This window comes from Labrenzia sp. PO1 (assembly GCF_012273635.1).
GTDB lineage: Bacteria > Pseudomonadota > Alphaproteobacteria > Rhizobiales > Stappiaceae > Roseibium > Roseibium algicola.
On sequence record NZ_JAAXCR010000001.1, the window covers coordinates 1,368,499 to 1,426,169 of the forward strand.

Consider the following 57,671-nt stretch of genomic DNA (forward strand, 5'->3'; position numbering starts at 1 on the left):
GTTTTTGAGCGGCGAACCGCTCATCGTCGCCGCTCTTGCTGCCGCGCTGCTCGCCCCGACCGATGCTGCTCTCGGCCAGGCTGTCATCACCAACAAGGCGGTGCCGGAGCGGGTGCGCCGGGCGCTGACGCTGGAAAGCGGCCTCAATGACGGACTGGCCCTGCCGGCCATCTTGCTGTTCGCTAGCCTTGCCGGGGAAATGATGCAGCCGGGCGCGACAGACTGGCTGATGTTCGGCGCCAAGCAACTGATCCTTGGTCCCCTGGCGGGCGCGGCCATCGGTGCTGCGGGCGGGGTGCTGTTTCTGGCTGCCAAACGCCGGGGCATGACTACCGATACCATCGAAGGCATCGGCGCCATTGCCATGGCGTGCGGCGCTTATCTTGCCGCCGGCGAAATCGGCGGCAACGGCTTCATATCAGCGTTCGTCGCAGGGCTCTTCTTCGGCAACGTCATCAAGGGGCAATGCGCCTTCATTTATGAGTTTACCGAAAGCGAAGGCCAGATGCTTTCCTGGGGTGCCTTTTTCCTGATCGGTCTTGCCCTGTTGCCCGATGCCATCGCCCATCTTGATGCCGCCAGCCTCGCGCTCATTCTGGTGAGCCTGTTCGTGGTGCGGCCACTGGCGGTCTGGCTGTCGCTTGCCGGCACGGATGCCGCCCCGCTGACCAAGCTCTTTTTCGGCTGGTTCGGCCCACGCGGACTGGCAACAGCCCTCTTCGCGCTCCTCGTCGTTGACCAGATCGATCACGCAATCGGCGAACAGCTCCTGAACCTGGCCGTTAACGCGGTCTGGATCAGCGCGGTTCTGCATGGTGTCACAGCCGTCCCTTTTGCCAAATGGTACGCTGCTCACATGTCCGGCAAGGACGGGGCAGCGGAACTCAAGGCCATGCCGCCCATGCGGCCGGAAGTGCCTGCGGACTGAATTTCGACCAACCCAATAGCAAGGGCGCATATCGCCAGTAGCCGGGGGAAGACATGACAAAACAGGTTGTTGCCAAACTCAGCGAATTGCCGGACAGAAAACCGACCTATGCCCTCGTCGCAGATGTTGACCTTGTGGTTGTTCGCTTCGACGACGACATCTCCGTCTTCTACGGCCGCTGCCTGCATCGCGGCGCGCTCATGTCCGATGGCTATGTCAGCGGTAACAACCTCATCTGCGGCGTTCATTACTGGGATTACCGGCTCGACAGCGGCGTCTCCGAATACAACAACTCCGAGGCCCTGCCGAAATTCAAGAGCTGGGTGGAAGGCGACGATATCCTGGTCGACGAGGACGAGGTCGCCGCCTGGGCCCGGGAGCATCCGCAGCCGTTCAACCGCAACAGCTACCTCGGCCTTTATGCCGACACCAGCCACGGCACCGAGGAAGAACCTTACAACGGCCTGATCCAGCAATACGCTCGCGACGGTCTTAAAAAGACGGGTCATCATGGCCGCGTCGACGCCATGGGCGTGCCGCGCAGCCAGTTGCCCGACTGGGACGATATCCAGATCCTGACGGCCCAACTGCAGAAGTTCCCGCTTCTGGAGGACGAACCGGTCGGCACCGACGTTGTTGTCGGGCCGAACGCGCAGAAACCGCTGAAACTGAAAATCCCGTTGCTGGTTTCCGACATGAGCTTCGGCGCCCTGTCGGAGCCGGCCAAGATTGCCCTTGCCAGAGGCGCAGACCTTGCCGGAACCGGCATCTGCTCTGGCGAAGGCGGCATGCTGCCGGAAGAACAACAGGCCAATTCAAGGTATTTCTATGAACTTGCCTCGGCCCGTTTCGGTTTTGCATGGGACAAGCTCGACAAGGTTCAGGCATTTCACTTCAAGGGTGGCCAGGGGGCCAAGACCGGCACGGGTGGGCATCTGCCCGGTGCCAAGGTCAAGGGCAAGATTGCCGAGGTCCGCGGCTTGAAGGAAGGCGAAGATGCGATCTCGCCGCCCCGCTTTCCGGACTGGACAGATCGATCCCAGATAAAGGATTTCGCCGACGAGGTCCGCACCCGCACCGGCGGCATACCGATCGGTTACAAGCTGTCGGCCCAGCACGTCGAAAAGGATATCGACGCGGCGCTGGAGCTGGGTGTCGACTACATTATCCTTGATGGCCGTGGCGGCGGCACCGGGGCAGCACCGATCATCTTCCGCGACAACATCTCCGTTCCGACCATTCCTGCGCTTGCCCGCGCCCGGAGGCATCTCGACACGTCGGAACGGCCGGACATCACGTTGATCATCACAGGCGGCCTGCGCAAACCGGCCGATTTCATCAAGGCCCTGGCACTCGGTGCCGACGCGGTGGCGCTTTCCAATTCGGCCATGCAGGCCATCGGCTGTATCGCCATGCGAGCCTGCCACACCAACAATTGCCCGGTCGGGATCGCCACCCAGAAACCGCATCTGGTCAATCGGCTGGAAATCGAGAAATCCGCCCGTCAGCTGACCAACTTCTTCGAAGCATCGGTTGAACTGATGCAGGTGATGGCAAGGGCCTGCGGCCATTCTCACCTGAGCCAGTTCACCCTGGAAGACCTGACGACCTGGAAACGGGAAATGGCCGAGCTATCCGGCGTTGCCTATGGCGGCATCGCGTGACCGATCGCGACGTTTAAGGGAGGAAGACCAATGGACGCTCAGGATCTCGACTGGATCAAGGTTGGGCACGTCAAAGACCTGCCCGAAGGCCGGGTGAAAACGGTCACCGCGCGAACAACCTCGATCTGCCTGTCGCATTTCGAAGGCCAGTGGGCGGCGATGGACAATCATTGCCCGCATCAGCGCGGCCCGCTCGGGGAAGGTTCCATCGAGAAGGGGTCGGACGGAAAATGCTGGATCCGTTGCCCCTGGCACGGCTGGGATTTCGATCCGCTGACAGGCACGCCTCCCGGCGGTCACGAAGACAGCGGCCAGAAGCTCTATCCCCTCAGGATCGACGGTGACGAGATCTACATCGGCCTGGACCCGGAGCCGCCCCATGAACGCACGGTGACCGACGTCATGGCCGAAACCATGGTCAACTGGGGCGTCAAGCGTGTCTTCGGCATGGTCGGCCACTCCAACCTCGGTCTTGCAGATGCGATACGCCGTGAGGTCAACAAGGGCGCTTTGGGCTATATCGGAATTCGCCACGAGGGCGCGGCCGCCTTCGCTGCATCCGCCTATGGCAAGCTGACAGGCAAACCGGCAGCTTGCCTCACCATTGCCGGCCCCGGCGCAACCAACCTTCTGACCGGCCTCTGGGACGCCAAGGTCGACCGGTCACCGGTTCTGGCCCTCACCGGCCAGGTGCAGACACAGGTGTTCGGCCCGGGGGCCTTTCAGGACATTGATCTCAAATCCGCGTTCGAAGCTGTCTCGAAGTTTTCCCAGCCGGTACTCAGCACCTCCAACCATGCCGAGCTGATGTCGCTGGCCTTGAAAACCGCGCTGGTGGAACGGGATGTCGCCAATCTCATTTTCCCCGACGACGTCCAGACCAACCCGAGCAGCAGGGAGGCAGGCAAACCCGAAGGCCGCCTCGGTGGAACCGGCATCACGCCCTCCGGCGAAGACCTCGCAAAGGCCGTTGAGATGATCAACGCAGCGAAACGCCCGGTCATTGTGCTTGGCTACGGCGCCAAGGATGTTCGCGACAAGGTCGTCGCGCTTGCCGAAAAGCTCGGCGCTCCGGTCCTGACCACTTTCAAGGGCAAGGGCCTGATCCCGGACACTCACCCGCTGGCGGCTGGTGTTCTTGGCCGCTCCGGGACGCCCATTGCAAGCTGGTTCATGAACGAGGCGGATCTGATCGTCTCGCTCGGATCATCCTTTGCCAACCACACAGGCATCGCCCCCTACAAGACCATCATCCAGGTGGATTTCGAACGCATGCAGCTTGGCAAGTTCCATCCCGTGACCCTGCCTGTCTGGGGCGAGATCGGCACCTTCTGCGAAGCCATTGTCGATCAGGTGCTGAAACCGGCAGATGCCCCCGACCAGGCGAGCGAGCTGGTGGAACGCTGGACAATCTGGCGCGCGGAAAAGGACCTTCGTCTTTCCGAGGACGGCGGCAGGGGCATTCACTCGGCAGCCGTTTTCAAGGCGTTGAGCGATCTGTGCCCACCGGACGCGATCATCCCGGTCGACGTGGGCAACAACACCTATTCCTTCGGTCGGTATTTTGAGCCTTGCGGACAGCGCATCCTGATGTCCGGCTATCTCGGCTCCATCGGCTTCAGCCTGCCCGCGGCCCTGGGCGCCTGGAGCGCGACCCAGGACTTCGAGGAATTCCGGGGCCGCAAGGTAATCTCGATTTCGGGTGACGGAGGTTTTGGTCAATACGCCATGGAGTTCACCACGGCCGTCAAATACGGAATGGATATAACCCATATCCTTTTGAACAATTCCGAGCTCGGCAAGATCTCCAAGGAGCAGCGCTCGGGCGAATGGCCGGTCTGGGAAACGAACCTTACCAACCCGTCCTTCGCCGCTTTCGCGCGCCTGTGCGGTGGTCACGGCCACCGGGTGACCGACCCCGCCGAGCTGAAAGACGCCATCGCCGATGCGATCGCTCACGACGGTCCGTCACTGGTGGAAATCATTACCGATGCGGATCTGGTGTGATGGAAACCGTGACAAGGTCTCAATCGCTCCTTTTACGCGGCAAGGCCACTCGAGCAACACCTCCTCCTCCGTCATCCCATGGCTCGACCATGGGATCCATGCCATTGCGGTTCGACATGACGGACCTCGCTCAAGGCACGGAAACGGCATGGATTGCAGGGTCGAGCCCTGCAATGACGGGGTGAGAAAAGAAGAGAGGCCAACTCGAACCGGAAGAATTGAAGAGACCGTTGGCAACGCTTCGTAATGAGCTAAGCTGACACCAATCACATCCAGACCTGGCGGGGGTCCACTTGCAAACAGCAGCCATTCTGATCGACATCGGAAAATACTATCTCATGGCCGGCGGGCTGGTCGCGGCACTCTTTCTTGTCATCGGCATCGACCGGGTGGAGCCATCCGCACGCGGGTCTCATGTCTTCCGGCCCTTGCTCATTCCAGGTATCTGCCTGATCTGGCCGCTGGTGCTCTATCGCTGGTATGTGCTTGAAAAGCATGGGGAGGCTGGCCGGTGAAACGTGCACATCGCAAGGCGCATGCCCGTATCTGGACCGTCCTCGGCCTGCTCCTGCCGCTGGTCTTCTTCACCATCCTGGCGATGCGCCAGTCGCCGCCCGCGGACAGACCGGCTGTGCTGATTGAAGCTCCGGTGGAAAGCTCCGGGGAGGCAAGCCAATGAGCGTGCAATACACACCGGTGATCTGGAATCGCAACAAGATGGTCTATGATGCCATCCTGCTGATTGCCGTTGCGCTTTATCTTTACATTTTCATTCGTGTCGGGCCGTTCTACGAGGATATCACCCGGCCAATCGACGGTGCCATCCTGAGGATGCGTGCCTTCGGCAGTTGTGCCTTCCTGATGCTGACGGTGATCCTGTGCATCGGGCCGCTGGCCCGGCTCGACCGGCGCTTTTTGCCATTGCTTTACAATCGCCGCCATTTCGGCGTGATGACCGCCGGTATTGCGGCTGTCCACGCCAACTATGTACTTGGCTGGTATTTCAACTTCTCCCCGACCGACAGCTACGTCGCGTTACTGTCGTCCAACACAAGCTACGGGCAGGTGATCGGCTTTCCCTTCGAGGCTTTCGGTATCGCTGCTCTCCTGATCCTGTTCGTACTGGCTGCCACCAGCCATGATTTCTGGCTCAGCTTTCTGGGAGCGCCGATCTGGAAGGCGCTGCACATGTTCATCTATGCCGCCTACGCCTTCGTGGTGTTGCATGTCGCGCTCGGCGCGCTGCAAGGCCCGTCCGATCCCATCTTCACCAGCATGGTTGCGGCAAGCGTTGTCATGGTCTGCGGTCTTCACTTTGCAAGCGGGCGCCTGGAGGCCAATCGGGAAAAGGGCGATGCCACGGCAAAGGCTTCCCTAGAGGAAGCCGGCTGGGTCGTCGCCGGAGAGGTGGACGAAATCGACGACAAATGCGCCAAGGTCGTGACCCTGAGCGAAGAAGAGCGTGTCGCAATCTTCAAGTATGACGGCAAGCTGTCAGCTGTCACCAACGTCTGCGCCCACCAGAACGGTCCGCTTGGCGAGGGCAAGGTGCTGTGGGGCTGCATCACCTGCCCCTGGCACGGATATCAGTACAATCTGGCCGACGGCCGAGCACCCGCGCCCTTCACCGAGAAGATCGCCACCTACAAGCTGAAGCTGGTCGGCTCCACCGTTCTTCTCGATCCCAACGCTCTGCCACCCGGAACCTATGTCGAGCCGGTGGTGATCGGAGGTGCGTCATGAGCTGGAAACAAACCAAGGCGGCGCCGTTTTTCGTCGGCTATCTCAACAAGGTACCGAAGCCGCTGGTGGCCTTTCTCGGGGTCTTCTCCCTGTGTTTTGTCGCGGGACTGGGCCTTGCAGCCTTCGCCCTGTCCACCACCCAGAACGATCCGGGCAGCGGCACGTTTCAGTGGGGCAACAGGTTCGAGCAAACAGGCCTGCTCGAACTTCGGCCCTATCCGGTGTTCCGCATTCCGGCTGATGGCGACACCCCTGCCCGCACCTACATGCTGGCAGGCCAGGGCAAACGCGGTGTCTTTGAACAGGCCGAAGCCAATCGCGAGATGCCGGTGACCTTGCGTGGAGTGCCCGTGAACCGGGGCGATCTGACAATGATCCAGGTGGGACAGGTAGTACCTGCTACGGACGATGCGCCCGGCTTCATCCCATCCGAACCCGTCTCGCTGGGACGCTGGAAACTGACCGGTGAAATCTGCGACGGCAAGTGCTATGCGGGCGCCATGCGCCCGGGCCGGGGCCTTGCGCACAAGGCCTGCGCGGACCTCTGCCTGACCGGCGGCATTCCCCCGGTCTTCGTCTCGTCCGGACCAGTCGAGGGACGCAATTTCTTTCTTCTGGCAGGCAAGGACGGCCAGCTTCTTGGCGAGGCCATCGATCCGCTGCTGGCGCTTTACATTGAGGTCGAAGGTGAGGTCGAACAGCTGGATGACCTGATGGTGTTCAAAGCGGACCTTCTAACCGCCAGGGTGCTGAAATGAGCGACCAGCCGCAAAAGCCTCTCTGGCAGACCATCCTGATCTCGCTGGTGATGACAGCACTCCTCGCCGGGATCGCCTGGGCTGTGTGGACCTACGCCAACAGCAGCGTCCAGGATTTTGCCCCCGGCACGTTGCTGCGCGACCTCCGGTTCTTCGTCGGCCTGCTCGCCGTGTTCCTGGTTTTGAGCATCCTGGACCGGTTCATTGAATTCGTGAAGGCGAAGCTGGGCGGCGGACACTGAGAAAACGGTCAGTATGGCCGTCCCAAAAAGCCAAGTTTGTGCGCCTCAGCCCTTCACCATGTTCCGCAGCAGGCTGTTGAACTTGTCCGGCTCTTCCATGTGCGGCGCGTGGCCCGACGCTTCAAAGCCATGGAAATGGAAATCCGGAACATTGTCCGCGTGCCAGCGATGGACACCCGGGCCGTAAAGCTGGCTGCGCAGACCCGCAACCAGATGAAACGGCACGGGAAAGGCTTTCAAAAGAGGGCGGAAATCCTGCGCTGTGAGTGAGGACCACATCGGCTTCAAGAGCACAGGATCGGCTGCAGCAATCTCTTTGCGGGCTAGCTCCGCAACGCACTCCGGCACGGGCAGGCCTTCGGCGAACAGTCTTCTCGCGATCCGGGCCGGCAGTTTGGCCCAATCCGCCACAATGGCATTCAGGAAATGGTCGTTGAGTTCGGCATTGAGGCCGTTCAGCGTTCCGTTCTGCCAGTCGGGGTCGTTCAGAACCTTCGGCGTCATGTCAATGGCAACGAATTGCGAGATCCGGTCCGCGCCGTGCCGCTCGATCATTGCATAGGAAACCAACGCACCCATCGACCAACCGCAGAGGATTACTTCAGTTAGTTCGCGCTCGGCCAAAGCTGCATGAACCGCATCGGCTGCTGCCTCGATGGTCAATGGCAACCGGCCCGCTGTTTTGCCGTGGCCCGGCAGATCCGGAACAATGCAACGGGCGTCAGTTTTCAGAGCCCCGATCTGGCCTTCGAAGAACCGGCCCGGACAAGACCAGCCGTGGATCAGCACCAGCGGTCTGCCCGTTCCCTCGTCGCGGATATGCAACATATTCCCGCTCACGCACGCCCCGCCCGTAGCCGTCCGACAATGCCCGTCGGGAAAAAATAGACCGACAGAATGAAGAGAACACCCAGCCACAACAGCCAGCGTTCCGGCGCCACCAGCGTCGAGAACACCGGCACCGCGCTGGTTGCTTCTGCAGCAACACCCATCAGGTTCTGCAGATAGGTCTGCGCCAGAATGAACAGGGTTGCCCCGAGCACGGCCCCGTAAAGCGTGCCCATGCCCCCTATCACGACCATCAGCAGAATGTCGATCATGATCTCCATGGACAGCGTTGTTGCCGGGCCGGTGTAGCGCAGCCATATCGCCAGAAGAGAGCCTGCAAGCGCTGCCATGACTGCCGACAGAACGGTGGCCGTGGTGCGATACCAGACCACGCGGTAACCGATCGCCTCCGCCCGGAACGCATTGTCGCGCACCGCCTTCAGCGTGCGGCCGAAGGGGGAATTGACGATGCGCAGCATGACCAGGAACAGGATCGCAGCGGCAAAGAACACCAGGTAATAGGCCAGGATCTTGCCATTGATGCTGACGTCGAACACCTTCGCCTTGATAAGCTTGAAGGCGGGTGTCAGTTCGCGCGGAATCTTGTAGTTGAGCCCGTCCTCACCGCCTGTCAGCCAGGACATCTGCGACACCAGCACGGCAAAGGCGCTTGCGACCGCCAGCGTCACCATGGCGAAGAAGATCGCCTTCACCCGAAGCGAGAACAGCCCGATGGCCAGCGCGAACAGGGCCGCAACCCCGGCACCCGCCGCCGTGCCCCAGATCAGCGAACCGTAGTTCGGCCCGGTGGTCGACAGGGCAAGCGCGGTCCCATAAGCGCCGATGCCGAAGAACATGGTGTGGGCGAAGGAAACGATACCGGCATAACCGAGCAGCAGGTCGTAGCTTGCCACCAGCACGATGAAGATGCAGATCCGCGCGGCCGTCTCCAGCGACTTGGTGCCCGGAAAGAGAAACGGAGCAAAGGCGAGCGAGATCAGCACGATCAGCAATAGCGCCGTCAGAAGGCCGCTACGCGGCGTGTCGCCGGAAAGAAGTCTGGTCAGCATGATCTTGTTCCGTCCCTACTTCGCCTTGACCACCGGATAAAGGCCCTGCGGCCGCCACATCAGCACCACGACCATCAGCGCGATGGTCGAGATCAGCGCTACTTTCGGCGCCAGGAAGGCCGTGTAGTTGGCAAGCAGCCCCACCAGCATGGCGCCGATGAAACAGCCCTCGACCGAGCCGAGGCCGCCGATGATCACCACGATGAACACCAGCACCATGATCTCCGAGCCCATGTGTGCAGTAATCGTTTCCTGATAGAGGCCCCACATGACGCCCCCAAGCCCGGCCAGCGCCGACCCGGTCATGAACACGATCAGGAACAGCCGGCGGATACGGTAGCCGAGCGCTTCCACCATCTCGCCGTTCTCCACCCCGGCGCGCACCAGCAGACCGATCTTGGTGTTCTTCAGGATATGGCGCATGCCGATGAACAGCGCGAGACCGATGCCGACCGCCACCAGGCGATATTTCTCGATGGCTGCTTCGCCGATCACGAGCGATCCCTGCAAGGCTTCCGGGCGGGACATATGCAGCTCGTCCGGCCCCCAGACCACGTAGATCATCTGCTGAGCCACGATCAGCCCGCCCATGGTGACAAGGATCTGCTTCAGATGTTCGCCGTAGACCGGCATCACGATCACCCGCTCGAAGGCAAGACCGAGAAGGCCGGTGACGAGCATGGCCGCAAGGATGGCAATCAGCACGGCGGAGAGATTCATGAAGACGCTTGGCGAAGCCGTCCAGCCGGCCAGCCAGGCCAGAACCGTGAAGCCGACGAAGGCGCCGACGGCAACAAAGGCGCCATGGCCGAAGTTGATCACGTCCATCAGCCCGAAGACCACCGTCAATCCCGACGCCATGATGAAGATCATCATGCCCATGGCCAGCCCGGCCACCGTCAGTGTCAGCCAGCTCGCCGGATTGCCGATGGCAATGAGCCCGACGGCAGCCAGCACCGGCACCAGCAGCACCGGCAGTTTCTGGGCAAGCTGTTCCTTCAGCGGGATTTTCTCGATCCGCGGTTTGATCGCCGTCTCGCTCATTGATGCGCCTCCAGGCTCAGCCCCATGAGTTTTTCCTGCAAGGCGACATCCGCCACCAGTTCGTCCATGCCGCCGGAATGAATGATGTGGCCATCATCCATCACCGCGACCGTGTCGCCGATGCCGGACGCCATGGCGAAATTCTGCTCCACCAGCAGGATGGTGGTATCGGTTTCCTTCAGTTCCTTCAGCGCATCGGTCATCGCCTTGATGATCGCCGGTGCGAGGCCTTTCGTCGGCTCGTCGATCAGGATCAGCCGGCGCGGTTCGATGATCGCCCGCGCTACGGACAGCATCTGCTTCTGACCACCGGACAGCGTTCCCGCGGAGGAATTCCAGAAGCTGCCGATCGGCGGAAACAGCTCCTTGATCCAGGCAAGGCGCTTTTGGTCCATCGGCCCGTTGGCAGCGGCCAGGATCATGTTTTCGGCAACTGTCAGATCGGTGAAGATGCCCATGTCTTCCGGCACGAAGGCAATTCCCCTGCGGGAAATTTCGGGCGTCGACAGTTTGGTGATGACATGATCGCCAAACCGGATATCGCCCTGGCTGGCTGTCCAAAGCCCCATGATGGTGCGTAACGTTGTGGTCTTGCCCGCGCCGTTGCGGCCGAGCAGAACGGTCACCCCACCTTCAGGCACTGCAAGGTCCACACCCTGCAGGATGTGGTAAGGGCCGATATGGGTGTGCACTCCGGAAAGGGTGAGCAGATTTTCCGCCATCACGCAGCCTCCCCGGAGGAAGCCGCTGCCTTGCCGAGATAAGCCTCCTGCACGATCGGCAGGGCAATCACTTCCGAGGGTTCTCCATCGGCCACCAGCGCCCCGTTGTGCAGAACGATGATGCGGTCGGCCAAGGTGCGAATGACATCCATCTTGTGCTCCACCAGCAGGATCGTCCGGTCCATGTCGCTCTTCAATTTCTGAATCAGCTCCAGGATCACCGGCACTTCGTCGACGCTCATGCCGGCGGTCGGCTCGTCGAACATGAGCACCTGCGGACCAAGCGCGATCAGCAGCGCCACCTCCAGCTTGCGCTGGTCACCATGGGGCAGAGCGGACACGGTCTGGTCGGCCTGATCGATCAGCCGAACCTCCGCCAGCACATGGTCTGCCCGCTCCAGAAGTTCCACATGGCTTTCTGCAACAGTGAAGAGATCGAACCCCTTGCGTGCCTTCGCCTGCGCTACAAGCCGCACGTTTTCGCGCACGCTCAGGGTCGGAAAGAGATTGGTCAGCTGGAACGCCCGGCCGATCCCCCTGTCCGTGCGTTCCGGCACCGACAGTTTGGTGATGGTCTCGCCGTTGAGCAGCACAGCCCCGGAGGTCGCTGCCAGCTGACCGGAGATCAGGTTGAAATAGGTGGTCTTGCCCGCGCCGTTCGGCCCAACGATCGCCGTCAGGGTGCCTCGCTCGAAGGCGCAGGAAACGTGATCGACCGCCACATGACCGCCGAAGCGAATGGTCAGGTCCCTCGTTTCCAGAATCGGGTGTTCCTTGGCCACGATGCGCGTTCCCAGGCTTGAATTGTCGCGAAAACTGTATCGGATGAGTGCCCGGCCGGACGGATTTCACACCAACCGGGCAAACTTAACGGTCTTGGGCCACGCGGGCGAAGCTGAAGGCTCCGCCGCGTATTCATTCGGCTTACTGGTTGCGCACCGGGATGTTCATGTCCTCGATTGTCAACTCGCGCACCAGCTCCGGGATGCCCCATTCGACATCCGGGTCGACCTTGATCTTGAAGTGATACATCGACTGCAGAGCCTGGTGATCCTCCGCCCGGAACATCATCTTGCCCTTTGGCGTTTCGAACTCCATGCCTTCCATGGCAGTGATCAGGTCTTCGGTCTCCGTGGACCCGGCCTTGCGGATGGCCTCGACAATAGCAATGCCGGAAGACATACCACCCGCGGTGAAGAAGTCCGGCGGCGCATTGAAGCGCTTCTGGTGTTCGGCCACCAGCCAGTCGTTCACCGGATTCTTCGGGATTTCGTAATAGTAGTAGGTCGCGCCTTCCATGCCCGGCAGTTCCTTGTAGGCCGCCATGGCCGCCAGGATGTTGCCGCCCGTGGCGATTTCGACACCAAAGCGCTCCGGCTCCATTGCCTTGATCTTGCTGATCGGATTGCCGCCACCGGCCCAGATCACGAACAGGAACTTGCGGCCCGGCTCATCCTTCAGGGCATCAAAGACGCGCTGCGCGTTGGCTGTGAAATCCTTGGTATCGGTCGGCGCATATTCCTCGAACACCAATTTGGCACCCGTGCCTTCCAGCGCTTCCTTGAAGGCGGCGACGCCGTCACGGCCGAAGGCATAGTCCTGTGCAAGCGTCGCGATGGAGACGCCTTCCTGCCCCAGTGCGACGGCGTTGGCGATCGCGTCCTGGGACGAGTTCCGCGCGGTGCGGAAGATGTAGCGGTTCCAGTTCTCGCCGGTGATGCTGTCGGCAACCGCCGGCTCCACCAGAAGCACCTTCTCGTATTCTTCGGCGACCGGCAGCATGGCCAGCGCAACGCCGGAGGAGACGGGGCCGACGGCGATATCGACTTCATCGTCACCATAGGCTTCCGCCAGCGCAGCCTTGCCGATATCCGGCTTCAGCTGGGTGTCCTTCTCGATGACCACGATCTTGCGGCCGTCGATTTCCATGGTGCCGTCGGTGGCATATTCGAGACCCATCATCAGGCCGGTATGCGACTGTTTCGCATAGGCCTCCAGGGCACCGGTCTTGCCGTAAACATGGGCGATCTTGATATCGTCGGCCTGGGCACCGGCAATCCCGGCAGCCGCCACGCTGATGCCAGCCAAAAGCGGCACGGCCCAGCGGAAAACGCGTTTCGTCATGAATTCTCCTCCCGTTGCGCGAAAGGCCGGCAAACCTGCCCGGCCGCTCCCACGGCCTCCACAGGGTAACATCATCGCCTGACGCTGGAATATATGACACATGAATCAGTATTCATGTCAAGGCAGGATACGTGTTCGAAGTGGCCGCCTTTCCGAGCGGGTCTTCAGTTAGCGTAACACGAGCTCATGACAGATGAATGCAACCCGGTCCTGCAAAGACACGGCACCAAGAGCGGCAGCGCAATGCCAGACAGTCATGTGATAAAGACTGTCTGAAGGATGATGATGACAGAGGGAAAAGATCGGCCCTGACAGGAGAGCCGCTAAAATCGTCAAAAAAACAGACTCGCCACCAGACGAATGCAATGCAAGCGGCCCGCAGACCAGATGCCCTGCGTCCCGGCATAAGTGGAAAGGCGTTCTCAGCCCCCTGCGCAATCCGTTTTGCCAGCCCCTCGAGAACAAGGCCTTCAACGGTTACCCACAGTCATTCCGGACAAGCGCAGCACAAGCTGCGTGCAGATCCGGAATCCAGCGCATTTGCGTGAGTGTAGCGAACTCTTTTTCGTACGGGGAGACGCGCCAATGGCACGACTGATATCCGGTTTCCGGTTCGGCATTGCCTCACTTGTCCGGAATCACGCGCGGAAGGCGGCCCTCCTGACCTGACGGGCCCGGCGAGACTACCTCAGCCGCTTTTCCGTCTTCGCATCGAAGAACAGCGCCGAAGCCGGGTCGAAGTCGATGGCGACAGTTCCATCAGAAACAGGCGCATCCTCCCCCTTGGTTTCCACGATCACACGCTCGCCCGTCGGGCAGATGAGATAGGAATAGGCGACGCCGCCGAGTTGCTCGCACAGATCGACCTTCGCCCCTTCCTGCGCAGGTGAGACTTTCAGATACTGCGGGCGCAGACCGACGAGAACCTTCTCGCCCTTGGCCGGCAGCGCGACCGATGTCGGCACGGCAACACCGCCGAACGCAGCAACACTGACCTCACCCTCCCCGGCAATACCTTCCACGAAATTCATGCTGGGCGAGCCGATGAAGCCGGCAACGAACCTGTTGTCCGGATCGGAATAGAGCTGCATCGGCGAGCCGACCTGTTCGATATTGCCACCGCGCAGAACCACGATCTTGTCCGCCAGCGTCATCGCCTCGACCTGGTCGTGCGTCACGTAGATCATCGTAGCGCCGATATCCTTGTGCAGGCGGGCGATCTCCACGCGCATGTCGACACGCAGCTCGGCATCCAGGTTGGAGAGCGGTTCGTCGAACAGAAACACTTCCGGACCACGCACAATGGCCCGGCCAATCGCGACGCGCTGGCGCTGCCCGCCGGAAAGCGCCTTCGGCTTGCGCTTCAGATAAGGGTCCAGCTTCAGGATGCGGCTGGCCTCGGCAACCTTGGACTGGATCTCGGCCTTCGGATGACCGTTCATCTTCAGCCCGAAGCCCATGTTCTCCTCGACCGTCATATGCGGGTAAAGCGCATAGGTCTGGAACACCATGGCAACGCCCCGTTCCGCCGGATCTGACTTGGTCACATCACGGCCACCGATCTCGATCCTGCCGTCGGTCGTTTCCTCCAGCCCGGCGATCATGCGCAGAAGAGTGGACTTGCCACAGCCGGACGGACCGACAAAAACGCAGAATTCGCCATGCTCGATCTGAAGGTCCACTCCGTGGATGACTTCCAGGTCGCCATATTTCTTGACGGCTTTTGTCAGTGTGACGCCAGACATGTAATTCTCTCTCCCTTGGGATTCTTGTTACGCAGGGAACTGCCAGTCCTCGACCGCCGCCGCGATCTTCGAGGCCGCATCCAGCAGTGCAGGCCGTGCCTCCAGAAGCTGTTCGAGGCTCTTGCGCTGCGTGGACGTGGTAACGGAAAGCGCTCCAACCGGGCGCCCCTTGGACGACAGGATCGGCGCTGCAATGCAGATGATGCCGGGCTCGTGTTCCTCGCGGTCGTAGGACAGCCCCTCTTCGCGGATCTTTTCCAAGTCCGCACGCAGTTCAGCTTCGCTGGCCAGCGTTGCCGGGGTGTAGCGATAGAACGACTGCTTCTTCAAAACGTGATCGAGGTCCGCAGGCTCCAGAAAGGCCATCAGGGCCTTGCCGACCCCGGTGCAATAGGCCGGACCAACCTTGCCGGCCTGCGAAAACATGTCGATGGCATTGGTCGGGTTTCTCTTGTCGACATAAAGCACCTGCCCGCTGTCGAGCTGTGCCAGGTGCACCGTTTCGCCGACAGCTTCCGACAAGGCGCCTACGAAGGGACGCGCAATCGGCGCGATGGAACTTTGCCGCCAGGCCGCATGTGCCAGCCGCACCAGGCGGATACCCAGCGAATAGGTCTGCTGGCGCTCGTCGTAGGCCAGCATGCCCTGGCTCACCAGCGTCTGCAGCAGCCGGTACAGCGTCGCCTTGGGATGAGTGCTTTCAGACAGCAGTTCGGAAAAGCGCACGGGCCGGCCCACAGCCGCAACCTTGTCCAGCACTTCCAGCGCCTTGCCGACCGTGCCGTCACCTGTCGATGACCCCGCCTGTTTGTTCATGAGCTCCTCCTTCGGCCCGTTTCTTGTCGTCGAGCCTGTTGACAACTTATCGCCATCGCATCAAAGTATCAATATACAAAACTAAGTTTCACATAATGGAACCAAAAGGGAGGACACCATGCGTTCCATGCTGAAAACGTCCGTAGCGGCATTTGCCATGTTGGCAGCCGTGATGGGCGCAGCTTCTGCTGACGGCCTGACAGGCAATCTGAAAATCTTTCTCGACACATCGAACCCGGCGCCGCGTGCGACCATGGAAGAGATGATCGCTCAGTTCCAGGAGAAGAACCCGGAGCTGAACATCGAGACGACGGTGATTGACCGGGAAGCCTACAAGACCCAGATCCGCAACTTCCTGACGGCAAATGCGCCGGACGTTGCCACCTGGTACGCGGCCAACCGCATGCGGCCTTACGTGGAGGCCGGCCTCTTCGAGGACGTGTCCGACCTTTGGGCGGACCCGGCAATTGCCGACAACCTCGCCTCCACCAAGGGTGCGATGACCATCGACGGCAAGCAGTGGGGCGTGCCCTACACCTACTACCAGTGGGGTGTTTACTACCGCAAAGACATCTTCGACGAGCTTGGCCTGTCCGAACCCACTACCTGGGAAGAGGAAAAGGCGAACTGCCAGAAGATCATCGATGCCGGCAAGAAGTGCTACACGATCGGCACCAAGTTCCTCTGGACCGCAGGTGGCTGGTTCGACTACCTGAACATGCGCACCAACGGCTTCGACTTCCACATGGACCTGCTCACGGGCAAGGCGTCCTGGAAGTCCGACGAAGTCCGCAAGACCTTCGCCAACTGGCGCGAGCTCATCGACATGGGCGCCTTCATCGACAACCATCAGACCTACTCCTGGCAGGAAGCTCTGCCGTTCATGGTCAAGGGCGATGCAGCCGCTTACCTGATGGGCAACTTCGCCGTGGCACCGCTGCGCGAAGCCGGTCTTTCCGATGACCAGATCGATTTCTACCAGTTCGTGGAAATCACGCCGGGCATCGCCAAGGCGGAAGACGCGCCGACCGATACCTTCCACATTCCGGCCAATGCCGAGAACAAGGAAAACGCGCGCGAATTCCTGAAGTTCGCGGTCTCGCCGGACGTCCAGACCTGGATCAACGACGGCAAGCACCTCGGCCAGCTCCCGGTGAACGCCAAGTCGTCCGTGGACCAGGACAAGTTCCTGGAACAGGGCTTTGAGATGCTGTCCACGAACTCCCCGGGCGGCGTTGCCCAGTTCTTCGACCGCGACGCCCCGGCTGAAATGGCAAAGGTTGCCATGGAAGGCCTGCAGGAATTCATGGTCAAGCCGGACAACCTGGACAAGATCCTGGACCGTTTGGACCGCGCCCAACAGCGTATCTACAAATAAGGTCTGCCTTCGCATGACCGGACAGGGGGCAACCGCTCCCTGTCCTCTTTTCCGGTATACGCCGACGACTCACGAAGAGTTCCGAAAATGGCCCAAGCATCCGTCGCCGAGACCCGCCAGAGTTCCTGGTGGCATCGCAACCAGCAGCAGTTGACACCCTGGCTGTTCCTGGCTCCCGGGATCCTGTTCTTCCTGTTCTATGTGATCTTTCCGATTTTCCAGTCGTTCAACCTGTCGCTCTACGAGTGGGACGGTTTGGGCCAGGCGGAATATGTCGGGCTCTACAATTACGAGGAACTCTACTGGGATGACGCGTTCTACACCTCGCTGAAGAACAACGTCATCTGGCTGCTGCTCTATCTGCTTGCCATTCCGGCCGGTCTGTTCATCGCGCTGTTCCTGAACCAGACCGTCACCGGCATCCGGCTGTACAAATCCCTGTTCTTCTTTCCCTTCGTGATTTCCCAGGTCGTCGTCGGCCTGGTGTTCACCTGGTTCTACGACCCGACATTCGGCATCCTCAACGTTCTGCTCGGCGCGGTCGGCCTGCCGCCGCTCAACGTGCTGGGGGACGAGAACTGGGTCACCGTGGGCATCATCGTCGCGGGCCTCTGGCCGCAGACGGCCTATTGCATGATCCTCTATCTCACCGGCCTCAACGCGGTTGATCCGGAGCAGATCGAGGCCGGACGCCTCGACGGCGCCAAGGGCTGGCGCATGCTCTGGTACATCATCGTGCCGCAGCTTCGCCCGGCCACCTTCATCGCCTTCGTCGTCACCATCATCGGCGCTTTGCGCTCTTTCGACCTGATTTCGGTCATGACCAACGGCGGGCCCTTCGGCGCCAGCCGGGTGCTCAGCTTCTACATGTTCGAGGTCGCACTCTCCGAATACGGCTTCCGCATGGGCTACGGCGCGGCCATTGCCGTGGTGCTGTTCCTGATCATGCTGGCCTTCATCGCCTACTTCCTCTGGTCGATGTACAAAGAAGAAAAGGCGCGCTGACATGTTCCCGACACCGATCGAACGCACGTCCCGCCCCTGGCAGATCACCTATCAGACGCTGCTTCCGCTGGCGCTGATCCTGTGGCTGCTGCCGCTGATCGCGGTCGCCATCTTTTCGGTCAAGCCGGATTCGGATTTCGCCAACGCCAACTACTGGGGCTGGCCGTCATCCTTCGAAGGCTTCACCAACTACGCGCTGGTCTTCACCGGCTCGGACATGCCGCAGTATTTGCTGAACTCGTTCAAGATCACCATTCCAACGGTGATCGGCGCGGTTGGCCTCTCGTGCATGACCGGCTTCGCCCTCGGCATCTACAAGTTCAAGGCCAATATCTGGCTCTTCTTCATGTTCGTGGCGGGCAACTTCGTGCCGTTCCAGATCCTGATGGTGCCGGTGCGCGACCTGACCCTGCAGATGGGCCTCTACAACACCATCACCGGTCTGGTGCTGTTCCACATCGCCTTCCAGACCGGCTTCTGCACACTCTTCATGCGTAACTTCATCCGCGCCCTGCCGTTTGAGCTGATCGAGGCCGCGCGCGTGGAGGGCGTCTCCGAATGGCGGATCTTCTGGTACGTGGTGCTGCCGCTGATGAAGCCGGCCATCGCCGCGCTGTCGGTACTGATCTTCACCTTCATCTGGAACGACTACTTCTGGGCCGTGGTGCTGACGCAGGGCGTTGAAAGCCAGCCTGTCACCGCCGGCATTACGTCCTTCAACGCGCAATATCGCGCCGCCTATCACCTGATGAGCGCCGGTTCCATCGTGGCCGCCCTACCGCCTGTCGCCATGTTCTTCCTGATGCAGCGCCACTTTATTGCAGGCCTCACACTCGGAGCCGTGAAATGATCCGCAGCTGGCATCTTGGAGATGACAGACAGAGCCTGGTTCTGGCCAGCTTCGACGACCGATTGCCGGAAGCCGTCTACTGGGGGCCCGCCCTTCCCACTGGCGAAAACCTGGAGACGCTTTCGGCAGCCGCACTTGCCGACGTCACCGGCGGCATGGTCGACCGCAACGCAGGTCTGAGCCTGTGCCCGGAAGCCTCCGAAAGCTTCCCCGGGCAAACCGGCCTGACTGCAAGGAACGCATCCGGCGCGCCGCTCATGCCGAGTTTCCGGTTCGAAAGCGAAGCTGCGTCGGTTCATGGCCTGACGCTTGTCTTTGCCGACAAGAGCCTTGATCTCAGCCTCGTCTTCGATCTCGTCCTGACACCGGAAACCTCCCTGTTAAAGCTTCAGACACGGCTGGAAAGCGCCGATGAGATCACGGTCGACTGGCTGGCGGCTCCGGTTCTGCCGGTCCTGGCTCACACTGGCGAGATGATCGAGTTTTCCGGCCGCTGGTGCGCGGAATTCCTGACCCGCCGCCTGCCGTTTGCACCCGGTGCCCGCGTCCGCGACAACCGTACCGGCCGCACGGACCACGCCCATTTCCCGGGGCTTGTCGTCTGCAATGCCGGAACGTCCAACACGGCCGGTGAAGCTTTCGCGTTTCACTATGGCTGGTCCGGGGGCCACAAGATGGTTGCCGAAGAACTTGCCGATGGGCGTCGTCAGGTCCAGTTCGGCCACGCCACTGCCAGCCTTGCCAGCGGACGCCACTTCGTCAGCGCACCGCTCTACGCAACCTATTCCGCCACCGGCTTGAACGGTGCCGCCGTTCGGTTCCAGCGCCATGTTCGCGACCATGTGGTTCAGGGAGCCCGCACTCCCCGCCCGGTCCACTACAATTGCTGGGAAGCGGTCTATTTCAAACACGACCTCGACGAACTCAAAGCCATCGCCTCCCAAGCGGCGGACCTGGGCGCCGAGCGCTTTGTGCTGGACGACGGCTGGTTTGGCCGCCGGGATGACGACACCTCGTCTCTGGGAGACTGGGTGATCGACAAACGCAAGTACCCGGACGGCCTCACCCCGCTGATCGACCATATCAAGGCGCTCGGCATGGAGTTCGGCATCTGGTTCGAACCGGAAATGGTCAACGAGGACAGTGACCTCTGCCGCGCCCATCCCGACTGGGTACTCGGCCACGCCGACCAGATCCGCGGACGCCAGCAACTGGTGCTGGACATGTCCCGCCAGGAGGTTCGCGATTATCTTTACACCCACATTGCCGACGTCCTGAAAAACAACGACATCGGCTACATCAAGTGGGACCACAACCGCATCCTGCCCGTGGTCGATGCCAGACAGGCCGAAGGCTTTTACGAGCTGGTCGACCGTCTGCGGTCCGATTTTCCGGCAGTGGAGATCGAGAGCTGCTCGTCTGGCGGCGGACGCATCGACTTCGGCGTCCTGGAACGCACGCACCGGGTCTGGCTTTCGGACAGCAACGATGCGCTTGAACGCCAGCGTATTCAGCACGATGCCGCCCTGTTCCTGCCAGCCTCGGTAACAGGCTCTCACGTCGGGCCTCGTCACTGCCACACTTCCGGCCGCACGCTGGACATTCGCCTGCGCGCCTGGACCGCGGCTCAACGCCACATGGGCTTCGAGATGGACCCGCGTGAGCTGTCGGAAGCCGAAGCCGAGACGCTGCGCAATGTCACGAGCTGGTGGAAAGCCAATCGGAGCTGGATGATGCAGGCCGATATCCTGCGGCTCGACAGCACCGAGCCGGCCGTGATCGCAGAACAGCAGCTTGCCTGCGACGGCAGCCGGTTCGTTGCGTTTGCCGCGCTGACGCGACCAAGTGACCAGATCCTGCCGCGTCCGTTGCGCTTGACCGGTCTGGACCCGCAAGGCAGATACAGGCTATCTCTCGTCAATCGGGACGAAGCGCCCCGGCTGTCCCGCGGTGCGCCTCTCCTGAAACATCAAGACCTTGAAGCCAGTGGACAATATCTGATGTCCCACGGGCTCACGCTTCCCTGGCGGTTCCCTGAAACCGTCTGGGTTGTGGAAGGCGAACGTCTTTGAGTAACGCTACTCAAAACGAACCGATTTCGGCTTAGGCCGCCAAAACAATTGAGGAAGTGCCATGTACGCAACATACCCGGATCTCGACAACGCATCGGTATTCATCACCGGTGGCGGCTCCGGCATTGGCGCGGCGCTGACGGAGGGCTTTCTGCGGCAGGGGGCGAAGGTCGCCTTTGTGCAGCGTTCCGACGCAGCGCCCTTCTGCGACGAGATGGAACAGAAATACGGCCGCCGTCCGCTGTTCCTGCCCTGTGACATCACAGACATGGCTGCCCTCAAGGCAGCCATGGATCAGTCAGCCGAAGCCCATGGCCCGATCACGGTTCTGGTCAACAATGCCGCCAACGACAAACGCCACAAGACCGAAGAGGTTGACGAGGCGTTCTGGGACTGGTCCGTGGCGATCAACCTGAAAGCCTATTTCTTTGCCTGCCAGCATGTGGTTGCCGGCATGCGAGCGGCCGGCGGTGGCTCCATCGTCAACTTCTCGTCCATCTCCTACATGATGGGCAATGCGGGCTACCCGGTCTACACGACCGCGAATTCCGGCATCAACGGCATGACCCGCAGCCTCGCACGGGAATTCGGCCCGGAGAACATCCGCGTCAACGCAATTGCGCCCGGCTGGGTCCTGACCCAGAAGCAGAAGGACATGTGGGTAACGCCGGAAGGTCTGGCAGCGCACATCGACCGGCAGTGTCTCAAGGTTGAACTGCAGCCGGACGACATGGTTGACCCTGTGCTTTTCCTTGCCTCCAGAACCAGCAAGGCGATGACCGGACAGGCGCTGGTCGTGGATGGCGGCGTGGTGGTGACGGGATGAACACACATCCAAAAGCGTCCTGGATCGCGGCGGATTGGGGCACCACCAATCTGCGCATCTGGGCGCTTGACGAAGCCGGCGGCATCCTTGCCCATCGCAGCTCCGAAAAGGGCATGGGCCGACTGGAGAAACAGGATTTCGAACCCGCCCTGATCGAACTGATCGCTGACCTCCTGAAGGACGGTGAGGTCACACCTGTGATCGTCTGCGGCATGGCCGGGTCCCGGCAGGGTTGGGCCGAAGCCCCCTACATGACCGTACCCTGCGCGCCGCCGTCGATCCGGAACGCTACCCGGGTGGACGCAGCCGACCCGCGCCTCGACGTGCGCATCCTGCCGGGCATCAAGCAGCTCACACCTCCCGATGTCATGCGCGGCGAGGAAACGCAGATCGCCGGATTCCTTGCGGATAATCAGACCTATTCCGGCACCTTGTGCCTGCCCGGAACGCACACCAAGTGGGTCGCCCTCCAGGACGGACGAATTGAGCGGTTCCGCACCTTCATGACAGGAGAGACCTTCGCGCTTCTGTCCAAACACTCCGTCCTGCGGCACGGCCTTTCCGCCGATGACCTCGACAGCACAGCCTTTGCCGAAGCGGCCGAACACAGTTTCAACGCGCCCGAAGCGCTGACTGCCGATCTCTTCGGCGTGCGCGCTGCCGGCCTTGTCGCGGACCTTGGCCCGGCACAGGCAAGCGGCAGATTATCGGGGCTTCTGATCGGAGCCGAACTGGCCGCTGTCAGCCGTGATTTCGACCTTGGTAACACGGCCCTGCTGGGCAGCGACAAGATCGCCGGTGCCTATCGCAGCGCCTTGACACATCTCGGCCATGCCTCAAGGCAGCTCGATGCGGAAACCATCACCTTGAAGGGCCTGACCCTTGCCTATTCCTTCTACGAACCGGAGCATTCATGAGCCGTAACCTGATAGCCATCCTGCGCGGCCTGACCCCGGACGAGGCTCTGCCCGTTACCGAATGCCTGATTGCCGCCGGCATCACTCGTATCGAGGTTCCGCTCAACTCGCCGGACCCGCTTGTCAGCATTGCCGCCATGGCAAAGACCTTTTCGTCGAATGCCGAGATCGGCGCAGGTACCGTGCTGGCGCCCGAACAGGTGCGCGACGTCAAGAACGCCGGCGGCACGCTGATCGTGTCACCCGACTGCAATCCGGATGTCATCAAGACGACGAAAGCCGAAGGCATGTCTTCCTTTCCAGGTGTGATGACGCCAAGCGAGTGCTTCACGGCGCTGCGCAGCGGGGCAGATGGCCTCAAATTCTTTCCCGCCTCGCTCATCGGCCCGGACGGACTGAAGGCGATGCTGGCGGTATTGCCGAAGGGCACTGCGACCTATGCCGTGGGCGGTGCCGGCCCGGACAATTTCGGGGACTGGATCAAGGCCGGGGCAGCCGGCTTCGGCATCGGAACGGCTCTGTTCAAACCCGGTTTCAGTGTTGCCGAAGTCAGCAAACGGGCCGAAAAAATCGTCGCCGCCTACGACGCGGCCGTTGCAGCATGCAGGTGATGTCATGAGCACAGTTTTCGACGAGCGCCAGTGCACCCTTGGCGAAGGCCCGTTGTGGCATCCCGAACGCCAGCAGCTATTCTGGTTCGACATTCTCAACAAGCGCCTGCTCAGCCGTGACAACGGCACGGAAAAAACCTGGCAGTTCGATGAATATGTTTCTGCCGCAGGCTGGGTCAGCCGGACCGAACTCCTGATCGCCAGTTCTTCGAAGCTGTTCCTGTTCAATCTGGAAACGGAAGCCTCCGCAAAGATCTGCGATCTGGAGGCCGACAACACAATCACGCGGTCCAACGACGGCAGGGCAGATCCCAAGGGAGGTTTCTGGATCGGCACCATGGGCTTTGGCGCCGAAAAGAACGCCGGATCGATCTACCGCTATTACAAGGGAGAGCTGCGCAAGCTGTTCTCCAACATCACCATTTCCAACGCAATCTGTTTTTCGCCGGACGGCAAGACGGCCTATTTTGCCGACACCGACACCCTGACCATTCAGAAGGTCGCCCTGGATGCCGAGGGCTGGCCAGCAGGTGCACCGTCCCTGTTCGTCGATCTGTCCGCCGACGGGTTCAATCCGGATGGCGCCGTGGTCGATAGCGAGGGGTTCCTGTGGAACGCCCATTGGGGGGCGAACCACGTTGCACGCTATACTGCGGACGGAAAATTTGCCGAGGCCGTTTCCATGCCTGCAAAACAGATTTCCTGCCCGGCATTCGGCGGGGCGGATCTGCAGACGCTCTTTGCCACATCCGCCGCCGAAGGTCTTACTGGCGAGCACGAAGGCAAGACCTATTTCGCGCAAGTGAAGGTTCGTGGACAGAGCGAGCACAGGGTCTTGCTCTAACAGGTCCGCCGTCCATCTCCCGGGCCAAGTTTTGGGAGCACCGGGACAAAATGCAAGTTCAGTGGACCTTTGAAGGGTCCTCAGGCCCCGCCTTTGCGGGGATGACACGGAATATGTGGCAACGCTTCACCATCCGGATGAGCGTTGCCAAACCATCAAGCAGTGAGCATCCATCATGAAACGCACTCTCGGCACCTGCTATTATCCGGAACACTGGCCGGAAGAAATCTGGGAAGCTGATGCCCGCCGGATGGCCGAGACCGGGCTGACATGGATCCGCATCGGTGAATTCGCCTGGTCGCGCCTCGAGCCCCGCCCCGGTGACTTGCACTTCGAGTGGCTGGACAGGGCCATCGAGACCTTGGGCCGAGCCGGGTTGAAGGTCGTTCTCGGCACACCGACTGCAACGCCGCCGCGCTGGGTTGTCGACAAGCATCCGGACATGGTCGCCGTCGATGCCGGCGGCAATCCCCGCAAGTTCGGTTCCCGCCGCCACTACTGCTTTTCGCACGAGGGCTTTCGGCAGGAGAGCGACCGGATCGTGAAGCTTGTCGCCGAGCGCTACGGCAACAATCCGCATGTCGCCGCCTGGCAGACCGACAACGAATATGGCTGCCACGACACGATTCTCTCCTATTCGGATGCTGCCCGAAAAGCGTTCCGGGTCTGGCTGAAGGGCCGCTACGGCTCCATCGAGGCGCTCAACCGCGCCTGGGGCAACGTGTTCTGGTCTATGGAGTATCTCTCCTTTGACGAGATCGACCTGCCGAACCTGACCGTAACCGAACCGAACCCCTCGCACACGCTTGCCTTCCGGCGGTTCTCCTCCGATCAGGTGGTTACCTTCAACAAGCGCCAGGTCGATATCATCCGGGCGCATTCCAGCGCACCGATCAGCCACAACTACATGGGCCGGGTAACGGATTTCGACCACTTCAAGGTCGGCGACGATCTCGAGATCGCGACATGGGACAGCTACCCGCTCGGCTTTCTGGAAGACCGTGTCGGCGCGGATGACGCCCATCAGCGGACCTTCATGCGCCAGGGCGATCCGGATTTCCAGGCCTTTCACCACGATCTTTACCGTGCCGTTGGCAAGGGCCGCTGGTGGGTGATGGAACAACAGCCGGGACCGGTGAACTGGGCCCCCCACAATCCTGCTCCTCTGCCGGGCATGATGCGGCTTTGGGCCTGGGAGGCTTATGCCCATGGGGCCGAGGCCGTGTGCTATTTCCGTTGGCGACAAGCGCCTTTCGCGCAGGAACAGATGCATGCCGGCATGCTGCGCCCGGACAATGCCGATGCACCGGCACTGCTCGAAGCCCGCAAGGTCGCCGACGAATTGCGCGACGCGCCTGACGTCTCGGCCCCACAGGCACCTGTTGCACTGATCTTCGACTATGACGCGGATTTCGCCTGGACCACCCAGCCGCACGGCAAGGAGCTTTCCTATTTCCAGCTTGTTTTCGACACCTACAAGGCGCTGCGCAAGCTCGGGCTTTCGGTCGATATCCTGCGCGGCGAAACCCGCGACTTTTCCGGCTACAAGATCGTTGCCCTGCCTGGCCTGATCTACGTGCCGCAGGACCTGAAACAGGTGCTTGCCGAAACCGAAGCGCTGGTTGTGATGGGCCCGCGCACTGCCGCCCGCAACGCCGACATGGTCATTCCCGTGCCATTGCCACCAGACATGCCCGGGCTCGACCTTGCGGTCTCGCGGGTCGAAAGCCTGCGCCCGGACATGCCGATGCCGCTCAAGGGAGGCGGCGCCTTCACCGGCTACCGCGAGGAACTGGAAGGTGCTGGCGAAGTCATCCTGGAACTGGAAGACGGCCAACCCGCCGCCTACCGCCAGGAACATCTCGTCTATGTCGGTGGCTGGGGTGACGAAACCGTGCTGAAGCGCCTCTACACCATGCTTTGCGAAGAAGCCGGGATCGACACGCTCGACCTTGCCGGCGGCGTCCGCTGCCGCGTGACTGATGGCCTGAGGATCTGGACAAATTACGGCGCCGAGCCTGCCGACACACCTGCCGGTCGGATCGAGGCTGCAGGGGTGTTGTTCGAAATGCTGTAAGGCAAAGTTGGTTCTACGCTGGGAGAAGTTAGATAACCGAGCTCTTCCTCCTCCCCGTCATTGCAGGACTTGATCCTGCAATCCATGCCGAGACGGTGCCTCAAACTGAGGCCTGTTGGGCGGAACCGGAACGGTGTGGATGCCATGATAGCCATGGCATGACGAAGAAATTGGACGATCTACAGGTTATCTCCAAGGCTGTGTCGTCAGGCCGCCTTGCCCTTCGTCAGCTCGGTGATGATGGCCGCGAAATTGTCGACGCCCTGTGCGCCTGATACCAGGTGCTGACGCTCGAAGATGACAGCCGGAACGCCGTGAATGCCGTTGCCGGTCCAGAAGGCTTCTTCCGCACGAACGGTTTCGGCAAAGCGGCCGTCTTCCAGAACGGCAAGGGCTTCAGCCCGGTTGAGACCAATGCTTTCGGCCACATCCGCCAGAACCTGATTGTCATTGAGGTCCTTCCTGTCGCCGAAATAGGCCTGGAACAGCGCCATCTTCAACTGGTGTTCCTTGCGGCTTTCACCAGCCCAATGGATCAGCTGGTGCGCCTTGAAGGTGTTCACCATGCGCATATCGTCGGTGAAGTTGAACTCGAAACCAAGGCTCGCGCCAAGGTCTGTCAGCCGATCCCGCGCCGCCTGGGACTGCTCCGCGCTGGAGCCGTATTTGCGCATGATGTGTTCGCGCAGGTTCTCTCCCTCCGCAGCCATATCCTGATTGAGTTCGAAGGGATGCCATTTGATGGCGGCCGTAACGCCGGTCCGTGCGATCGCCTGTTCGAGCTGCTTGAAGCCGACGATGCACCACGGACAGACGACATCGGAAACAATGTCGATCTGCAACACATCATCGAGGCCGGTTGTGTCGGTGTCTTGCGAAGTCATGATTGGTTCCTGTTCCGGCGCAGTCATCCGCATGTCTGGCTGGCGCCATTGTCTGTCTTGCCCCGCATATAGGAGCCGCTGCCAGCCGGGAAAAGGCAGTGGTTACCTCCGGGAAACCTCATTCTTTTGTCGGAACGCTGCTTTCCGCCTCCCGTCAAAGCGTCGCATCGCCCTTTGGGGGAGGCGTCCAGCCACGCTCCGATCCTTCAGGGCGATCACCACCCCTGTCGACTTGCATGATTTCGAACAGGGTTTCGGAATGCGCCCGCATCGCGTCGATATAGGAAGTGTCGACGCCACCGTCGTTGAAATTCTCGCGAAGGTCATCGAGCATCGCAATGTCGTGATGACGGAATTCCCTCGCCTTGGTGCGCGCCCGGAACGGATGGTACCCAAGCTCGGTCAAAGCCTGGCGTCCAAGCGCCATGGCCCCTTCGAAGACCTCTCGCTCGGCACAATGAGCACCGGCATTTTCCAGTTCGTAGACGTGATGCCGGTCGCGGGCACGGGCGAGGATCCGGACATTCGGATAGGTCTTGGCAACGTGTTCCACCAGTTCGGTCTGCTTGTCGCGATCATCAAGCGCGGCAACGAAGAGGTCGGCATCGTCCAGCCCGGCACCGTGCAGAAGGTCCGGCCGGGTCGCATCCCCATAGAAGGTTCGAATGCCTATCCTGCGCAGGTTTTCGATCGTCTGCGGGTCATGATCGAGAATGATCACGTCGTAGCCACTGGTCAGCAGCAGTCGCGAGACGATCTGGCCGAACCGGCCCATGCCCGCGACAACAACCCGGCCGCGCCTGTCGATGACATCCGGTTCCCGATCCGCTTTCGCCAGAGCCCGTGGAGCGACGATTTTTTCGTAGAAGATGAACAACGCGGGTGTCAGCAGCATGGAAATCGCCACCACCAGGGTCATGGTCTTGATCAGCGATGGTTCCAGCACCCCGCTGCCCGAGGCAAATCCGAACAACACGAAAGCGAATTCCCCTGCCTGTGCCAGCCCGAGCGCGAACAGCCACCGATCTGGCCCGGTGAGGCGAAAGAGGGCTGCAAGCAGGAACAGCACCAGGAACTTGACTGCCATCAAGCCGAGCGCGAGTCCAAGGATCGATAAAGGGGCACCGAACAGAAGATCGAAATCGATCCCCGCCCCGACCGTCAGGAAGAACAGGCCAAGCAACAGGCCCTTGAAGGGTTCGATATCGCTTTCCAGCTCATGACGATAGTCGCTGTCGGACAGGACAACCCCGGCAAGGAAGGTTCCGAGTGCCGGCGACAGACCGACAAAATCCATGACCAGGGCAATGCCGATAACCAGCAGCAGCGCAGTTGCCGTGAAGATTTCCCGCAGGCGCGCTTCGGCTATGAACCGGAAGACAGGCCGTAGCAGATGACGCCCTGCCAGAATGATGGCGGCAATAACAGCCAGAATGACAAGAGCCTGTGCCCAGCCCGGCAAGGCCGCCAGAGCTTCACCACCATGACCGGCACTCTCGCCATGCCCATCCCCGGCTCCTTCCCCGCCATGGCCACTGATGGCAAGCAACGGAAGAAGCGCCAGCATCGGGATGACCGCGATATCCTGGGTCAGCAATACCGAGAAGGAACTCTGCCCACCTTGCGTTTTCAGCCAGCCTTTCTCGTTGAGGGTCTGCAAGACGATGGCCGTGGAGGAGAGCGACAGGATCATGCCGAGCGCCAAAGCGCTCTGCCAGTGAAGACCGAACGCCAGACCGGCCGCGGCAAAGACGAGCGCTGTCCCGACAACTTGCAGTCCGCCGAGCCCGACAAGCTGCTGGCGCATTTTCCAGAGCATGGCGGGCTGCAATTCCAGCCCGACCAGGAACAGCATCATCACCACGCCGAATTCTGCAAAATGCTGCACGTCGGCCGCTTCCGACCCGACGATGCCGATGACAGGCCCGATCACCACACCGGCGATCAGATAACCGAGCACGGAGCCAAGGCCGAGCCGGTTGGCAATCGGCACCGCGATGACGGCCGCGCACAGATAGACGAAGGCTTCGCTGAGCAGCGCCATCAAACCGTCTCCCCTGCCAGCAGGAACGCATCCAGGTCATCCGGCAGGACCGGCGCTGCGGCCGCCTTTGCAAGATCCAGCTGATCGCGGACCAAAGCATTCAGAAGCTTTCCATAGGCATGGCGGTGGACCTCAAAGCGGTTTTCCTCCAGTGCCCGCCCGGCCCCGAACAGCGCAAAGGGCGCAAGGTAGCGCATGCCGCACAGATCCGCCGTTTTTTCGAATGGGCCCAGCAAGCTGCGCAACTCGGCATGGTTCATGCCCGTTTGCGAATAGGCATCCGGTTTGGCACCGGTCGTGACCGCGTTCAGAAACACCTTGCCATGCAATGCCTTGCCGGCATGACCATAGGCAAAGCCATGTTCCAGCACGAGATCCTGCCACTCCTTCATGATGGCAGGTGCCGAATACCAGTAAAGCGGATGCTGGAAGACAACCACGTCATGAGCCCGCAGGCGGTCCTGTTCCCGGTCGATATCGATGCTGAAATCCGGATAGTCCGCATAAAGATCGACGGTTGTGATCTCCTTGATCGACCGCGCGGTTTCAAACAGCGGCAGGTTCACCTCCGACCTGTGCGGTCGTGGGTGGGCAAAGAAAACGATTACCTTGGCCAAGAGGATCTCCCGGATCTGAGTAAGCCCGCAGAGCCGGCAAGGCCCGCTAGGCACGGCGGACCAACGGTCTGTATTCTCAAGAGTTTATAGGGATCATCCGCAACAGATAAAGGGCGCGAACAGGAACCGGCCTGTTCGCGCCCATTGAACAATAAAGTGAGCGATAGACAGTGGGATGCTGTCGGCGTCAGTCCGCCCTGGAGACCCGTACCCGGGAGCCCGTCTCTCCGGCTTCGGCAATCGCATGAATGACCGCTTCAAAATGAAGCGCCTCCCGGAACGACGGCACGGCATTGCGACCTTCGGAAATCGCCGTCAGGAACTCATGAACCTCTATCACCTTCAGATCGTTGAACCCGAGCTGATGGCCGGCGGCCGGAACGAATTGCCCGTACGGGGGATGAGCTGGCCCGCTGAGCAACGTCTTGAAACCCTGTTCGGCAAGCTCACCCCGGTTCTGATAGAGACGGAGTTCGTTCATGCGCTCCTGATCGAAGGTGATCATGCCTTCCGTTCCATGCACCTCGAAGCCGATGTAGCTCTTGCGGCCCCAGGCACTGCGCGAGGTCGAGACAACACCATGCACACCGTTTTCGAAGGTCAGCAGCGCAGAAGCGATGTCTTCGTTTTCAACCGGACGCCGCTCGCTTGAGCCATTGCCCATGGGCCGTGTTTCATGAACCGTCCTTGTCTCCGCGACCAGGCTTTCGACCGGTCCGACGAGCGCGGTTGCGAGCGAAATCAGATGGCAGCCAAGATCGCCGAGCGTGCCGAGGCCGGCATCGGCCTTGGTTGCCCGCCAGGTCCAGGCGAGGTCCGGATCAGCCTGGTAGTCTTCATCGACCATTCCGCGAAAATGCACGATCCGGCCGATAGCGCCATCCGCGATAAGTTTGCGGGCATGCGAAATCGCCGGATTATGCAGGTAGTTGTAGCCGACGATGGTTTTCGCACCTGTTCTTTCGGCAACAGCCAGCATCTGTCTGGCGTCCTCCAGGCTGAGCGCCATCGGTTTTTCCAGATGCACATGCTTGCCGGCCTCTAGCGCGGCAAGCGCCATTTCCTTGTGCACCTTGTTGGGTGTGGTGATGCAGACGATATCGACCTTCGGATCCGCAACAAGATCTTTCCAGTCGCTCGTTGCCCTTGCAAAGCCGAACTGGTCGGCAAAGGCTTCTGCCTTTTCTGCAGGAACATCGCACAGCACTTCCAGGCGGGTCGCCGGCACATCGCCGAACACCGCTTTCACCGAACCATAGGCAAGCGCATGGCACTTTCCCATGAAACCGGTGCCGATCAATCCGATACCGAGACTTGTCATGTAATCCGATCCTCCCGGAGGTGACGAAGCGGACCGTTCCGCCCTTTAACCTCATCCTGAGGAAGCTCCTTGGCGCTGTCTCGAAGGATGGGCTGCTTGCTCTAGAGTTTGCCGCCCATCCTTCGAGACGGACCAGACGATCCTCCTCAGGATGAGGTCATAGTGGTTCTGACGCTCAGACTTCGTCCATGCCGACGGCGCGGCGTTCGGCGATGGACTTGAGGGCAGCTTCCGCCAGGGCGAGTGCCTTCAATCCGTCCTCGCCACTCGGTGACGGCGCAGTACCGGTTTCAATAGCCTCGACGAAAGCGGTGATTTCAGCCGCATAGGCTTCCGTGTAGCGGGTCATGAAGAAATCATGCAGCGGCGGACGGGTGTATCCGGCTTCGGTTGCCACTTCGATGGATACCGGACGCTGGTTTTCCGCACTCACCACACCCTTGGAGCCATGCACCTCGATGCGCTGGTCGTAGCCATAGGTTGCCCGGCGGGAATTGGAGATGGAACATTGCTTGCCGGACGCCGTCGTCAGCACCACCATGGCGCTGTCGTAATCGCCGAGCTTGCCGATTTCCGGATCGACCAGAACCGACGCCGTCGCGTAGACGGTCGTGACTTCATCGCCGAGCAGGAACCGGGCCATGTCGAAATCATGGATGGTCATGTCACGGAAGATGCCGCCGGACGACGTGATGTAGGATGGCGGCGGTGCACCCGGATCGCGCGAGGTGATCTGCACCATTTCCACGTCGCCGATCCGCCCTTCGTCAATGGCTGCGCGCACGGCGCGGAAATGCGGATCGAAACGGCGGTTGAACCCCAACATCAAGGTTGCGCCAAGGTCTTCTACCGTCTTCAGGCAGGCTTTCACCCGGTCCAGCGACAGATCGACCGGCTTTTCGCAGAAGATCGCCTTGCCTGCGCGTGCGAACTTCTCGATCAGATCGGCATGGGTGTCGGTCGGCGTGCAGATGATCACCGCGTCGACATCCCCGGCGGCAGCAATCTCATCGATCGTGCTGACACGGGCGCCATAGGCGGCTGCAAGCGTTTCGGCGGCTTCCGGGAAGGCGTCCGCAACAGCGACGAGCGTCGCACCGACGGCCGCGCCAACGGCCTTTGCGTGCACTTTACCGATACGTCCAGCCCCAAGCAGGGCGACATTGACGGCCATGATACTTCCTCCCGGATGACATGTGGCAGAGCGGTTTGAACCAGCGCTTGCCAATTTAGAATAAAAATTCCAAAATCATTTTCGACGGAATGTGTCAAGCCGGAAAAGAAGAAGACAATGAATGACGCCTCGCCCGATCCAGAAAATGAACCCAATCTCGCCACCGCCGAAATCCTTGCGCCGCCGCAGTCGATCGATGCGTTTTTTGCCCGGCTCGGCAGCACCGCCGAAAGATTGCCCAAGCGCCTGAAACAATTCGCGAACTACATCGCCGCCAATCCGGACAAGGTGGCAGTTTCCACGGTTGCCGAACTTGCCGAAGGCGCCGACGTTCAGCCGTCCGCCGTGATGCGTTTCTGCCAGGAAATGGGCTTTTCCGGTTTTTCGCAAATGCAGAAACTGTTCCGCTCGGACTATTCCCAGAAATGGCCGGACTACGCCACCCGCCTCGCCAAACTGCGCGAGCACGGCACCGAGTCCCCTTCTGCGCTCCTGGCCGAATTCGTCGAGGTTGGCCGTTCTTCGCTGGAAAACCTGCTGACAACCGTCGACCCGACCGCGCTTCAACAGGCAGTCGATGTGCTGGCCCGTGCCGAGACGATTCACATGATCGGCTTCCGCAGGGCCTTCCCGGTCACGTCGTATCTTGCCTATGCCTTCGAAAAGATGGACGTGCCGGCGGTTCTCCATTCAGGCATCGCCAACATAAACATGGAACACCTGATCCGGCCGAACGACGCGGTCATCGCGGTGACCTTCGCCCCGTACACGGAAATGACCATCGACATGGCCACCAAGGCCCGTGCCAGCGGCGCTGACATTGTCGCGATTACGGATGTCGTGACCAGCCCGCTCGCACGCCTGAAAGCAATCCAGCTACTGGTCTCGGAACTGGACGTAGGCGCGTTCCGGGCGCTGTCCGCAAGTCTGTCCCTGGCCATTGCCCTGGCCGTTTCCGTGGGGGCCCAACGGAACAGGCTGTGATCTTTCTGGAAAAAATCTGTTGCGCTTCGATAAAAATGGAATTTATATTCCAAATGCGGCAACGGCGATCCCGAGCCGCCACAGACTTCTGATGACGCGGGTGGGATTGTTCGAGGCCCGCGGTCCACGTTCTGGGAGGAACACCATGAAGAAGACACTTATTGCAATGGCGGCTGCCGCCGTTGCCTTTACCGGCCTTGCCGCTCCGGCCTCCGCTGATGGCGAACGTTTCGTTCTGGTCAGCCATGCGCCGGACAGCGACAGCTGGTGGAACACGATCAAGAACGCCATCACCGTTGCCGGTGGCCAGATGGGCGTTGAAGTGGAATACCGCAACCCGCCGACAGGCGATCTTGCCGACATGGCTCGCATCATCGAACAGGCTGCTGCGTCCAACCCGAACGGCATCATCGCGACGATCGCCGACTACGACGTTCTGAGCGGCCCGCTGTCCAACGCGGTCGCCAAGGGCATTCCGGTCATCACCATCAACTCGGGCACTGAAGAGCAGTCCAAGAAAATCGGCGCTCTGATGCATGTCGGCCAGCCTGAATACGATGCCGGCAAGGGTGCAGGTGAAAAGGCCAAGGCGGCCGGCGTCACCAGCTTCCTTTGTGTGAACCACTACATCACCAACCCGGCTTCGGTTGAACGTTGCCAGGGCTATGCTGATGCACTGGGCGTCGAACTGGGCGGCCAGATGATCGACAGCGGCCAGGACCCGGCTGAAATCAAGTCCAAGGTCATGGCCTACCTGCAGGGCAACCCGGACACCAATGGCGTCCTGACCCTCGGCCCGACCTCTGCGCATCCGACGCTGGCTGCGCTGGAAGACATGGGCAAGTCCGGCACCATCCACTTCGGCACCTTTGACCTTTCCGGCGAAATCGCTGAAGCCATCAAGGGTGACGTGATTGCATTTGCCATCGACCAGCAGCCTTACCTGCAGGGCTACCTGCCGGTCGTCATCCTGACGAACCTGGCTCGTTACGGCGTGGTTCCGGGCAACTCCATCAACTCCGGCCCGGGTTTCGTGACCAAGGGCAACATTGCCCTGGTGGAAAAATACGCCGGCGAATACCGCTAAGCTGAAGGGCCGCCAGGCGCGGCCCTGTGGAGAGGCGGCCCTCCGCCTCTCCCTTGCAAACTGACACGCTCGCGCACCCCGAAGGGTAAGCGCTGAATTCCAGAACACTGTTCTGCGGCCGGGCCGCATACTGGACGCGGCCGGCCACCCCGGCACGCAGGAGGAGACCTATGGCTGAGACACAATCGGCAGCCGCCCCTCGGAAAGACGAGCGCATCCGCGAAATGTCGCCCATGCGCAAGGCCCTGATCCGCCCGGAGCTGGGCGCGATCTGCGGCACTATTCTCGTATTCATGTTCTTCCTCGGCATCGCCAGCGACAGCGGCATGTTTGCCCCGGAAGGCATCATCAACTGGGGCACAGTCTCTGCCCAGTTCGCCATCATCGCCGTCGGCGCCTGCCTTTTGATGATCGCGGGAGAGTTCGACCTCTCCGTCGGCTCGATGATCGGCTTTTCCGGCGTCATCATCGCGCTCTTCACTGTTCAGTGGGGGTTCCCCGCATGGTTCGGTATCCTGGTCGCATTTGCCATGGCGCTGGCCATTGGCGGGCTCAACGGATACCTGGTCATCAAGACCGGCCTGCCCTCCTTCATCGTCACCCTCGCCTTCCTCTACATTCTGCGCGGTCTGACGATCTTCATTTCCATCGCCACCACCCGCAAGACCATCATCGGCGGCGTGCGTGAAGCGGCGGAAGGTGATCCCATCGCATGGCTTTTCGGCGGCAAGGTCTTTTCCGGCCTCTTTGTCTGGCTGGCCGATCTCGGCATTGTCGGCAAGTTCGTTGCCGGCCCGAAAGCAGGACTGCCGGTGGTCGAAGGCATTCCGATGCTGATGATCTGGGCAATCATCCTGATCGTGTTCGGCCATGTCCTGCTCACCCGCACCCGCTTCGGCAACTGGATCTTCGCCGCCGGTGGCGACGCCCAGGCAGCGCGCTATGTCGGCGTACCCGTGAACCGGGTCAAGATCCTCATGTTCATGTTTTCCGCCTTCTGCGCCACTATTTTCGCCACCTGTCAGGTGATGGAATTCGGCTCGGCCGCAGCCGACCGCGGCCTCTTGAAGGAATTCGAAGCCATCATTTCAGTGGTGATCGGCGGCGCACTTCTCACCGGCGGCTACGGTTCGGTGGTAGGCGCGGCGCTTGGCGCACTGATCTTCGGCGTCGTTCAGCAAGGCCTCTTCTTCGCCGGGGTCGAAAGCTCGCTCTTCCGGGTTTTCCTCGGCGTTATCCTGCTGCTCGCCGTGATCCTCAACACCTATATCCGCCGCATGATCACGGGGGAACGCTAAGATGTCCGACAACCTTATCGAACTCGTCGATATCGAAAAACACTTCGGCCCGGTGATCGCCCTCAACGGTGTCTCCGTGTCCGTCAAGGCCGGCGAATGCCACTGCCTTCTGGGCGACAACGGCGCGGGCAAGTCCACCTTCATCAAGACCATGTCCGGCGTCCACAAGCCGACCAAGGGCAAGATCCTGATGGAAGGCAAGGAAGTCAGCTTCAACAGCCCGCGGGACGCCATGGAAGCCGGCATCGCGACCGTCTACCAGGACCTGGCGATGATCCCGCTGATGTCGGTGACCCGGAACTTCTGGATGGGCCGCGAACCGCAAAGGCGCTTCGGCCCCTTCAAGTTCTTCGATTTTTCCGAAGCCAACGAAGTCACGATGACCGAGATGGCCAAGATGGGCATTCACCTGCGTTCGCCTGACCAGGCGGTCGGCACATTGTCGGGCGGTGAACGCCAGACGGTCGCCATCTCGCGCGCCGTCTTCTTTGGGGCCAAGGTGTTGATCCTCGACGAACCGACATCTGCCCTGGGTGTGCGCCAGACCTCCAACGTGCTGGCGACGATCGACAAGGTCCGCCAAAAAGGCATCGGCGTTGTCTTCATCACCCACAACGTGCGCCATGCCATGGCCGTGGGCGACAGGTTCACGGTGCTCAACCGCGGCAAGACGCTTGGCACCGCAGAGCGCGGAGACATAAAAGCGGAAGAACTTCAGGACCTGATGGCCGGTGGCCAGGAACTGGCGGAACTGGAAGGTTCCCTCGGCGGCACCATCTGACGGGCTGAATCAAAAACGGAATGTGCACGTGAAGAAACTCGATGTCATCACGATAGGCCGCTCGTCGGTCGACCTCTACGGAGCCCAGGCTGGCGGCCGTCTGGAGGACATGGCGTCCTTCAACAAGTATATCGGCGGCTCGCCCACCAATATGGCCTGCGGCACGGCTCGGCTCGGCCTGAAGTCCGCGCTGATCACCCGTGTCGGTGACGAACACATGGGCCGTTTCATCCGCGAGGAGCTGGAACGGCACGGTGTCGACACACAAGGCGTGATCACCGACAAGGCGCGGCTCACCGCGCTCGTGCTGCTCGGCATCCGCGACCAGGAACAGTTCCCGCTGATCTTCTACCGCGAGAACTGCGCCGACATGGCTCTTGGCGAAGATGACATCGATCCTGCGTTCATTGCCTCGGCCAAGGCGGTGGTCGCCACGGGCACGCACCTCAGCCATCCGCAGACGGAAGCTGCCGTTCTGAAGGCACTGAGGCTTGCCCGCGAAAACGGCAGCCGTACCGCGCTTGACATCGACTACCGCCCCAACCTCTGGGGTCTGTCAGGGCACGGCGACGGAGAGAACCGCTTCATTGCCTCCGACAAGGTGACGGCCAAGCTGCAATCGAGCCTGCATCTGTTCGACCTGATCGTGGGTACGGAAGAAGAATTCCACATTGCCGGTGGAACCACGGACACGGTCGAGGCACTGCGCAACGTGCGCAAGGTGTCGGGTGCGACGCTGGTCTGCAAGCGCGGGCCGATGGGGGCAACCGCCTTCGAAGGCGCGATCCCCGACAGCCTCGACGAGGGTATTTCCGGCCCTGGCTTCCCGATTGAGGTCTTCAACGTTCTGGGGGCCGGCGACGGCTTCATGTCCGGTCTGCTGAAAGGCTGGATCACCGGCGAGGACTGGGTCACGGCCCTGACCTATGCCAACGCATGCGGCGCGTTTGCCGTCTCCCGGCACGGCTGCACGCCGGCATATCCGAGCTGGGAGGAACTGCAGTTCTTCCTGAAACGGGGCGTGAAGGACAAGGCCCTGCGCAAGGACCCGGAACTGGAACAGATCCACTGGTCCACAAACCGGCATCGGCTGCACGGTGGCAACTGGTCGACCATGCGTGTCTTTGCCTTCGACCACCGTATTCAGCTCGAACAGATGGCCGATACGGCCAATGCCGGTCACGAGCGGATCGGATCGTTCAAGAAACTCTGCCTCGACGCGGCCCTTTCGGTCGCGGACGGCCAGCCGGGCTATGGCATTCTGTGCGACAGCCGACACGGCCGCGAGGCGCTTTATCGGGCCGCCGGAACCGGGCTTTGGATCGGTCATCCGGTGGAGTGGCCTACCTCCCGGCCACTGACACTGGAACCGGAAATCGGTCCGGATTTCGGCGGCCTGGCCGAATGGCCGACGGAGCATGTGGTCAAGGTGCTGTGCTTCTATCATCCGCATGACACCGACGCGATGAAGGCCGAGCAGGAAGATGTCCTGAAGCGGCTGTTTGCCGCCTGCCGCCGCAACCGGCTTGAAATGCTGCTGGAGATCATCCCCTCCAAGGTTGGTCCGGTTGATGCCGACACCACGGCAGATATCATCCGCCGTTTCTACGAGATAGGCATCTATCCGGACTGGTGGAAGCTGGAACCCATGACCTCGGCAGAAGCATGGGCGAAGGCTTGCGACGCGATTTCCGAAAACGACCCTCACACCCGCGGCATCGTGGTGCTCGGCCTCGATGCCCCGGAAGAGGAACTCGCCGCGAGTTTTGCCGAAGCGGCGCGCTTCCCGCTGGTCAAGGGCTTTGCGGTCGGCCGCACCATTTTTGCCGAAGCAGCCCGCAAATGGCTGGCAGGTGAATTGACAGACGAAGCTGCCGTCGCCGACATGGTGAGCCGCTTCGCCCGCCTGTGCAGCATCTGGGACACGGCGCGCGCAGAAGCCGGAACCGAGGCACACGTCAACGAACTCCAGGGAATTTCCGCATGAGCACGATCCGTCTCACCGCCGCCCAGGCCATGGTGCGGTATATCTCCGCGCAGATGGCCGAGGACGGCGAGCGTTTCATCGACGGCATCTGGGCGATCTTCGGCCATGGCAATGTTGCCGGTCTGGGCGAGGCGCTGGAGCAGGCCGGCAATGCCCTGCCGACCTGGCGCGGCCAGAACGAACAGACCATGGCCCATACGGCTATCGCCTATGCCAAGGCGAAGAAGCGCACACGGGCGATGGCCGTCACCTCCTCCATCGGCCCCGGCGCCACCAACATGGTGACCGCCGCAGCCCTTGCCCATGTCAACCGCCTGCCGGTGCTGCTGATCCCCGGCGATGTCTTTGCCAATCGGGCACCCGACCCGGTGCTGCAGCAGGTGGAGGATTTCGACGACGGCACGGTTTCGGCCAATGACTGCTTCCGTCCCGTCTCGCGCTACTTTGACCGCATCAGCCGTCCGGAACACCTGCTGACGGCCCTGCCGCGCGCCTTCCGCGTGATGACCGACCCTGTCAATTGCGGCCCGGTGACCCTGGCGTTCTGCCAGGACACGCAGGCAGAAGCCTTCGATTATCCGGCAAGCTTCTTCGAGCCGAAGGTCTGGCGCATCCGTCGCCCGGAACCCGACAGCCGGGACATCGCCGATGTTGTCGCCCTCATCAAATCCGCAAAGAACCCGGTTCTGGTTTGCGGCGGCGGCGTTGTCTATTCGCAGGCCGAAGAAACTCTTGGCGCGTTTGCGACCAGGCACGGCATTCCGGTGATCGAGACCCAGGCGGGCAAGTCGGCGCTGGCGCAATCTCATCCGATGAACTTCGGCACTGCCGGGGTCGACGGCTCGGCCTGCGCCAACGAGATTGCCGAAAGCGCCGACCTCGTCATCGGTATCGGCACCCGGTTCCAGGACTTCACCACCGGCTCCTGGGCGCTCTTCAAGGCTCCCGGCCGCAAGCTCGTCTCCATCAACGTTCAGGGCTACGACGCCCTGAAGCATGGCGCCGTCGGTGTCATCGGCGATGCCAAGGTGTCGCTGGAGAAGATCTCAGCGGCCCTTGGCTCAGAGACAAAATCGACTTTCAATCCGCAGTCCCGTCTTGACTGGCTGGCGAAGGTCGATGCCCACTGCAGTGCGCGGACCGATGTGCCTGAAGGCTACTTGCCGCTCGATGCAGAGGTTATCGGCGCGGTGCAGCGGACATCTTCGGAAAAGACCATCGCCATGTGCGCGGCCGGCACCATGCCGGGCGCCCTGAAGCTTCTGTGGCAGGCGCCGCAGGGTGGCTATCACATGGAATACGGCTATTCCTGCATGGGCTACGAGATTGCCGGTGCCATGGGCATCAAGCTGGCGCAGCCGGAGCGGGATGTCGTCTGCTTCGTCGGTGACGGGTCCTACATGATGGCCAACTCGGAACTTGCGACGGCCGTCATGCGGCGGGTGCCGTTCACGGTCGTGCTCACCGACAACCGGGGCTACGGCTGCATCAACCGGCTGCAGATGGGCACCGGTGGCAACCAGTTCAACAACCTCTACAAGGACTGCAACGTCGAGGCGCAGCCGGCGATCGACTTCGTCGCCCACGCGGCCGCCATGGGCGCCCACGCGGTAAAGGCGACGGACATCGCCGATCTGGAAGCGCAGATCCTCGCCTCGAAGGAACGGGCCATCCCGACAGTAATCGTCATCGATACGGACCCGATGCATGGGCCGGGCGAGAACGGTGGCGGTCACTGGTGGGACGTCGCCGTGCCGGAGGTTTCCGAACGGACCGAAGTCAACAAGGCCCGTCAGGGCTATGTCGACGCTTTGAAACACCAGAATCTGGTCGATTGAGGGGAATGCAGAACACCAGCCCAGCTTTTCCACCCAGTCACACCTCATCCTGAGGAGGACCGTCAGGTCCGTCTCGAAGGATGGGCGGCATATACCGAACAAGTGGCCCATCCTTCGAGACAGCGCTGAAGCACTTCCTCAGGATGAGGTTCGAAAGTTACGATCAACTCCAACGCTCCAATGCGTTACAGGACAACAGCCATGATCCTTTACGGCACCAACCCGATCGCCTGGGCCAATGATGACGACCAGACCCTTGGCGCACATATTCCGACTGAGCAGATCCTGTCGGAAGCTTCCGAAATCGGCTTCGACGGTATCGAGAACGGCCACCGCTGGCCCAACGACCCGGAAAAGCTGAAACAACTCCTCGGCGGCCATGGGCTCAAGTTCATTTCCGGCTGGTACTCGCTCAACCTGCTTGCCCAGTCGGTCGAGGCCGAAAAGAAGGCGATCCAGCCGCATCTGGACAAGTTGAAGCACAATGGCTGCAAGGTCTGCATTGCCTGCGAGACCTCCAACACCATTCAGGGCTCTCAGGTTGACATCAACACCAGCCCGGTTCTGACCGCAGAAGAGATGAAAGCCTTCGGCGCCAAGATCGAGGAACTCGCGGCCTTCTGCGCAAGCCAGGGCATCGACCTTGTCTACCATCACCACATGGGCACTGTGGTCGAGACACCGGCGGAAATCGACGCCTTCATGGATGCCACCGGCCCGGCGACCAAGTTGCTGTTCGATGCCGGTCATTGCTATTTCGGCAGCGATGGTCAGGATCCGGCGCCGGTTCTGGAAAAACACGCTGCCCGCGTGAAGCATTTCCATGCCAAGAACGTTCGGCCTGCCGTGATGAAGGATATCCGCGAAGACAAGAAGTCCTTCATGGACGGCGTCCGTGCCGGCGTCTTCACCGTGCCGGGCGACGAGGAAGGCGGCGTTGATTTCAAACCTCTTCTCCAGATCCTGAAGGACACCGGCTACGAAGGCTGGATCGTTATCGAGGCAGAGCAGGACCCGGAAGTCCGCAATCCGTTCCAGTATCAGAGCCTCGGCCTCAAGACCCTCAAGCAATTCGCAAAGGAAGTGGATTTGACATGAGCCATCTTCTCGTCAAACCGTCCGGCACCTCCGGCAAGGTGCACGACATCACGCCTGAAAGCGCCAGGTGGGGCTATGTCGGCTTCGGCCTGTATCACCTGGAAGCGGGACAGTCGGCATCGGAAGAAACCGGTGACAAGGAAGTCATCCTTGTCCTCGTGGAAGGCAAGGCGTCGATTTCCGCTGGAGATGAAAGCTTTGGTGAGCTGGGCGACAGGATGAGCGTTTTCGAGCGCAAGAAGCCGCATTGCGTCTATGTGCCCAACGGCAGCAGCTGGTCCGCAACGGCGACAACCGACTGCGTTCTGGCGGTCTGCACCGCCCCCGGCAAGGGCAACTACAAGGCCCGTGTGATCACGGACATCGGCCAGGTGGAACGCGGCAAGGGAGCGAACACCCGCTATATCCACCCGATTGCGATGGAAGAAAGCGATATCGCCGACAGCCTGCTGGTGACGGAAGTGTTCACACCCCAGGGCAATTGGTCGTCCTACCCGCCGCACCGGCACGACGAAGACAATTTTCCGGACATGACCTATCTGGAAGAGACCTACTACCACCGCCTGAACCCGAAACAGGGTTTCGGGTTCCAGCGCGTTTTCACCGAGGACGGCGAGCTGGACGAGACGATGGCTGTTGCCGATGGCGACGTGGTGCTGGTCCCCAAGGGCCATCACCCCTGCGGCGCACCCTACGGCTACGAGATGTATTATCTGAACGTCATGGCCGGCCCGATGCGCAAGTGGCGCTTCCAGAACCATCCGGATCACGACTGGATTGCCCAACGGGACGCTGGGTAGGCTCAAGCAGCTGAGACTGAGCAAGTGGCCCATCCTTCAAGACGGGCCTTTGGCCCTCCTCAGAATGAGGATCGTGCATGGTGAGGACAGGGAAAAGGCGCCAACGGCACCGTTCCTTTCCCCCTCATCCGTCATCCCGGACGCAGCGAAGCGAAGATCCAGGATCGGGGCGCAAGGGCTTTCGTCAACAAAAAAGGGCGCCGACAGGCGCCCTTTTCGTTTCCTGAGATTGCCGTCTTAGGCGGCGATAAGAATGTGGCTTTCTGCTAGCTGTTCGGCGAATTCCACGCCGCAGCCTGCTCCTGTCTGGCGCACGACCTTGCCTTGCAGCACGGTGCCATCCAGGAATTCCAGCGTCATCCGTTCGCCGATCGGCAGGTCGGTCATATCCAGGATCTGCGCACCGGTGACGCTGACGTCGATCAGCTGCCCGGCACGCTTGCGGCCATCCGCGAAGGTAATTGCGACATCCTCGGAAATCGCCTTGCGCACCGAACGTCTCCGGTCCTCGACGTCCTTCGTGACGTCCGCCAGAAACTTCTCGACCTCACGGGCAAGGCTGTCGCTTGCCTCCGAAACCAGGTCGGACGCAGTGTTGACCGATCCGGCTTCCGTCGACGTTTGTTCAACTGCACCGGAAACAGACGACATGCTGCTGGCTGCATTGCCTGTACTGTCGCTGGCCGAACGGGCCGAGCGCGCGATTTCCTGGTTTGCCGCCCGCTGTTCCTCGATAGCCCCTGCCACGGAACTGGTCAGGTTCTTGATGTCGGACACCTTCTCGGCAATGTGCTCGATGGCACCCGCTGCATCGCGAACCGAGGACTGGATGCCTGAAATCCGGCCGGAAATCTCGTCCGTCGCCTTGGAAGTCTGCTCTGCAAGCTGTTTGACTTCCGATGCCACGACCGCAAAACCGCGACCGGCTTCCCCCGCACGGGCTGCCTCGATCGTGGCATTGAGTGCCAGAAGGTTTGTCTGCTCGGCGATATCGCGAATGAGATTGACCACGCTGCCGATATGCTCGGCGGCTTCCGACAGCGTCTGAACGTTGCGGTTGGTCTGTTCCGCCGCTTCCACGGTCTCCAGAACGATGCGGGTGGTGGCTTCGGTCTGGTTGGCGATTTCCTGAACCGTGGCCGTCATTTCTTCTGTTGCGGCGGCAACGGCGGCGACGTTTTCAGAAGCACTGATGGAGGCGTGGCCTGCCTGATCGGATTCAGACTTCGCATTTGATGCCAGGTCTTCCAGCGTTGTGGCAGCACCGCGCATCCGTTCCATCTGGTCGGACACGGTTGCCAGGCGATCAGTCATGATCGACTTGAAGTCCGTGATCACCCCTTCCAGGAAAGCCTGGCGCTGGCGTTCCCTGTCACGTTCGTTGCGGGCCTGGTCTTCAAGATGACGGCGCTGAATGGCGTTTTCCTTGAAAATCGCCACGGCCTTGAACATGTCGCCAATCTCGTCGCCACGCTCGGACCCGTCCGTCTCTACGCGTGTGTCCCCATCGGCAAGCCGGTTCATGGCGGAAACAACCTTGCCGATCGGCTTTGTGATAGAACGAGCGGCGAAAAAGCCAAGGGCAGCGGCAATCGCAAGCAAGGCGAGCCCGGCGAGGATCATCCGGTTGCGCATCGTTGTCACCGGCGCCATCGCTTCAGCGTAGGTCTGCATGGCGACGATGGCGAAGTTCTTGCCCTGGTAGGTGAATTTTTCGGCTTCAACGTCCATCAGCTTATCGCCGAAATAGGTATTCATGCCGAAGGCACTGCCTTCCGCGAAGGCCTTGTCGATGACAGGACCACTCAGTTCCGTAGCCAGAATATCGTTCTTGTCGGCAGTGAGCGGCGTATCGTTGCGCATCAGGCGATCTTCACCGATCAAGGCCAAATCACCGGTTTTTCCAAGGCCGAGACTACTGGCCATGAGGGAATTGATCTTGTCGATCGGCATCTGGAAGGCCAGAACACCAACCGTTTCACCGTTCGCGTGAATCGGGTGCGCCATGAAGCTGGCAGGTGCGTCGAAGCTCGGCTTATAGGCGGCAAAATCCTCAAAGGCGACTTCGTCCTCGGCGGTGATCGCCATCGCCTTGCGATAGACTTCGCCCAGGTCGGTATCGGCCCACTGGCCACCGCCCTTTTCGAAATTCGTGGCGTAATCCAGTTCCTTGAAGACCGTGTAGACGAGGTTGCCCTTGGCGTCGAACAGGAACACATCGTAATAACCCTGGTCCTGCTGCAGTTTCCGGAACCAGGGGTGATACTTGGCGTGCACCTCGTCGTAAGCCGACCCGGTCTCGGCCCGGTCGAGCTTGTATTTCTCGCCAGTCGGATGCGGGTTGCCGGTGATATACGCAGCTTGCAGTTCTTCCTGCGGATTGCCGCCGTACATTTTCCAGAAATCCCAGACGGAGGCGAACTCCTGAACGGCAGCAGCTGTGCCCGGGTGTTCTGCTGTCAGAACCAGTTCGCGCTCAATCGAATGCAGGTAGGCGAGGGTTTCTTGCATGCCGGTGCCGGCAGCCGCCTTCAAGCGCTCCTGGGTCAGCTTGTTCACGCTGATGGATGACGTCATGTAACTTGAAACACCGATACCGATGCCAACCACCGCAGCGGCGCCCAAAACCAGCGCCGGAATCTTTTTCGACAAACGCATGCCTGAGAACATTCGTCCCCCCCTCAGATGGCCCATTCAGCCAACGATCAAAACCGAACGTAGGGTAAGGACAAGGAGCGAACGAAAGCTTAATTTCATCGCATAAAGTTATTTTCAGCCAAATAATCGCGAAAGAATTCGGAGCAGCCCCAAAATCATACTGTCAATATTCGCAATATATTCCCTTTTGGGTTGAACGCCTCTTCTTGAAGCAATCAATCACCAGCCGAATCATACGCACTTACCCTTAGGCAGTTTCGAGGTAGGCAACGAGGGCACCACGGTGCTGGATCACCTTGCCGGCGAGACTTGCACCGGCATCAACGCTTGCCGGGACGTCGCCGCCCGAAAGATATTTCGCCAGAAACGCCGCGTTGAAGCTGTCACCGGCTGCAGTCGTATCGACAATGCTGGAAACCGGCGCAGGCTGGAAAGCCTGCCGGGAACCGGCATCCGCGCAGATCACCTCTTCCGGCCCGTTCTTGACCACGACCATGCCTGCCCCTGCTGCCAGATACCGGTCAGCACTGACGTCTGGCGTTGCATCACCGAAATGGGCCAGCTCGTCCTCGAAGGACGGCATCAGGAAATCACAGCAGCCGGCAGCTTCCGTAACACTTGCCCGCATGGTGTCTGCATCTTCCCAAAGACGCGGACGCAGGTTCGGGTCGAACGCCGTTTTGGCACCGGCTTTTCGCGCGGTCCTGAGTGCGTCCAGAAATTTTGCCCGGTCTTCCGATGGAAGGATCGCAAGGGTAATCCCGCTGAAATAGATCAACCCTGCACCACTAAGCGCAGACGCAAGATGTGTCCCGTCCGCGGCAAGACACCGGGCTGCCGATTGCGAACGCCAGTATGCGAAGCTGCGTTCGCCATCCTTCAGCTGGATCATGTAGAGGCCGACGGTCCGGTCGTCCCGCTTCTGGATGGCAGTCGTCTCCAGGTCGGATTCTTTCAGGAAAGAAAGCATCTGCTCCGACACCTGATCGCGGCCAACCGCAGTGTAATAGCCGACGGTCCAGTCGGCAGGCAGGCATTTGCGCGCATACCAGGCGGTGTTGAGCGTATCGCCGGCAAACCCCATGGCATAGGTGCCCTCACCCGTTGGTGCCATCTCGACCATACATTCGCCAATGGCAAGGAATTTGAGTGACACGGCGGGGCTCCTCGATGCTCGGGGATCAGAAAAACTAAAGGCGAAAACCCCGCAGAAAACCGGGATTTAAATCCATTAGCATAAAAGTCCCTGCCTTAAAAAGTGGCACAAAGGTCTATGCCCCTTGCCAAAGCGGTTTGGCCGTCCAGACGATGGTCGTTCGTCCCCGGTTTCTGCTGTTTCTCGGATTAATTTTATTTGATGCCGGCGCGCATGAAGCTTTGGACAAACTGCCTCTGGAACAGCAGAAAGGCGATCAGCAGCGGCCCGGAGGTCATCAACGTCACCGCATTGATGACCGACCACTCCACCCCGCTGTCGATGGCCGAGAAGATGCTGAGACCGACGGTAACCGGGCGGGTGTCCACCGAGTTGGTCACGATCAGCGGCCACAGGAAATTGTTCCAGTGGTGACTGACGGAAACGAGGCCGTAGGCAAGATAGGTCGGCTTTGCGAGCGGAATATAGACCCGCCACAACACGCCCAGAACCGAAGCACCCTCGATGCGCGCTGCCTCGTCCAGTTCCTTCGGGATGGTCATGAAGGTTTGCCGCAGCAGGAAGATGCCAAAGCCGGACGCGATGTAGGGCAGCGCGATGGCAGGGATGGTGTCCACCAGATTGAGCATGCGCATGGTCTGATAGTTTTCCACCATCAGGATGTCCGGCATCACCAGAAGCTGCAGCAAGACAAGCGTAAAGAGGACATTGCGCCCGGGAAACTGGAACCGGGCGAAGGCAAAGGCGGCCAGCGTGCCGAGGAAAAACTGCCCGGCAAGGATCATCGACACCAGCAGGAAGGTGTTCAGGAAGTAACGGGCAAAGGGTGCCGCATCCCAGGCCTTTGCGAAATTGTCGAGTGTCAGCGGTGCAAGAAGCTCGAACCGTGCCTCGTAGGCCGCCGGATGAAAAGCGGTCCAGATGGCATAGGCCAGCGGCAGCACCCACAACAGTGCCAATGCCCAGGCAGCGAAGGTGTTGAGCACCCTGTCGAAGGAAAAGCCGGCGCCGGTCATTTGTAATGCACCTTGCGGTCGAAGAAGAAGAACTGGCCGATGGCAAGCAGCGACAGAAGCACAAGAAGAGCGACGGTAAGCGTTGCGCCATAGGCGGTTTCCCAGAAGCGGAAGGCGACCTCGTAGATGTAGAACAGCAGCAGTGCCGAAGCGTTGTCCGGCCCTCCGTCCGTCAGAATGAAGATATGGTCCACCAGGCGGAAGGAATTGATGACTGCGTTGACACAGACGAACAGGGTCGTCGGCATCAGGAGTGGAAAGGTGATCCGCCAGAAGATCGTCCAGCGCCCGGCGCCTTCGATCTGCGCGGCCTCCTTCAGCGTGACCGGGATTGCCTGCAGCGCCGCAAGATAAAAGATCATGAAGAAGCCGGCTTCCTTCCAGACGGTGACCACGATGATGGCGTTGAGCGCGGTGTCCGGGTTGCCGAGATAGTTGCTGGCAGGCCAGCCAAACAGGGCACTGGTGATCTGGTCGACCAGGCCAAAGCCGGGCGTGTAGAAAAACATCCAGATGTTGGCGACGGCGATCAGAGGCAGAACGGTCGGCGTGAAATAGGCCATGCGCACGAAGCTTCTGCCAACCAGCCTGTCGTTGACCCAGAGCGCCATGACGATCGCCAGACCAACGGAGACCGGAATGGTGCCAAAGGCGAACCAGACGTTGTTCCAGAGCACTTTCCAGAACACCGGGTCATCCAGCATGCGCTCATAATTGGATAGGCCGATGAACTTGGCCGGGCGGCGTCCGCGCGGGGTGGAAAAGAAGCTGTTCAGGAACGTCGTGACCGCGGGGATGTGGGTAAAGGCAAACAGGAACACCATTGCCGGCAGCAACAGCAGCCAGCCGTGGATCCAGTCGCGTTTCAAGGCAATGCCCCGCTTCATGGTCTAGGCCCCGATAAGGAGAAAAACCCGACCTAAAGCAAATTGCGGTTAGGACGGCGAAAGGTCTGGGGAACGGGACGGAACACCGGAGTGGGACCCGGCGCTCCGCCCCGAATGGCGTTAGCGGTATTCGCTCAGGATCTCGTCGGCCTGCGCCTGAGCTTCCTTCAGAGCCGTTTCGGCATCCTTCTGGCCGGTGATGGCAGCAGCAAGCGCATCGTTGAAGATGCCGGTCACGCGCTGGTTCTGGTAGGTCGCCAGTTCAGCTTTGGCGAAGTCCAGCTGGTCGCGGGCAACCAGGACAGCCGGGAAATCAGCCGCATAGGCTTTCATCGTGTCGGTTTCCCAGGTTTCGGCGCGCGGAGCGACGTAGCCTGTTGCGATGGTCCACTTCGCGGACTGTTCCGGAGCCGTGATCCACTGCACGAACTTGACGGCAGCCTTGTTCTGTTCGTCGGAAGCCCCCTTGAACAGGTAGAAGTTGCCACCCCCTGTAGGTGCGCCGCGCTGTGCCTTTTCCGGCAGCATGGCAACGCCGAACTTGAACGGGGCATTGTCACGAACGTTGGTGAGGTTGCCGGTGGAGGTCCACATCATGGCCGTCTGGCCTTCGAAAAAGGCTTTCGGCGTTGCGCCCCACTCGATGATGCCCGGAGCCATCACTTCGTGCTTGGTGCTGAGATCGACAAGATACTGCAGCGCCTCGACCACCTTGGGATCATCGAAGTTGGTCTTGTTGCCGTCGGCATTGGCCAGGATCGCGCCGTTTTCGATGGCAAGGCCCTGGAACAGCCAGTACGGGAAACCGGAAGACGGAATACGCACGCCCCACTGGGTGACATTGCCGCTGTCGTCTTTCTTCGTCAGCTTCTTGCCGAACTCGACCATTTCGTCCCAGGTTGCCGGAGCGATCTCCGGGTCAAGCCCGGCCGCTTCGAAGGCTTCCTTGTTCCAGTAGAGCACCGGCGTGGAGCGCTGGAACGGAATGCCGTAGGTCTTGCCGCCGGTCTGGCTGTTTTCCATGAATGCCGGATAAAAACCTTCGACCCATTTCTTGTCTTCGTCGCTGGTCAGATAGTCGTCGAAGGGCTGGATCAGATCTTCATCGATCAGGGTGAACATGTCGGCAGACAGGATCACCGAAAGCTGGGGCGGGTTGCCGCCGCGCGAAGCGGTGATCGCCTTGGCGACGGTGTCCTGGTAGGAGCCGGCATAAACGGCGTCGATTGTAACGTCCGGGTTCTGCGCAACATAGGCGTCGGTCAGTTCCTGGATGGTGTCAGCAGCCTTGCCGCCAACGGCGACCGGAAAATAGAATTGCAAATCAACAGCCTGAGCGGAGGCCCAGGTGCTGAAGGAAAGCGCCGTTGCCGCAACGGCTTTCAGGAAAGTGGACTTCAACATCAGTTTACTTCCTAAGGTTCGAAAATCCGCAGGTCTGCGGTCGGTCTACGCGGGCGTGCGCAGCAGGTCAGGAGCGCAACAAGGCTCCGAACTCGGAAATGAGATCGTCCCGGCGGCGGCCGGTATCGGCGTCGAAAACATGAAGATCGTTCGGTGAAAAGCCGAGCTGCACGGATTGGCCGGGCGTGAAGGCCCGGCTGGCCGGAAGGCGCACCTGAAAACCGGTGCCGGCAACTTCGCAATCGGCCAGCACATCCGCCCCCAGATACTCGACGGCACGAACAGACGCGTTGACCGGGCCGCCGTCTTCCAGATGCATTGCCTCCGGGCGCAGGCCGAGCTTGAAGTCCGGCGCGGTGCACAGCTTCCTGAAGGCATTGGCCGGAAAGAGGTTCATTGGCGGGGTGCCGATGAAACGGGCGGCAAAGGGCGTTGCCGGTTTTTCGTAAAGATCCCGCGGGCTCGCCACCTGCTCCAGCCGGCCACCATTCAAAAGCACCACCTGATCGGCCATGGTGATGGCCTCGACCTGATCATGCGTGACATAGACCATCGTGAAGCCGAGCTGCTGCTGCAGCGCGCGGATCTCCACCCGCATTTCATGGCGCAGCTTGGCGTCGAGATTGGACAGCGGCTCGTCCATCAGGCAGATCGGCTTTTCGCCGATGATTGCCCGCCCAAGGGCGACACGCTGCTGCTGACCGCCCGAAAGCTGACCCGGCTTGCGCTCCAGCAACTGGCCAAGGCCCAGCAGATCGGCAACCCGTGCAAGACGCCGGTCCCGCTCGGCCCTGCCGACCCGGCGGACCTTCAGGCCGAAGATGATGTTCTCACCGACATTCAGATGCGGAAACAGCGCATAGGACTGGAACACCATGGCAAGGTCCCGCTTGGCCGAAGGACGGCCGGTGACATCCTCTCCGCCGATCAGGATGCGTCCGCTGCTGACATTCTCGAGGCCCGCAATCATGCGCAATGTCGTGGACTTGCCACAGCCGGACGGTCCCAGAAGTGCCGTGAAGGAGCCTGCCGGAATATCGATCGACAGGCCATCGACGGCCACCGTCTCACCCCATGAACGCGACACCGTTTCAAGGACGATCGGCTTGCCGGCGCCAGAGGGTTTCGCACCCGGGATATGCGGATCTGATGTCACGCCTCATCCCCGTCGTCGGCCACGAACACTTCCGTTTTCGTGCCTTCCAGCGATGCCAGGAAAACATCCGGCACCGGGCAATCCGTGAAGATCGCATCGACATCGCTGAGTTGACCGCCGCGCACATGGGCGTTCCGGCCGAACTTGCTGTGATCGAGAACCAGATAGGACCGGCGGCAATTGGCGAGTATCGACTGGCGGGCCGCCACTTCGTCCTCGTGGAAATCCAGCAGCGTGCCGTCTTCATCGACACCGGCGACACCAAAAATGCCGATATCGACCTTGTAGTTGGAGAAGAACGCCTGCGCTGCGGACCCCAGCACATCGCGGTCGCCATGGCGCAACCGCCCGCCGGTGATGGTCACCTGAAATGACGGATTGACCGAAGCCGTGAAGGCCACGTTCAGATTGTTCGTGAAAACCGCCAGTTTCTCATGTCCAACCAGGGCCTGCATCACGATCTCCGGGGTGGTGCCGATGGAAAACGCTATCGACTGGTTGTTGCCGACATGGCCGGCCACCAGTTTCGCAATCAGCTGCTTTTCCGGAAGATTGAGAATCTGCCGGGTGGAATAGTGGATGTTGGACGCTGGTGCCGGAGGCTCGACGCCGCCGTGGGTCCGGCGCAGGATCCCCAGTTCGCAAAGACCGTTGACGTCCCTGCGAATTGTCTGCGTGGTTACCTCGAACCGGTCCGCCAGTTCCTCGACGGACGCAAACCCTGCCTTTTGTACCAGATCCGCGATTTCGGCCTGACGCTTTGAAATGTCTATTTGCCCAAGCATGTTCTTCTGATCCGCCATCGTCCCCTCTCCTCCTGCTGATGCAGAAGGCCAGTTGCTCCAAAGGCATCATGTTGACTCGAAAAAGCCTGACTTCGAAGCCCGTTAAAACATTTTCATATGAACCTTATTCGACGCTCATATGAAAATGATGTGACAATAGGGGATAGCGGGCAGCCCAGGAACACAGGACGCGACAGCGTCCTCAGATTTCAGGACTGCAATTTTCTATCTGTAATTGCCCGGGCTTTTCACGAGGCTGCCAGGTCGATTACCCGGCCAGGGACCGACCCTCCGGTTTGAAAACAAGACGCTAACGAAGAACAGACAAGACGGCGCAGAAGTAGAAGAGTTGAATTCAATCGTGGAGGTTATGTAATAAAATAACAAATCTGTTTCGTCATCCAACTGTCAATCAGATGTCATGCAGCGTTTTTAAGTAGCTCCCGGGATGCACCCTCACCTCCGGGAGATATCATGAAAACGATCGTTTGCACTTCGCTGGCGCTGGCCCTTACCGGCTCCGTCGCCATTGCTCAGGACGCCCTGCCGCAAGCTTCCAGCCAGTGGTACAAGGATGGCGAAGCCGCCATTCAGGCCATTTTGGACCGTCAGCCGAACACCAACCGCGCCAAGAACGTGATCCTGCTGATCGCTGACGGCAACGGTGTCGGCACCAACTACGCCACGCGCCTTTTCGACGGTCAGCAGAAAGGCATGCTGGGCGAGGAAAACGTTCTCCCGTACGAAACTCCGGAGTTCTACAGCGCCCTGGTCAAGACCTACAACATCAACGCCCAGACGCCGGACTCCGCTCCGACCGCCGGCTCGATGAACACAGGCGTGAAGCAGCGCTTCAACCTGATCAACCTCGGTGAAGAAGCCATCCATGACGATTGCTCCACCGTTGAAGGCAACCAGCTTGCCCTGTTCTCCGAAATGATGACCGAAGCCGGCAAGTCTGTCGGCGTGGTTTCCACCGCCCGCCTGACCCACGCAACTCCGGCTGCCGTCTACGCCAAGACCGCAAACCGCAACTGGGAAGACGCGGTGCCGGAAGGCTGCACTGCACAGAAGGACATCGCGACCCAGCTGATCGACGCCATGGAAGCCGGCACCGTTGATTTCGCAATGGGCGGCGGTGGCCGTTACTTCCTGCCGAAGGACAAGGAAATGGGCGGGCTGAAGGGCCGCCGCGAAGACAATGTCGACCTGGTTGAGCGTGCAACCGGACTGGGTGCACAGTTCGCATCCGACACCGCCGGTTTCCAGTCGCTGAAGCTTGACGGCTCCAGCCCCGTACTGGCCCTGTTCAACAACAGCCACATGGAATATGAGGCCGACCGCGCCGACAATGACGAGCCGTCCCTGGCCGACATGACCAAGGCAGCCATCGAATATCTGTCCAAGAACGAAGGCGGCTACTACCTGGAAATCGAAGCCGGCCGCGTCGACCACGCCAACCATGACGGCAATGCGGCCCGCGCCATGCGCGACGGTGTCGCCTTTGCAGAAGCCGTTGCCATGGCTGACGAACTGACCAACGATGAAGACACGCTCATCATCGTCACCGCCGACCACGAACATGCCATCGCCTTCAACGGCTATTGCGGCCGCGGTTCGGCCATCCTCGGCCTTTGCTACGACGTTGCCCAAGTGGGCATCAAGCATTCCGACAAGGTTCTGACCGCGGACGACGGCAAGCCGTACACCGTGATCGGTTACCTGAACGGCACCGGTTCCGTTCTGAAGAAGGGCGAAGGCGAAAACGACTACACCGGCTCGCGCCCGGACCTTGACCAGGAAACCGCCACCGATTTGGACTACGTCCAGCAGGCGCTGATCCCCAAGTCCTCCGAAACCCATTCGGGTGAAGATGTTGCTGTCTACGCAAAGGGCCCGTGGGCACACCTGGTCGATGGCACCATCGAGCAGAACGTGATCTTCCACATCATGAACCACGCTGTGAACGCCCAATAAGCCTTCAGTCAGCGTCCAACAAGCGCTCAGCGGGATCCCTGGTCGAATACCGGCCAGGGATCCTGAAGGCCTGCCGCCCGGCAGGCCTTTGCCTGTTTGTCATATTAGCCGGATAAGTTAGGAGCATGAATTGGCCAGAACCAGGGATGTCATGAACCGCAGACAGCTCATCGTCGGGCTCGGCCTCGCTCCGTTTGCCGGAATTCTGCTGCCGGACACGGCCGGTGCGGCGGACGCCCCCCTCAAGTTGCGCACGCTTTACAACAAGGACCGGAGCTTTTCCAACCTCGCCCATTCACTGGAAGGCACCAGGGTATCGGTCGGTGGCTACATGGCCCCACCCCTGAAGGCCGACAGCCAGTTCTTCGTGCTCACCAAGATTCCGATGGCAGTTTGCCCGTTCTGTGAAACCGAGGCGGAATGGCCGCGCGACATTCTCGCCATCTACACCAAGCGCATTGTCGACGTGGTCGCCTTCAACAGCAAGATCGTGACACGGGGCGTTCTGGAACTGGGAACCTTCAAGGATCCAGAGACCGGGTTCCTCAGCCGGGCAAGACTTGTCGATGCTGTCTATGAACGCAGCTGACAGCGTCTCATGAATCTTGCTCTTCAAGTCGACGATCTCCGCGTCAGGACACCCGGTGGCCGGGTGCTGCTGTCCTGCGATCACTTTGATGCAACACCAGGCGCAACCATCGGCCTGCGTGGCCCGTCAGGTGCCGGGAAATCGACCTTTCTCTACGCGCTCGCCGGACTGCACCCGGCCATGACAGGTCATATCCGCTGGGGTGCAACCGACCTGGTGCAGCTGAACGACGCCGCCCGCGCCGCGTTCCGCCGCAGCCATGTCGGTCTGATCTTCCAGGACTTCCTGTTGTTTGAGGAACTGAGCGCCCTTGGCAACGCCTCCCTTGCAACGGCGTTCAACCCGGCAGAAAAACGCCGGTTGATCACCGACACCGCACGGGATTTTCTCAAGAGCCTCAAGGTGCCGGCAGAGGCGCGGACCGTAGACAGTTTTTCCGGAGGCGAACGCCAACGCACTGCGATTGCCCGCGCGCTGGCCCACGACCCCGAGATCATTCTCGCGGACGAACCAACGGCAAGCCTCGACCGCAAGACCGCCGATGCCCTGATCGAAGACCTGATCAGCCTGACCCGCGCGCGGAACAAGACGCTGATCGCCGTCAGTCACGACCAGCATCTGCTGGATCGGATGGATAGGGTCGTCGAAGTGACGGACGGCCACCTGCAGACGGAGGCCGCCGGTGCCTGACTTTTTCGCAGACCGCTGGCAAGACCTTTCGCCGCTTGCCCAGGACACGCTGTGGCTCGTGCTGCTTCTGTTACCCGCCGTGATAACCGGCCTGATCGTGATCTGGGGCTTCCGGCCACAGGCGCTGGTCGGAGCACTGCTCTGGCGCTTCCGCTGGACCAATCTGACCTTCGTTTTCCTGATCGCCATTTCCATCGGTATCGGCGTTGGCCTGATAGCCCAGGAACGCGGCCTCAGAAAGGGAACGGCACGGGCAGCGGAAAAGTTCGATCTGATCGTCGCAGCCCCCGGCAGCGAAATCACCATGATGTTTGCCGCCGTCTATCTGCAACCAAGCGACGTGCCGCTTCTGGGAGGCGAGATCTACAACGAGATTGCCACCCATGACGACGTCGACCTTGCCGCCCCGATTGCCTTCGGCGACAGCTACCTGTCGTCACCTGTTGTCGGCACCACGCCGCAGTTCGTCACGCATCTGGCCGGAAACCTCGCCGAAGGCAGGCTCTTTGCCGGCAGCGGGGAAGCGGTTGCCGGCTCGCGGGTCGACCTGAAGCTTGGCGACACATTCGAACCCGCGCACGGCATTGGTGACAGCGCGGAAGAAGATGCCCACGCCGGCCACGCGCTCACCATCGTCGGCAGGATGCCGCCCACCGGCAGCCCGTGGGACAAGGCCATTCTCGTTCCGGTGGAAAGCGTCTGGGAAGTGCACGGGCTGACCAATGGCCATGGCCCGGAACGACAGACACAGATCGGCCCGCCGTTTGACGCCGATTATTTCCCGGGAACACCGGCGATACTCGTTCATGCCAATGAGCTCTGGGCGAATTACGCCCTGCGGTCCGAGTTTACCCGCGACAACACCATGGCGTTCTTCCCCGGCGCGGTGCTTGCGCAACTTCATGCACTCATGGGGGACATCCGTCAGATCATGTCGGTGATGGCGGTGCTGACCCAGGTGCTGGTGACCGCCGGTGTCCTGACGGGGCTGATAGCCCTTGCCCGGCTGTTCGCCAGGCGTCTGGCACTCTTGCGGGCTCTCGGGGCACCGGGACGCTTCGTCTTTGCCGTGGTCTGGTCCTATGCCGCCACCCTGATTGTCCTGGGCTCGGCCGTCGGGCTGGGCGTCGGCTGGATCGCGGTCGATGTCATCTCCTCAATCGTCACCGCCAGAACGGACATTCTGGTGACGGCAACGCTCGACTGGCCGGAGTTTCACCTCATCGCCGGTTTCGTCAGTCTGACGGTGCTGCTCGCGCTTTTGCCCGCCTTCATGGCAATGTCACGTAATATCATTACTGATTTGCGCGCCTGACCTGAAGCCTGAAGGATCTTTCCGATATGCGCGCCCTTGCCGTCCTGTTGCCGCTGCTGCTCTGCCTGCCACACTCTGCTTTGGCGTCCGGCACACATACTGCCTCCGAAACAGGGCATGGCGATGCAGAAGCACACGAAACGCATGACGAAGCCGAACATCATCACGATGAGGATGAAGACAGCCACGAAGGCACGTCTGAAGGCGTGCGTGCTGTCCACGCCTGGATCCGCGAGACTTCGGCCAACTCCGCGCTGCTTTTCGTCAACATCGAGAACACCTCCGGACGGCAGGTAAAGCTGGTTGGCGGTCACACCGAGATCGCCTCGAAGGTCGAACTGGTCGGCTTTGCCCTGAAGGACGGTGAAACCGGCTACGATCCCCTGCCGCCCGTTCCGATCCAACCGGGCAAGTCCCTCGTTCTTGCTCCCAACGCCCTGGCCCTGCGCCTCGGTGGCCTTACCCGCCCTTTCCGGGAAGGAGAGGAGTTCGAAATCGAGATCGAATTCGATTTCGGCCATATCGAGATGCAGGCCCAGGTCGAATCCATCAATGCAACCCGGCACAGCCATGCAGGGCATCAGCATTAGATCTGCCGGGATTAGAGGCAGGGATTAAGTGGGGTTGGTATCCCAAGCTTCAGTCGATGAATACCCCCACCCCTAACCCCTCCCCACAAGGGGGAGGGGGATCAGTCCGTGCGGATTGAAAAGATCTCACTTGTCTTCCCGAATACCTGAAAAGGGATAGCGGGTTTCAGCGCACCTACACAGTGGCGCGGTAAAGCATTAGTCCCCCTCCCCCTTGTGGGGAGCGGTTAGGGGTGGGGGTCAACAGCGTTACCAAAAACACCCAACCCTGCCGGGAATGTCACCTGTACAGGAACGACCGCCCCTCGCCATCGAACAGATGCAGCTTTTCCGGCGGGGCCGTCAGGCGCAGTTCTGTGCCCTTTTCGACCTTGTAGATACCCGGGATCTTGGCAATGAAAGCATCGTGGCCTTCTCTCGGCGCGAAATAGAGCACTGTTGTCTCGCCGAGGGCTTCCACGATTTCGACATTCGCCGCGACCAGATAATCGTCACCTTCGGTAACGCTGAGGTCTTCCGGACGCACGCCCAGCTTGACGCGCGCACCCTTGTCGCTGTCGAGCGAGGCAATCGGCACATCCGCATGACCGCCATCGGACATCTGGACAGATGTCATCTGGCCGGTCGCCGTCACCTTGGCATCGACGAGGTTCATCGCGGGAGAGCCGATGAACTGGGCAACGAACGTGTTTGCGGGACGCTCGTAAAGGTCCAGCGGCGCACCGAATTGCTCCACGTCTCCACCATGCAGCACGACAATCCGGGTCGCGAGGGTCATCGCTTCCACCTGATCGTGGGTGACGTAGATCATGGTGCTTTCCGGCATGCTCTCCTTCAGCTGTGCGATCTCGATCCGGGTGGCAACACGCAAGGCGGCATCGAGGTTCGACAGCGGTTCGTCGAACAGGAACACCTTGGGATCCCGCACGATCGAGCGGCCGATGGCAACGCGCTGGCGTTGACCGCCGGACAGTGCTTTCGGCAGACGGTCGAGATAGGCAGTGAGCTGCAGCCTGTCCGCAGCCGCCCGCACCGCCTTGTCGATTTCGTCGCGTGACTTGCCCGCCAGCTTCAGGGCGAAGGCCATGTTGTCGTAGACCGTCATGTGCGGATAAAGCGCATAGGACTGGAACACCATGGCAATGCCGCGCTGTGCCGGCGGCACATCGTTGACGACCACTCCGTCGATCTCCAGCGTTCCGCCGGTGATCTTTTCAAGTCCTGCGATCATCCGCAGCAATGTCGACTTTCCGCACCCGGACGG

General features: G+C 60.7%; 51 protein-coding genes (2 of these 51 only partly in view). 30 read left to right on the forward strand and 21 right to left on the reverse strand.

Annotated elements, in window-relative coordinates; translation table 11 throughout:
* From HCG46_RS06370 to HCG46_RS06405, 8 genes are all read left to right on the forward strand, one after another.
* On the forward strand, positions 1–928 hold the 3' portion of the coding sequence (locus HCG46_RS06370) for a cation:proton antiporter (RefSeq protein ID WP_168685189.1). It extends 320 nt beyond the left edge of the window; the window shows 928 of its 1,248 coding nt (coding positions 321–1,248); its start codon lies off the left edge, out of view; its stop codon occupies positions 926–928.
* A 53-nt stretch (positions 929–981) separates the two neighbouring features.
* A complete protein-coding gene (locus HCG46_RS06375) occupies positions 982–2,592 on the forward strand; it encodes a glutamate synthase-related protein (RefSeq protein WP_168685198.1) in 1,611 nt (536 codons plus the stop codon).
* A gap of 30 nt (positions 2,593–2,622) precedes the next feature.
* Positions 2,623–4,599 carry a thiamine pyrophosphate-binding protein gene (locus tag HCG46_RS06380; protein ID WP_168685207.1) on the forward strand — a complete coding sequence of 659 codons (1,977 nt, stop codon included), beginning with the start codon at positions 2,623–2,625 and terminating at the stop codon, positions 4,597–4,599.
* 293 nt (positions 4,600–4,892) lie between these two features.
* Positions 4,893–5,114, forward strand: a complete 222-nt coding sequence (locus HCG46_RS06385) for a hypothetical protein (protein WP_062487206.1) — start codon at positions 4,893–4,895, stop codon at positions 5,112–5,114.
* Positions 5,111–5,278, forward strand: coding sequence for a hypothetical protein (locus tag HCG46_RS06390; RefSeq protein WP_167579551.1), 168 nt, complete (start codon positions 5,111–5,113; stop codon positions 5,276–5,278). The genes HCG46_RS06385 and HCG46_RS06390 overlap by 4 nt, the downstream gene beginning before the upstream one ends.
* The gene (locus HCG46_RS06395) at positions 5,275–6,342 is read left to right on the forward strand and encodes a Rieske 2Fe-2S domain-containing protein (protein ID WP_168685216.1); all 1,068 of its coding nucleotides are present in this window, start codon (positions 5,275–5,277) and stop codon (positions 6,340–6,342) included. Before HCG46_RS06390 ends, HCG46_RS06395 begins: the two co-directional genes overlap by 4 nt.
* Positions 6,339–7,100 (forward strand): hypothetical protein, encoded by a 762-nt coding sequence (locus HCG46_RS06400; protein WP_168685218.1) that lies wholly within the window; start codon positions 6,339–6,341, stop codon positions 7,098–7,100. Before HCG46_RS06395 ends, HCG46_RS06400 begins: the two co-directional genes overlap by 4 nt.
* Entirely contained in the window at positions 7,097–7,342 is a 246-nt protein-coding gene (locus HCG46_RS06405) for a hypothetical protein (RefSeq protein WP_023003030.1), read from the forward strand. Before HCG46_RS06400 ends, HCG46_RS06405 begins: the two co-directional genes overlap by 4 nt.
* Before the next feature lie 45 nt (positions 7,343–7,387).
* Here the strand turns inward: HCG46_RS06405 and HCG46_RS06410 are convergent, their stop codons facing one another.
* From HCG46_RS06410 to HCG46_RS06445, 8 genes are all read right to left on the reverse strand, one after another.
* Positions 7,388–8,170: an alpha/beta hydrolase gene (locus tag HCG46_RS06410; RefSeq protein ID WP_055656796.1), complete on the reverse strand. Its 783-nt coding sequence runs from the start codon at positions 8,168–8,170 to the stop codon at positions 7,388–7,390.
* 8 nt (positions 8,171–8,178) lie between these two features.
* Positions 8,179–9,240: a branched-chain amino acid ABC transporter permease gene (locus tag HCG46_RS06415; protein WP_023003028.1), complete on the reverse strand. Its 1,062-nt coding sequence runs from the start codon at positions 9,238–9,240 to the stop codon at positions 8,179–8,181.
* Between the two features lie 15 nt (positions 9,241–9,255).
* Positions 9,256–10,284 carry a branched-chain amino acid ABC transporter permease gene (locus HCG46_RS06420; RefSeq protein ID WP_023003027.1) on the reverse strand — a complete coding sequence of 343 codons (1,029 nt, stop codon included), beginning with the start codon at positions 10,282–10,284 and terminating at the stop codon, positions 9,256–9,258.
* Positions 10,281–11,006 (reverse strand): ABC transporter ATP-binding protein, encoded by a 726-nt coding sequence (locus HCG46_RS06425; RefSeq protein WP_168685220.1) that lies wholly within the window; start codon positions 11,004–11,006, stop codon positions 10,281–10,283. Before HCG46_RS06425 ends, HCG46_RS06420 begins: the two co-directional genes overlap by 4 nt.
* Positions 11,006–11,791 carry an ABC transporter ATP-binding protein gene (locus HCG46_RS06430; RefSeq protein WP_168685633.1) on the reverse strand — a complete coding sequence of 262 codons (786 nt, stop codon included), beginning with the start codon at positions 11,789–11,791 and terminating at the stop codon, positions 11,006–11,008. The genes HCG46_RS06425 and HCG46_RS06430 overlap by 1 nt, the downstream gene beginning before the upstream one ends.
* A gap of 139 nt (positions 11,792–11,930) precedes the next feature.
* Positions 11,931–13,130 carry a substrate-binding domain-containing protein gene (locus HCG46_RS06435; RefSeq protein ID WP_023003024.1) on the reverse strand — a complete coding sequence of 400 codons (1,200 nt, stop codon included), beginning with the start codon at positions 13,128–13,130 and terminating at the stop codon, positions 11,931–11,933.
* Positions 13,131–13,813: 683 nt separating this feature from the next.
* Positions 13,814–14,875 (reverse strand): sn-glycerol-3-phosphate ABC transporter ATP-binding protein UgpC, encoded by a 1,062-nt coding sequence (gene ugpC / locus HCG46_RS06440; protein ID WP_168685222.1) that lies wholly within the window; start codon positions 14,873–14,875, stop codon positions 13,814–13,816.
* A 27-nt stretch (positions 14,876–14,902) separates the two neighbouring features.
* Positions 14,903–15,691 (reverse strand): IclR family transcriptional regulator, encoded by a 789-nt coding sequence (locus tag HCG46_RS06445; RefSeq protein ID WP_168685224.1) that lies wholly within the window; start codon positions 15,689–15,691, stop codon positions 14,903–14,905.
* 118 nt (positions 15,692–15,809) lie between these two features.
* Here HCG46_RS06445 and HCG46_RS06450 point away from each other — a divergent pair, with 118 nt between their 5' ends.
* From HCG46_RS06450 to HCG46_RS06490, 9 genes are all read left to right on the forward strand, one after another.
* Positions 15,810–17,069, forward strand: a complete 1,260-nt coding sequence (locus HCG46_RS06450) for an ABC transporter substrate-binding protein (protein WP_075284229.1) — start codon at positions 15,810–15,812, stop codon at positions 17,067–17,069.
* 87 nt (positions 17,070–17,156) lie between these two features.
* The gene (locus HCG46_RS06455) at positions 17,157–18,074 is read left to right on the forward strand and encodes a sugar ABC transporter permease (protein WP_023003020.1); all 918 of its coding nucleotides are present in this window, start codon (positions 17,157–17,159) and stop codon (positions 18,072–18,074) included.
* A 1-nt stretch (position 18,075) separates the two neighbouring features.
* A complete protein-coding gene (locus tag HCG46_RS06460; protein WP_023003019.1) occupies positions 18,076–18,924 on the forward strand; it encodes a carbohydrate ABC transporter permease in 849 nt (282 codons plus the stop codon).
* Complete coding sequence (locus tag HCG46_RS06465) at positions 18,921–20,996, forward strand: alpha-galactosidase (RefSeq protein ID WP_168685226.1); 2,076 nt, start codon at positions 18,921–18,923, stop codon at positions 20,994–20,996. Before HCG46_RS06460 ends, HCG46_RS06465 begins: the two co-directional genes overlap by 4 nt.
* Before the next feature lie 61 nt (positions 20,997–21,057).
* Positions 21,058–21,822 carry an SDR family oxidoreductase gene (locus HCG46_RS06470; RefSeq protein WP_168685228.1) on the forward strand — a complete coding sequence of 255 codons (765 nt, stop codon included), beginning with the start codon at positions 21,058–21,060 and terminating at the stop codon, positions 21,820–21,822.
* Complete coding sequence (locus HCG46_RS06475; protein WP_168685230.1) at positions 21,819–22,739, forward strand: 2-dehydro-3-deoxygalactonokinase; 921 nt, start codon at positions 21,819–21,821, stop codon at positions 22,737–22,739. Before HCG46_RS06470 ends, HCG46_RS06475 begins: the two co-directional genes overlap by 4 nt.
* A complete protein-coding gene (locus HCG46_RS06480; protein WP_168685232.1) occupies positions 22,736–23,350 on the forward strand; it encodes a 2-dehydro-3-deoxy-6-phosphogalactonate aldolase in 615 nt (204 codons plus the stop codon). Before HCG46_RS06475 ends, HCG46_RS06480 begins: the two co-directional genes overlap by 4 nt.
* 4 nt (positions 23,351–23,354) lie before the next feature.
* Positions 23,355–24,194, forward strand: coding sequence for an SMP-30/gluconolactonase/LRE family protein (locus tag HCG46_RS06485; RefSeq protein WP_168685234.1), 840 nt, complete (start codon positions 23,355–23,357; stop codon positions 24,192–24,194).
* Between the two features lie 175 nt (positions 24,195–24,369).
* Positions 24,370–26,271, forward strand: coding sequence for a beta-galactosidase (locus tag HCG46_RS06490; RefSeq protein WP_168685236.1), 1,902 nt, complete (start codon positions 24,370–24,372; stop codon positions 26,269–26,271).
* Between the two features lie 206 nt (positions 26,272–26,477).
* Here the strand turns inward: HCG46_RS06490 and HCG46_RS06495 are convergent, their stop codons facing one another.
* The 5 genes from HCG46_RS06495 to iolG form a co-directional block, all read right to left on the reverse strand.
* A complete protein-coding gene (locus tag HCG46_RS06495; protein ID WP_062487180.1) occupies positions 26,478–27,155 on the reverse strand; it encodes a DsbA family oxidoreductase in 678 nt (225 codons plus the stop codon).
* A 154-nt stretch (positions 27,156–27,309) separates the two neighbouring features.
* Positions 27,310–29,199: a monovalent cation:proton antiporter-2 (CPA2) family protein gene (locus HCG46_RS06500; RefSeq protein ID WP_168685238.1), complete on the reverse strand. Its 1,890-nt coding sequence runs from the start codon at positions 29,197–29,199 to the stop codon at positions 27,310–27,312.
* Positions 29,199–29,816: an NAD(P)H-dependent oxidoreductase gene (locus HCG46_RS06505; RefSeq protein ID WP_205838377.1), complete on the reverse strand. Its 618-nt coding sequence runs from the start codon at positions 29,814–29,816 to the stop codon at positions 29,199–29,201. Before HCG46_RS06505 ends, HCG46_RS06500 begins: the two co-directional genes overlap by 1 nt.
* A 187-nt stretch (positions 29,817–30,003) precedes the next feature.
* Positions 30,004–31,137: a Gfo/Idh/MocA family oxidoreductase gene (locus HCG46_RS06510; protein WP_168685240.1), complete on the reverse strand. Its 1,134-nt coding sequence runs from the start codon at positions 31,135–31,137 to the stop codon at positions 30,004–30,006.
* A gap of 175 nt (positions 31,138–31,312) precedes the next feature.
* Positions 31,313–32,311: an inositol 2-dehydrogenase gene (gene iolG / locus HCG46_RS06515; protein ID WP_168685242.1), complete on the reverse strand. Its 999-nt coding sequence runs from the start codon at positions 32,309–32,311 to the stop codon at positions 31,313–31,315.
* Positions 32,312–32,428: 117 nt separating this feature from the next.
* Here iolG and HCG46_RS06520 point away from each other — a divergent pair, with 117 nt between their 5' ends.
* The 8 genes from HCG46_RS06520 to iolB all read left to right on the forward strand — a co-directional run bounded on the left by HCG46_RS06520 (position 32,429) and on the right by iolB (position 42,184).
* Positions 32,429–33,295: a MurR/RpiR family transcriptional regulator gene (locus HCG46_RS06520; protein WP_077291829.1), complete on the forward strand. Its 867-nt coding sequence runs from the start codon at positions 32,429–32,431 to the stop codon at positions 33,293–33,295.
* A gap of 145 nt (positions 33,296–33,440) precedes the next feature.
* A complete protein-coding gene (locus HCG46_RS06525; RefSeq protein WP_023003006.1) occupies positions 33,441–34,382 on the forward strand; it encodes a sugar ABC transporter substrate-binding protein in 942 nt (313 codons plus the stop codon).
* 170 nt (positions 34,383–34,552) lie between these two features.
* The gene (locus tag HCG46_RS06530; RefSeq protein WP_055656387.1) at positions 34,553–35,680 is read left to right on the forward strand and encodes an ABC transporter permease; all 1,128 of its coding nucleotides are present in this window, start codon (positions 34,553–34,555) and stop codon (positions 35,678–35,680) included.
* A gap of 1 nt (position 35,681) precedes the next feature.
* Positions 35,682–36,461, forward strand: a complete 780-nt coding sequence (locus HCG46_RS06535; protein ID WP_023003004.1) for an ATP-binding cassette domain-containing protein — start codon at positions 35,682–35,684, stop codon at positions 36,459–36,461.
* 28 nt (positions 36,462–36,489) lie between these two features.
* Positions 36,490–38,448 (forward strand): 5-dehydro-2-deoxygluconokinase, encoded by a 1,959-nt coding sequence (gene iolC / locus HCG46_RS06540; protein ID WP_168685244.1) that lies wholly within the window; start codon positions 36,490–36,492, stop codon positions 38,446–38,448.
* Positions 38,445–40,286 (forward strand): 3D-(3,5/4)-trihydroxycyclohexane-1,2-dione acylhydrolase (decyclizing), encoded by a 1,842-nt coding sequence (gene iolD, locus HCG46_RS06545; protein WP_168685246.1) that lies wholly within the window; start codon positions 38,445–38,447, stop codon positions 40,284–40,286. The genes iolC and iolD overlap by 4 nt, the downstream gene beginning before the upstream one ends.
* A gap of 201 nt (positions 40,287–40,487) precedes the next feature.
* On the forward strand, positions 40,488–41,384 hold the full coding sequence (iolE, locus tag HCG46_RS06550; RefSeq protein ID WP_168685248.1) for a myo-inosose-2 dehydratase: 897 nt from the start codon (positions 40,488–40,490) through the stop codon (positions 41,382–41,384).
* The gene (iolB, locus tag HCG46_RS06555) at positions 41,381–42,184 is read left to right on the forward strand and encodes a 5-deoxy-glucuronate isomerase (RefSeq protein WP_075284837.1); all 804 of its coding nucleotides are present in this window, start codon (positions 41,381–41,383) and stop codon (positions 42,182–42,184) included. The genes iolE and iolB overlap by 4 nt, the downstream gene beginning before the upstream one ends.
* A gap of 237 nt (positions 42,185–42,421) precedes the next feature.
* On the opposite strand, the gene HCG46_RS06560 is transcribed toward iolB, so the two are convergent.
* From HCG46_RS06560 to HCG46_RS06590, 7 genes are all read right to left on the reverse strand, one after another.
* Complete coding sequence (locus HCG46_RS06560; protein ID WP_209009328.1) at positions 42,422–44,842, reverse strand: methyl-accepting chemotaxis protein; 2,421 nt, start codon at positions 44,840–44,842, stop codon at positions 42,422–42,424.
* Between the two features lie 247 nt (positions 44,843–45,089).
* Positions 45,090–45,998, reverse strand: coding sequence for a sugar kinase (locus HCG46_RS06565; RefSeq protein ID WP_168685252.1), 909 nt, complete (start codon positions 45,996–45,998; stop codon positions 45,090–45,092).
* Between the two features lie 194 nt (positions 45,999–46,192).
* A complete protein-coding gene (locus HCG46_RS06570) occupies positions 46,193–47,014 on the reverse strand; it encodes a carbohydrate ABC transporter permease (RefSeq protein ID WP_168685254.1) in 822 nt (273 codons plus the stop codon).
* Entirely contained in the window at positions 47,011–47,901 is an 891-nt protein-coding gene (locus HCG46_RS06575; protein WP_055656804.1) for a sugar ABC transporter permease, read from the reverse strand. Before HCG46_RS06575 ends, HCG46_RS06570 begins: the two co-directional genes overlap by 4 nt.
* Positions 47,902–48,021: 120 nt before the next feature.
* Complete coding sequence (locus HCG46_RS06580; RefSeq protein ID WP_168685256.1) at positions 48,022–49,305, reverse strand: ABC transporter substrate-binding protein; 1,284 nt, start codon at positions 49,303–49,305, stop codon at positions 48,022–48,024.
* 67 nt (positions 49,306–49,372) lie between these two features.
* On the reverse strand, positions 49,373–50,461 hold the full coding sequence (locus tag HCG46_RS06585; RefSeq protein ID WP_168685258.1) for an ABC transporter ATP-binding protein: 1,089 nt from the start codon (positions 50,459–50,461) through the stop codon (positions 49,373–49,375).
* Positions 50,458–51,264, reverse strand: a complete 807-nt coding sequence (locus HCG46_RS06590; RefSeq protein ID WP_023001188.1) for a DeoR/GlpR family DNA-binding transcription regulator — start codon at positions 51,262–51,264, stop codon at positions 50,458–50,460. The genes HCG46_RS06585 and HCG46_RS06590 overlap by 4 nt, the downstream gene beginning before the upstream one ends.
* A 456-nt stretch (positions 51,265–51,720) precedes the next feature.
* Here HCG46_RS06590 and HCG46_RS06595 point away from each other — a divergent pair, with 456 nt between their 5' ends.
* From HCG46_RS06595 to HCG46_RS06615, 5 genes are all read left to right on the forward strand, one after another.
* A complete protein-coding gene (locus tag HCG46_RS06595; protein ID WP_168685260.1) occupies positions 51,721–53,223 on the forward strand; it encodes an alkaline phosphatase in 1,503 nt (500 codons plus the stop codon).
* A gap of 130 nt (positions 53,224–53,353) precedes the next feature.
* Positions 53,354–53,812, forward strand: a complete 459-nt coding sequence (locus HCG46_RS06600; protein WP_209009330.1) for a hypothetical protein — start codon at positions 53,354–53,356, stop codon at positions 53,810–53,812.
* A 9-nt stretch (positions 53,813–53,821) separates the two neighbouring features.
* The gene (locus HCG46_RS06605; protein WP_168685262.1) at positions 53,822–54,502 is read left to right on the forward strand and encodes an ATP-binding cassette domain-containing protein; all 681 of its coding nucleotides are present in this window, start codon (positions 53,822–53,824) and stop codon (positions 54,500–54,502) included.
* Positions 54,495–55,817: an FtsX-like permease family protein gene (locus HCG46_RS06610; protein ID WP_168685264.1), complete on the forward strand. Its 1,323-nt coding sequence runs from the start codon at positions 54,495–54,497 to the stop codon at positions 55,815–55,817. Before HCG46_RS06605 ends, HCG46_RS06610 begins: the two co-directional genes overlap by 8 nt.
* 26 nt (positions 55,818–55,843) lie before the next feature.
* A complete protein-coding gene (locus HCG46_RS06615) occupies positions 55,844–56,407 on the forward strand; it encodes a copper chaperone PCu(A)C (RefSeq protein ID WP_168685266.1) in 564 nt (187 codons plus the stop codon).
* A 280-nt stretch (positions 56,408–56,687) separates the two neighbouring features.
* On the opposite strand, the gene ugpC (HCG46_RS06620) is transcribed toward HCG46_RS06615, so the two are convergent.
* Positions 56,688–57,671, reverse strand: partial view of a sn-glycerol-3-phosphate ABC transporter ATP-binding protein UgpC gene (gene ugpC / locus HCG46_RS06620; protein ID WP_023001182.1) — the 3' portion only. Its footprint extends 108 nt past the window's final position; the window shows 984 of its 1,092 coding nt (coding positions 109–1,092); the start codon falls outside the window, past its right edge — the gene reads right to left on this strand; its stop codon occupies positions 56,688–56,690.

Bases quoted from the DNA above. Each gene is read 5' to 3' on its own strand.
- HCG46_RS06485 (WP_168685234.1), top strand. From the start codon at position 23,355: ATGAGCACAGTTTTCGACGAGCGCCAGTGCACCCTTGGCGAAGGCCCG.
- HCG46_RS06615 (WP_168685266.1), top strand. From the start codon at position 55,844: ATGCGCGCCCTTGCCGTCCTGTTGCCGCTGCTGCTCTGCCTGCCACAC.
- HCG46_RS06450 (WP_075284229.1), top strand. From the start codon at position 15,810: ATGCGTTCCATGCTGAAAACGTCCGTAGCGGCATTTGCCATGTTGGCA.
- HCG46_RS06525 (WP_023003006.1), top strand. From the start codon at position 33,441: ATGAAGAAGACACTTATTGCAATGGCGGCTGCCGCCGTTGCCTTTACC.
- HCG46_RS06500 (WP_168685238.1), bottom strand. From the start codon at position 29,199: ATGGCGCTGCTCAGCGAAGCCTTCGTCTATCTGTGCGCGGCCGTCATC.
- HCG46_RS06465 (WP_168685226.1), top strand. From the start codon at position 18,921: ATGATCCGCAGCTGGCATCTTGGAGATGACAGACAGAGCCTGGTTCTG.
- iolB (WP_075284837.1), top strand. From the start codon at position 41,381: ATGAGCCATCTTCTCGTCAAACCGTCCGGCACCTCCGGCAAGGTGCAC.
- HCG46_RS06605 (WP_168685262.1), top strand. From the start codon at position 53,822: ATGAATCTTGCTCTTCAAGTCGACGATCTCCGCGTCAGGACACCCGGT.
- HCG46_RS06415 (WP_023003028.1), bottom strand. From the start codon at position 9,240: ATGCTGACCAGACTTCTTTCCGGCGACACGCCGCGTAGCGGCCTTCTG.
- HCG46_RS06535 (WP_023003004.1), top strand. From the start codon at position 35,682: ATGTCCGACAACCTTATCGAACTCGTCGATATCGAAAAACACTTCGGC.
- iolD (WP_168685246.1), top strand. From the start codon at position 38,445: ATGAGCACGATCCGTCTCACCGCCGCCCAGGCCATGGTGCGGTATATC.
- HCG46_RS06420 (WP_023003027.1), bottom strand. From the start codon at position 10,284: ATGAGCGAGACGGCGATCAAACCGCGGATCGAGAAAATCCCGCTGAAG.
- HCG46_RS06400 (WP_168685218.1), top strand. From the start codon at position 6,339: ATGAGCTGGAAACAAACCAAGGCGGCGCCGTTTTTCGTCGGCTATCTC.
- HCG46_RS06480 (WP_168685232.1), top strand. From the start codon at position 22,736: ATGAGCCGTAACCTGATAGCCATCCTGCGCGGCCTGACCCCGGACGAG.
- iolE (WP_168685248.1), top strand. From the start codon at position 40,488: ATGATCCTTTACGGCACCAACCCGATCGCCTGGGCCAATGATGACGAC.
- ugpC (WP_168685222.1), bottom strand. From the start codon at position 14,875: ATGTCTGGCGTCACACTGACAAAAGCCGTCAAGAAATATGGCGACCTG.
- HCG46_RS06375 (WP_168685198.1), top strand. From the start codon at position 982: ATGACAAAACAGGTTGTTGCCAAACTCAGCGAATTGCCGGACAGAAAA.
- iolG (WP_168685242.1), bottom strand. From the start codon at position 32,311: ATGGCCGTCAATGTCGCCCTGCTTGGGGCTGGACGTATCGGTAAAGTG.
- HCG46_RS06595 (WP_168685260.1), top strand. From the start codon at position 51,721: ATGAAAACGATCGTTTGCACTTCGCTGGCGCTGGCCCTTACCGGCTCC.
- HCG46_RS06495 (WP_062487180.1), bottom strand. From the start codon at position 27,155: ATGACTTCGCAAGACACCGACACAACCGGCCTCGATGATGTGTTGCAG.
- HCG46_RS06410 (WP_055656796.1), bottom strand. From the start codon at position 8,170: ATGTTGCATATCCGCGACGAGGGAACGGGCAGACCGCTGGTGCTGATC.
- HCG46_RS06425 (WP_168685220.1), bottom strand. From the start codon at position 11,006: ATGGCGGAAAATCTGCTCACCCTTTCCGGAGTGCACACCCATATCGGC.
- HCG46_RS06590 (WP_023001188.1), bottom strand. From the start codon at position 51,264: ATGGCGGATCAGAAGAACATGCTTGGGCAAATAGACATTTCAAAGCGT.
- HCG46_RS06575 (WP_055656804.1), bottom strand. From the start codon at position 47,901: ATGAAGCGGGGCATTGCCTTGAAACGCGACTGGATCCACGGCTGGCTG.
- HCG46_RS06435 (WP_023003024.1), bottom strand. From the start codon at position 13,130: ATGACGAAACGCGTTTTCCGCTGGGCCGTGCCGCTTTTGGCTGGCATC.
- HCG46_RS06395 (WP_168685216.1), top strand. From the start codon at position 5,275: ATGAGCGTGCAATACACACCGGTGATCTGGAATCGCAACAAGATGGTC.
- HCG46_RS06405 (WP_023003030.1), top strand. From the start codon at position 7,097: ATGAGCGACCAGCCGCAAAAGCCTCTCTGGCAGACCATCCTGATCTCG.
- HCG46_RS06445 (WP_168685224.1), bottom strand. From the start codon at position 15,691: ATGAACAAACAGGCGGGGTCATCGACAGGTGACGGCACGGTCGGCAAG.
- HCG46_RS06520 (WP_077291829.1), top strand. From the start codon at position 32,429: ATGAATGACGCCTCGCCCGATCCAGAAAATGAACCCAATCTCGCCACC.
- HCG46_RS06470 (WP_168685228.1), top strand. From the start codon at position 21,058: ATGTACGCAACATACCCGGATCTCGACAACGCATCGGTATTCATCACC.
- HCG46_RS06530 (WP_055656387.1), top strand. From the start codon at position 34,553: ATGGCTGAGACACAATCGGCAGCCGCCCCTCGGAAAGACGAGCGCATC.
- HCG46_RS06460 (WP_023003019.1), top strand. From the start codon at position 18,076: ATGTTCCCGACACCGATCGAACGCACGTCCCGCCCCTGGCAGATCACC.
- HCG46_RS06510 (WP_168685240.1), bottom strand. From the start codon at position 31,137: ATGACAAGTCTCGGTATCGGATTGATCGGCACCGGTTTCATGGGAAAG.
- HCG46_RS06490 (WP_168685236.1), top strand. From the start codon at position 24,370: ATGAAACGCACTCTCGGCACCTGCTATTATCCGGAACACTGGCCGGAA.
- HCG46_RS06475 (WP_168685230.1), top strand. From the start codon at position 21,819: ATGAACACACATCCAAAAGCGTCCTGGATCGCGGCGGATTGGGGCACC.
- HCG46_RS06570 (WP_168685254.1), bottom strand. From the start codon at position 47,014: ATGACCGGCGCCGGCTTTTCCTTCGACAGGGTGCTCAACACCTTCGCT.
- HCG46_RS06455 (WP_023003020.1), top strand. From the start codon at position 17,157: ATGGCCCAAGCATCCGTCGCCGAGACCCGCCAGAGTTCCTGGTGGCAT.
- HCG46_RS06560 (WP_209009328.1), bottom strand. From the start codon at position 44,842: ATGCGTTTGTCGAAAAAGATTCCGGCGCTGGTTTTGGGCGCCGCTGCG.
- HCG46_RS06580 (WP_168685256.1), bottom strand. From the start codon at position 49,305: ATGTTGAAGTCCACTTTCCTGAAAGCCGTTGCGGCAACGGCGCTTTCC.
- HCG46_RS06380 (WP_168685207.1), top strand. From the start codon at position 2,623: ATGGACGCTCAGGATCTCGACTGGATCAAGGTTGGGCACGTCAAAGAC.